Genomic DNA, 57,671 nt, shown 5'->3' with positions numbered 1-57,671 from the left:
TCCAGGCGTTAAAGGTGGCTACTTCCCAGTTCCACCGTTCGACCACGACCACGAAATCCGTACTGCCATGTGCAACGCACTGGAAGAAATGGGTCAGACCGTCGAAGTTCACCACCACGAAGTGGCAACTGCCGGCCAGAACGAAATCGGCGTCAAGTTCAACACCCTGGTGAAGAAAGCTGACGAAGTTCAAACCCTGAAGTACGTTGTTCACAACGTTGCCGATGCCTACGGCCGCACCGCCACCTTCATGCCGAAGCCACTGTACGGCGACAACGGCTCGGGCATGCACGTTCACATGTCCATCTGGAAAGATGGCAAGAACACCTTCGCTGGCGAAGGCTATGCTGGCCTGTCCGACACCGCTCTGTACTTCATCGGCGGTATCATCAAGCACGGTAAGGCTCTGAACGGTTTCACCAACCCTTCGACCAACTCCTACAAGCGTCTGGTTCCAGGCTTCGAAGCCCCGGTAATGTTGGCCTACTCGGCCCGTAACCGTTCCGCTTCGATCCGTATTCCTTACGTGTCGAGCCCGAAAGCCCGCCGTATCGAAGCCCGCTTCCCGGATCCGGCTGCCAACCCATACCTGGCCTTCGCTGCTCTGCTGATGGCCGGCCTGGACGGTATCCAGAACAAGATCCACCCAGGCGACGCTGCCGACAAGAACCTGTACGACCTGCCGCCTGAAGAGGCGAAAGAGATCCCACAAGTTTGCGGCAGCCTGAAAGAAGCTCTGGAAGAGCTGGACAAAGGCCGTGCGTTCCTGACCAAGGGCGGCGTGTTCTCTGACGACTTCATCGATGCTTACATCGCCCTGAAGAGCGAAGAAGAAATCAAGGTCCGCACCTTCGTACACCCACTGGAATATGAGCTGTACTACAGCTGCTAATTCAGTGACGCCTGCGCAAGCGGCGTGATGCAATAAAAAGAGGCCTCCTTCGGAGGCCTTCTTTTTTTCTGACAAAGGTATGCGAAGCAGCTGACAGGTAAAAAAATAAAGCAGCGGCACACTCAGGATCCCCTGTCCTGGAGGCCTTCTCATGCATAAATACATACCCGCCTTGCTACTCACGCCCCTGCTACTGAGCCAGGGTTGCGCAACACCGCCACCGCCCGACAACAATTTGCAGCGGCTGCTCAACAGTGTGGAGCAACGCCTGGACATCGCTCAGGCTGTGGCCCTGAATAAATGGGACTCGGGCCAGCCCGTGCAGGACGCTGGCCGCGAAATACAGGTGATCACCAACGTCCAGGCCCAAGCCACGCGCTTCGGCGTCGATGCAGAGCGGGCCGCCACATTTTTCACCGACCAGATCGAAGCCAACAAGCTGCTCCAGTACAGCGCACTGTCGAAATGGCATGCGGTGGGCAGTGCACCACAGACGCACCGTGTCGATCTGGCCAAACACTTGCGCCCACAACTGGACCGTCTGCAGCGCAATTTACTCAGTGAGCTTGCCGCTTTTGACCGCAATCGCCCCGAACCTTGTCAGCCTGCCGTAGCCAGAGCCATCGGACAACGGACGCAAAACCCACAGCAGGCGCTGGCCCTGATCCGCGCCACCGCCCACTTGTGCGTCGTGCGGTAATTCATTCTCTATGCTCTATATTGGTGCATGAAACGGCATGCACTGGAGCGATTCAGCCCATTTTGGTTCAAGCAGACTGCCGTTTTAGGGCTTTATAGCCATATTTAGCGCAAATACAGGTCTTTATCCGGCAGATCCGCTTCTTTTCGGAGCCTTGGTTTGTTTTTTGCATTTTCTTGTTACCAGCAGACAACCAGCGCCCGCGACTCTGGCCCCGCCAGAGTCGTCATGAGCCAAAAGAGGTCACAGACACCCCATGACCATCAGCGATGCCCTGCACCGACTGCTACTGGACAATCTGACCACCGCCACCATCCTGCTCAATGCCGACTTGCGGCTTGAGTACATGAACCCGGCGGCGGAAATGCTCCTGGCCATCAGCGGCCAGCGCAGCCATGGGCAATTCATCAGTGAGTTGTTCACCGAATCGCCTGAAGCACTCAACTCCTTGCGCCAGGCCGTGGAACACGCACACCCGTTCACCAAGCGCGAAGCGCAATTGACTTCCCTGACCGGGCAAACACAGACCGTCGACTATGCAGTCACGCCGATCCTCAACAGTGGACGGACCTTGCTGCTGCTTGAAGTACACCCTCGCGACCGGTTGCTGCGCATCACCAAAGAAGAAGCCCAGCTGTCCAAGCAGGAAACCACCAAACTGTTGGTTCGCGGCCTGGCCCACGAGATCAAGAATCCGCTGGGCGGCATTCGTGGCGCAGCGCAACTGCTGTCGCGGGAGCTGCCCGAGGAAAGCCTCAAGGATTACACCAACGTGATCATTGAAGAGGCTGATCGCTTGCGCAACCTGGTCGATCGCATGCTCGGCTCGAACAAACTGCCGTCGCTGGCGATGACCAACATCCATGAAGTTCTCGAACGAGTCTGCAGCCTGGTCGAAGCCGAGAGCCAGGGCGGCATCACCCTGGTGCGTGATTACGACCCAAGCCTGCCCGACGTCCTGATCGACCGCGAACAGATGATTCAGGCGGTGCTGAACATCGTGCGCAACGCCATGCAGGCCATCAGCGGCCAGAACGAATTGCGCCTGGGGCGTATCAGCCTGCGTACCCGCGCGATGCGTCAGTTCACCATCGGCCATACCCGCCATCGCCTGGTGGCCAAAGTCGAGATCATCGACAACGGCCCGGGCATCCCCGCCGAACTGCAGGAAACCATCTTCTACCCCATGGTCAGTGGTCGTCCGGACGGTACCGGGCTGGGCCTGGCCATCACCCAGAACATCATCAGTCAGCACCAGGGCCTGATCGAGTGTGACAGCCATCCAGGCCACACCACGTTCTCGATCTTTCTGCCGCTGGAACAAGGAGCCTCCGCCTCATGAGCCGTAGTGAAACCGTCTGGATCGTCGACGATGATCGCTCCATCCGCTGGGTCCTGGAAAAAGCCCTGCAACAGGAAGGCATGACCACCCAAAGTTTCGACAGTGCCGACGGCGTCATGAGCCGACTGGCCCGGCAACAGCCGGACGTGATCATTTCCGACATTCGCATGCCGGGGGCCAGTGGCCTGGATCTGCTGGCGCAGATCCGTGAACAACACCCGCGCCTGCCGGTGATCATTATGACCGCGCATTCAGACCTCGATAGCGCGGTGGCCTCCTATCAGGGCGGCGCATTCGAATACCTGCCCAAGCCCTTCGACGTCGATGAAGCCGTATCGCTGGTCAAGCGCGCCAATCAGCATGCCCAGGAGCAGCAAGGCCTGGATATCGCACCAAGCCTGACCCGCACCCCGGAAATCATTGGCGAAGCGCCAGCGATGCAGGAAGTGTTTCGCGCCATCGGGCGCCTGAGCCACTCCAACATCACCGTACTGATCAACGGCGAGTCCGGTACCGGTAAAGAGCTGGTAGCCCATGCCCTGCACCGCCACAGCCCTCGGGCCGCCTCACCGTTCATCGCTCTGAACATGGCAGCCATTCCCAAGGACTTGATGGAGTCCGAGTTGTTCGGCCATGAAAAAGGTGCCTTCACTGGTGCCGCCAACTTGCGCCGTGGGCGCTTCGAACAAGCCGATGGCGGTACCCTGTTTCTCGACGAAATTGGCGACATGCCCGCCGACACCCAAACGCGGTTGTTACGTGTGCTGGCTGATGGCGAGTTCTATCGGGTCGGGGGCCATGTGCCGGTCAAGGTCGATGTGCGCATCATTGCCGCAACGCACCAGAATCTGGAAACCCTGGTACAGGCCGGCAAGTTCCGTGAAGACTTGTTCCATCGCCTGAACGTGATCCGTATTCATATTCCACGCCTGGCTGACCGTCGTGAAGACATCCCGACCCTGGCACGCCACTTCCTCGGCCGCGCTGCGCAAGAGCTTGCGGTCGAACCCAAGTTGCTCAAGGCAGAAACCGAAGAGTTCATGCGCAATCTGCCGTGGCCAGGTAACGTGCGTCAGCTGGAAAACACCTGCCGCTGGATCACGGTCATGGCTTCTGGCCGGGAAGTGCATATCGGCGACCTACCGCCCGAGCTGCTGAACCTGCCGCAAGACACTGCACCGGTGACCAATTGGGAACAAGCCTTGCGCCAATGGGCTGACCAAGCGCTGAGCCGTGGGCAATCGAGCCTGCTCGATAGTGCCGTACCGAGTTTCGAGCGGATCATGATCGAAACCGCCCTCAAGCACACTGCCGGACGTCGGCGTGACGCTGCGGTATTGCTGGGCTGGGGGCGTAATACCCTGACCCGCAAGATCAAAGAGCTAGGAATGAAGGTTGACGGTGGTGAAGAAGACGGCGACGACGAGGCCTGACTTTTAGCCATATCGCGGGGCAAGCCCGCTCCCACAGGTGATGTGTGATCTTCTGTGGGAGCGGGCTTGCCCCGCGATGCTTTTTGCACCGAACCTGTGCCCAATGCACCACCGCAAGGCACGAATCCCCCGCAAAACCCCGCGCTAGACCCTTACACACCCTATTTCACTGACTGAAACAAAACTGGCACACACTCTGCATTAGTATCAGTACTTCCAGTTTTGGGGGCCTTGGTACAGGCAGGCCGGGGATTCCCCTCTTTTATTCGCGCAGGCGCACCTGCACTCGCCAGCGCCCATCGTCCTCTGCACCGGCCCAGTTGCCGTGCAGGGGACGAGCAGCCACTAGGGTCACCAGCAACCCACCATCACTTTTCTGAACCCGCCAGCTGACAGGCTTGCCGTGTTGCTGTAACTGGCCGCGCGCCGCCCTGCCTTCGGCATCAAACAGCAACGCCAGCGTGCCATCGACTTCTTCGCCATGCAGCTTGGGCTCTTCGTTGAATAACAGGTCCAGCCCGCCCTCCACGACCTGCACCTGCTCCAGCACCCGGGGCTCCGGCGCGGTCAGGCGCCCGATCATCAGGCCGACCAACATGCCGAAGATCGCCAACGAAAACAGCACACGTGGCCATTGTTGCGAACGCACGTCGGGTTCAGGAGTAGAATGCTCGCCATCTTTATGCTCGGAGCCGTGCATGTTTCACGTCATCCTCTTCCAACCAGAGATTCCACCGAATACTGGCAACATTATAAGGCTCTGCGCCAACAGCGGCTGCGACTTGCACCTGATCGAACCCATCGGTTTCGAGCTGGATGACAAGCGCTTGCGCCGTGCCGGGCTGGACTACCACGAGTACGCCACCCTCAAGCGCCACGCCGACCTTGCCAGCTGCCTGGAAAGCCTGGGGCAACCACGCCTGTTCGCCTTTACCACCAAGGGCTCGCACCCCTATCACGAGACCGCCTACCAGCCGGGTGACGCCTTTCTGTTCGGCCCGGAAAGCCGTGGCCTGCCCGCCGAAGTGCTCGACAGCCTGCCGCCCGAGCAGCGCCTGCGCCTGCCTATGCGGCCGGGATGCCGGAGCTTGAATCTGTCTAATACCGTGGCGGTGACGGTGTATGAGGCCTGGCGCCAGCAAGGGTTTGCCTGATTTTTATCGCGGGGCAAGCCCGCTCCCACCAGGATTACCAAGACCCTGTGGGAGCGGGCTTGCCCCGCGATCGAACCCATGAAAAAAGCGCCCATCGGGGCGCTTTTTCAGTTCCGCATAACGCTTATTGCAGCGAAGGCGCTTCGCCTGCTTCCTGCATGCGTTGCATTTCTTGCGCGTACAGGGCATCGAAGTTAACCGGCGACAGCATCAGCGCCGGGAACGAGCCACGGGTCACCAGGCTGTCCAGCGCTTCGCGTGCGTACGGGAACAGGATGTTAGGGCAGAACGCACCCAGAGTGTGGCTCATGGAAGCGGCGTCGAGATTCTTGATCAGGAAGATACCGGCCTGCTGAACTTCAGCAATGAACGCCACTTCGTCGCCGTTCTTCACTGTGACCGACAGGGTCAGGACGACTTCGTGGAAGTCGCCTTCCAGGGCTTTCTGCTTGGTGTTCAGGTCCAGGGCAACGCTGGGTTCCCACTGCTGACGGAAGATCGCCGGGCTTTTCGGCGCTTCGAACGACAGGTCGCGCACATAGATGCGCTGCATCGAGAACTGAGGGGTGCTTTCGTCGGCTGCAGCAGCGTCGTTGTTCTGTTGGTCAGTCATGACAGATCCTTCTTTGCAGGGTCTTTAATAGGGGTTCTGGTTCAAGCCTTGAGCAGGCCGTCGAGTTTACCCGCACGCTCAAGGGCGTAAAGGTCGTCGCAACCGCCCACGTGGGTGCTACCAATCCAGATCTGTGGCACCGAGGTGCGGCCGGCCTTCTGGCTCATCTCGGCGCGCACTTGCGGCTTGCCATCGACCTTGATCTCTTGGAACGCCACGCCTTTGCTCTGCAGCAGGTGCTTGGCGCGCGAGCAATAAGGGCAGTAGTCACTGGAGTAGACGATGACGTCGCTCATTTCACTTCACCAACGGCAGGTTATCGGCTTTCCAGCTCGACACGCCACCGGACAGTTTGGCAGCGGTGAAACCAGCTTTCAGCAGCTCACGGGCCGTGGTACCAGCGTGCTGACCCATGGCATCGACCACGATCAGGGTCTTGTTGGCTTTGTGCTTTTCCAGCTCGCCGATACGGGCAGCGAACTTGTCCTGCGGAATGTTCAGGGCGCCAACGATATGACCAGCGGCATAGTCTTTGGTCGAACGAATATCGATCACCAGGCCTTTTTCGCTATTGACCAGTGCGGTCAGCTCGCCAGTGCTCAGGCTGCGTCCGCCTTTGCGCGCTTCGGTAACGATCAGCAGCACCAGCAGAACGACGAAGGTACCAACCAGCAAATAGTGATTTGTTGCGAATTCAATCAGGTGAGCAACCATCGGAGGGTGTTCCAGGCCATTAAAAATGTCGGCCAGTATACACAGCCCCCAAGGTCGGCCAAAGCCCGCCCGACCGGCTTGTCGCCAGTAATTCTCATCTACCCCGTGCAGCCCGTCGGCCAATGCCTGTTGGCGAACAAGGTAAATTCGTCATTCATGGCCTATTTGCCCTAAAATGCGTGTCTTTATCATCTGAACAACCGTGAGTTCTATTGATGACAAGCACGCCTAAGCCTTTGGTCCTGATCATCCTGGATGGTTTCGGTCACAGCGAAAGCCACGAATACAACGCCATTTATTCGGCCAACACGCCGGTCTACGATCGCCTGCGCTCCACCCAACCGCACGGCTTGATCTCCGGCTCCGGCATGGACGTCGGCTTGCCTGACGGGCAGATGGGCAACTCTGAGGTCGGCCACATGAACCTCGGTGCCGGCCGCGTGGTGTACCAGGACTTCACCCGGGTCACCAAGGCCATCAAAGACGGCGAGTTCTTCGACAACACCGTACTGTGCGGCGCGGTCGACAAGGCCGTCGGCGCTGGCAAGGCCGTGCATATCCTCGGCCTGCTGTCCGATGGCGGCGTGCACAGCCACCAGGACCACCTGATCGCCATGGCCGAACTGGCCGCACAGCGTGGTGCCGAGAAAATCTACCTGCACGCCTTCCTCGACGGCCGTGACACCCCACCCAAAAGCGCGCAATCGTCCATCGAACTGCTCGATGCCACCTTCGCCAAACTGGGCAAGGGCCGCATCGCCAGCCTGATCGGCCGTTACTACGCCATGGACCGCGACAATCGCTGGGACCGCGTATCGGCTGCCTACAACCTGATCGTCGACAGCGTTGCTGAATACACCGCCGACAGCGCCCTGGCGGGCCTTGAAGCGGCTTACGCCCGCGATGAAAGCGACGAATTCGTCAAAGCTACGCGCATCGGCGAAGCGGTGAAGGTTGAAGACGGCGATGCCGTGATCTTCATGAACTTCCGCGCCGACCGCGCACGAGAGCTGTCGCGTGTATTCGTCGAGGCCGACTTCAATGAATTCCCACGTGCCCGCCTGCCGAAACTGGCAGCCTACATCGGCCTGACCCAATACTCGGCGAAAATCCCGGCCCCCGCAGCCTTCGCGCCTGGCAGCCTGAACAACGTACTCGGCGAGTACCTGGCCAAGAACGGCAAGACTCAGCTGCGTATTGCCGAAACCGAGAAGTACGCTCACGTTACTTTCTTCTTCTCCGGCGGTCGTGAAGAACCGTTCGAAGGCGAAGAGCGCATCCTGATCCCGTCGCCCAAGGTCGCCACCTACGATCTGCAGCCAGAGATGAGTGCACCGGAAGTCACCGATCGCATTGTCGAAGCCATTGAGCAACAGCGCTACGACGTCATCGTGGTCAACTACGCCAACGGCGACATGGTCGGCCACAGCGGCGTGTTCGAAGCAGCGGTCAAAGCTGTCGAAGCCCTGGACCTGTGCGTTGGCCGTATCGTCGAAGCCCTCGACAAAGTGGGTGGCGAAGCGCTGATCACTGCCGACCACGGTAACGTCGAGCAAATGGAAGATGCCTGCACCGGCCAGGCGCACACCGCTCACACCACTGAGCCGGTGCCGTTCATCTATGTGGGTAAACGTAACCTGCAAGTCCGCGAAGGCGGTGTGCTGGCCGACGTGGCGCCGACCATGCTCAAGCTGCTGGGCCTGGAAAAGCCGGCAGAAATGACCGGTACGTCAATTCTGATAGACGCCTAAAGCGTAAGCGGCAAGCTTCAAGCGGCAAGAAACAGCGGGCTCACGCTCACTTTTCTTGCCGCTTATGGCTTGCCGCTTGCAGCTTCCGACTAAAGCCGTTTTTTTTGGCGCTTATGGCGGGCATACTAGGCCAGTCTCTATCCCTGGTGTCGCCCACTCCATGTTTCGCGCCCTGATCGTTCTAGCCTTGTCTTGCCTGCTCAGTCCGGCGTTTGCCGACGAGCGCGCGCAAACCCAGCAGCAACTCGACGCCACGCGTCAGGACATTGCCGAGCTGAAAAAAATGCTTGGCCAGTTGCAGCAGGAAAAATCCGGTGTGCAGAAAGACCTGCGCAGTACTGAAACCGATATCGGTAAGCTGGAGAAGCAGGTGGAGGCCCTGCAGCAGGAACTAAAAAAGACCGAGGGCGAGCTGGAGCGCCTTGATCACGAGAAAAAAAAACTCCAGAGCGCCCGCGTTGAACAACAACGCCTGATTGCAATCCAGGCCCGTTCGGCCTACCAGAACGGCCGCGAGGAATACCTCAAGCTGCTGCTCAACCAGCAGAACCCGGAAAAATTCGCCCGGACCCTGACCTATTACGACTACCTGAGCCAGGCGCGCATGGCGCAGCTACGCAGTTTCAACGAAACCTTGCGCCAGCTGGCCAACGTCGAGCAAGAGATCAACCTGCAGCAGGCCCAACTGCTGGCCCAGCAAGGCAACCTTGACGCCCAGCGCCAAGAACTTGAAAAGGTTCGTGCCGAGCGTCAGCAGGTTCTCGCCAAGCTCAACAACGACGTCAAGGCACGCGACCAAAAGCTGCAAGCCCGTGAGCAAGACCAGGCCGACCTGACCAAAGTCCTCAAGACCATCGAGGAAACCCTGGCCCGCCAGGCACGCGAAGCCGAGGCGGCGCGTCAAAAGGCCCTGCTTGCAGCTCAGGAAGCAGAGAAACAACGCCAGCGCCAAGCGTTGGCTGCCAGCAACGACGCACCGAGCAAGCCCAAGCCCATGCCCGGCCCACTGGTTTCCAGCAGTGGTGAAACCTTCGGCGGAGCTTTTTCTTCGGCGCGGGGAAAACTTCCATGGCCCGTTAATGGTCGATTACTGGCCCGCTTTGGTGAAAGCCGCGGTGGTGATTCGCGGGCGAAGTGGGATGGTGTCATGATCAGCGCCTCGCCCGGCAGCCAAGTACGTGCCGTGCATGGTGGCCGCGTGGTGTTCGCCGACTGGTTGCGCGGCGCTGGACTTCTGGTCATTCTCGACCATGGTAATGGTTACCTGAGCCTCTACGGCCATAACCAGAGCCTGCTCAAGAGCGCCGGAGACGTCGTCAAGGCCGGTGAGGCCATCTCCACCGTCGGCAATAGCGGTGGCCAGGACAGCTCAGGGCTGTACTTCGCCATCCGCCAGCAAGGTCGCCCAAGCGACCCCGCACAATGGTGTCGTGCCCAGGGATAGGTACCACCCCCTATTTGACGGCATCGCGTGATATTCACGCGGTGCCGAAGCTCCAGCCGGAGCGCTACCAGGATCAGGAGTTCGTTCGACATGCTGCATTCGCCTCGCCTCACCTCACTGGCCCTGACCATCGCTGTGGTCCTTGGCGCGCCTCTGGCCCTGGCGGCCGAGCCGACCAAACCGACCACCGTGCCGGCCACGACGGTGTCGCCAACGACCAAGGCGCCACTGCCACTTGAAGAACTGCGCACATTCGCCGAGGTCATGGACCGGATCAAGGCCGCTTATGTCGAACCTGTAGACGACAAGACCCTGCTGGAAAACGCCATCAAAGGCATGCTCAGCAACCTTGATCCACATTCCGCCTACCTCGGCCCGGAAGACTTCCAGGAACTGCAAGAAAGCACCAGCGGCGAGTTTGGCGGCCTGGGCATCGAAGTCGGCATGGAAGACGGTTTCGTCAAAGTCGTGTCGCCGATCGATGACACCCCGGCCTCGCGCGCTGGGATCGAGGCCGGTGACCTGATCGTCAAAATCAACGGCCAGCCTACCCGCGGCCAGACCATGACCGAAGCCGTCGACAAGATGCGCGGCAAGATCGGCGAGAAGATTACCCTGACCCTGGTTCGCGACGGCGGTACCCCCTTTGACGTGACCCTCGCCCGGGCAGTCATTCAGGTCAAGAGCGTGAAGAGCCAACTGCTCGAAGACGGCTACGGCTACATTCGTATCACCCAGTTCCAGGTTAAAACCGGTGAAGAAGTCGGCAAGGCGCTGGCCAAGCTGCGTAAAGACAACGGCAAGAAGCTACGTGGCCTGGTCCTCGACCTGCGCAACAACCCCGGTGGCGTACTGCAATCGGCGGTTGAAGTGGCCGACCATTTCCTGACCAAAGGCCTGATCGTCTATACCAAAGGCCGCATCGCCAACTCCGAACTGCGCTTCTCTGCCGACCCGGCCGACGCCAGCGAAGGCGTGCCAATGGTCGTGCTGATCAACGGTGGCAGCGCTTCGGCTTCCGAGATTGTCGCCGGCGCCTTGCAAGATCAGAAGCGTGGCGTATTGATGGGCACCGACAGCTTCGGCAAGGGCTCCGTGCAAACGGTTTTGCCACTGAACAACGACCGCGCACTCAAGCTGACCACCGCGCTGTACTACACCCCGAACGGTCGCTCGATTCAGGCCCAAGGCATCATTCCGGACATTGAAGTGCGCCAGGCCAAGCTGACGGCTGAAGTCGACAACGAGAACTTCAAAGAAGCCGACTTGCAAGGCCACCTGGGCAACGGCAACGGCGGCGCCGACCGCCCAACCGGTAGCACCAAGCGCAAAGAGCGCCCGCAGGATAATGACTTCCAGCTCAGTCAGGCCTTGAGCCTGCTCAAAGGCCTGAGCATTACCCACAGCAAGTGACCCCCTGCATGCGTTACCTGCTGTGTGTTGTGTTGTACCTGTTGAGCGCTGCTGCGATGGCGGCACCCGCCCAACAGGGCAAGGCTTACATGACTGTGATCATCGACGACCTGGGCCAGAACGTGGCCCGGGACAGTCGCACCTTGGCCCTGCCCGGCCCGGTCACCCTGGCGATCATGCCCGACACCCCGCACTCCAGCGAATTCGCCCGCCAGGCCCACAAAGCCGGCAAAACGGTGATCCTGCACATGCCCATGGACCCGGCCACCGGCCCCTATGCCTGGCACCCCGGCGCGCCGGTGCCCGAACTGGCCGCACGCCTGGATGCAGCCTTGGCCAAAGTGCCTTACGCCGCTGGTATCAACAACCACATGGGCAGCCGCATGACCTCACAACCAGAGCCGATGGCCTGGCTGATGAACGAGCTGCAGCGTCGCCACCTGTTCTTTGTCGACAGCCGCACCAGCGCCGCCACCGTGGCTGCAGCCAAAGCCCAGGCAATCGGCCTTGCGCATGTTTCACGAGATGTGTTCCTTGATGATGTGCGCACGCCCGAGGCCATTGCCGGGCAGTTGCAGCAGGGTGTCGAGCTGGCCCGCAAACAAGGCTCAGCCGTATTGATCGGCCACCCTTATCCACAAACCCTCGATGTACTGGAACGTGAAATGCCCCGGCTCAAACGCCAGGGCATCGAGTTGATCACGATTGGGCAAATGATTGGCGAACGCAGTAATCAGGCCATGCCCGCGCATGGCAGCCATGGCCTTTACCGCAATCGCTGAGAGGGCTCAATCGAAAGGAATCACCCCTTCAACATCGCTTAACACCAGATTACCTCGATACACCTGCACCAACTCCCGCGAGTTGCTGCGCACCGCCTCCATCATCGTCCTGCGCCCCATCAGTCGCTGCGACCAGATTTTCAGGTGGCCTTTGGCAAACTGTCGCCCCGGCACTTGCGTATCACGGTAGTGAAAATGCGCTTCCCAAATCGATGTCCCTTTCTCGTTATCCCGTGAAGGCAAGCGTTTAACTTCATAAACGTCCAGATAATCGTCGTCTGCTAGTTGCTTACGCGTGACAGTACGAGCGATGGCGATTTTCTTCTCCTTGAACAGGTAACGAAGACCGGCCGCAGTCGGATGGCTAGTCGTCAGGTAATAACTGCTCAACAGTTCCACCTGGGTGTCTTCCAGCCGTTGGATAGCATCGCTTACCTGCGTACCGAACTCGCTTGCGATACCCGTGCTGTCCAGGGCCGAAGCTGCAGCCTTGAGTTGATCGACATGCCCTTCGATCACCGATTGCATACCAATCGGTTCATTGCTGCCGATGTACTGCTTGGCCAGCTTGAGAATGGATTCAACCTGGCCAAGTTTGGCTTTGGCATTTGCACGAGCGGTACCCACATCTCTGGAATTGGGCACCAGCGGTACTTCTTCGGAGGGCTCTTCTACCTGCTCCACCCAAACATCATCTTGCTGGCTGAACGTCTTCAACACTTTGTCGCTGTTGGGGTCTTTCTGTTGCACGACATTGACGCCGTTGACCTCCACTTCTTCACCGATAATGCTGCGCCCTTTACCGGTTTGAACAACGCGATGCTTGCCTTTGCGACGTTCGTACAAGCGGGTCTTGGTGGGGACCGTATCGGAAAGTTCCGAAGCGCGAATCGCCACAGCAAGATCTTCCTCTGCCGAGAGGATCATGCTGTTGAGCACCTCCTGATACTGCTTCAGCGGTTCGGCGCTGATGGCTTCTCCGCCTGTTTCACTGAGGTACGCGGCATGGCTCTGGGCGCTTTGGTACTCCTTCAACGTACTGGTCAATACGTTGATCTGGTCCCCGACAGGCAGGTCGAGTACAGCCAATTCGCCATGCGAGCTCCCTGCGCTGGTCAACTCGCTGTTCCATAGCTTGTCGTGGTTCTGCAGGAGAATCTCTTCATCGACAGCCGCACGCCGATTCATGCTCAGCTCCGCCAGGTCGTCGAGCAGCCCCAATTGCAAATCGTTTTGAGTGAGGTTGCGCTGCTCGATTAAATGATTTAACTGCGCGTGCTTGCTTTGGTGTATTTCTCCCGGACGAGTTTCGAATGTGATTTCGACATCCTTGAGCGTGTCGGCCAACAGTGTATCCAGGTTTTTTGACGTCCAGACAAGGTCAAACCGTAGCCTTACGGAACTCTCCACCAATGAATGTACGTAATCATACTGCTTGAGTTCCGCCTCACCGACAGGCTTTGCGACCATGTCATCGATCAATTTCTGCACATTGATTTGACGGACCGTTTGGGCCGTTTCGTTGTAAAACGCTACGCAGTTATCGATGGTTTCCTGCCGAACTGAACTGCGCTCAGCTTTTACAATCACACTCAGTTCCTGCCGGGCGAACTTGGGCTGAACCATGTCCGACAACACATTATCGAGCTTCAGATTAACTTTGATCAGTGCTTTAAGGTCCTCCATAGCCTGCAGCTTGGACGACAGGACATCTTTTTCAGCCAGTTCAATTTTTTTATCGAATGCCTCTATCAAGGCAGTGCTGGCCGGGTTGCCTAACGCTTTTTCCCTTTGAACTCTAAGCTTTACAACGTGCTCCTCACGCTCGCCCCAGAGGGTTCTACTCAGCTGGAAACCATCTGCAATACCATTGCGTTCTGCGACAAGGGAGCTCTGCTGCCTATGGTACTCATCAAACTCCTTTTGGTTATCTTTCCTGGTTTGCTCGGCGCGACGTTTCGGCCCTCCCCCCAACAAGCGCAAACCCGCATCAATCCGCCATTGCCCCTGTTGAAACTGCAGCCACGGGCCGAAGGTTCCGTTTGCATCAACCACCCGCGTGCCTAGCTCAGACACCTCAACGCGGTACACATCGCCGGCCAGTTTTGCGTAATGAACCCCCTCGACGGTATACAAACCACGAGTACTACCCGACTCGATCGGTTGCACATCATTCAGAGAAACATCTGAACGCAGGGCAAGCAGCGACTTTCGCTGCTCAGTTGCAAGGGCCTGCAGCCCATGTGGGGCGCGCCATGAGAAATCCAACTGCATACCTTCGCGCGCAGCCAGCGCACCGGGTAAGCCTTGCTTCCCCTGTGTAGGAACCACGCTCGCGGGGAGAAGCTCAAAATGCAGTGGTGCAGGGTCATTCACCCCGGGAGGTCCAGACAAGCGGGCGGCGGGCGGCGGGTTCAGTCTTGGTAGCCGCGCGTGGAAGATGGCCAAGCCCATATTCATGACCAAGTCGACCACCGCTGCCGATTTTTCAAAAGCGCTGCCTTGCGTCAATGCCGACACATCCGCCTGCAGACTTTCAATGGTCTGCGTCAGCCAGGCGACGGTCGCCACGGGCCCACGTAGCAGCAGCGTGGCCACGTTGAACAACAGCCAGGCGCCTTTAATAAGAAGCTTCCAATGGCTCTCGGCATCAGATACCGACTGACGGTCGGCCAGCTCGATCAGCAAATCACGATTGGCCATGTACAACTTCACATCAACATCGATTCGCCAGAACTGCACGTCAAAGCTTACCGGCTCAACGGGCTCCGGCAGCAGCGACGTATCGATGATCGGCCGCCCCAGGTGCGGTTCACTGAAACCGCCGTTGTCATAGACACTGCGAGCCTCTGGTGCCAGCCATTCCAGGATGCTCTCTTGCAACGCTCCTGTTGCACCTATCGCCTCCATCATCGCATCGAGGCTGGCAAATTCCGTGAGTGCCTCAGCGGGGTACAACGGTCGATACAACAGCACCAGAGAGGGATCGGTCGAAAACAGCACATACATACCACTGACCAAATCCGCCTCACTGGCATCCGGTTCACGCTTGAACGCCAAAGGCATCAGCATAATGGCCGGGGCATGTGGGTCTACATTGCCATGACTGAAGTCATACACACATTGCAGCCCGTCCTCAGTCAACGTACCGCCCAACCTGGCCCTCAATGCGCTGAACAACAAAGAGCAACGCCATTCCCGAGCAAAACGAGTAACCCGTTGCGCCCGCGTATCAGGGTCGTCCAGCTTTTGCGCGACGTAGCGCGGATACCGACCGCCGATATCAACCTGCTCGACCAGGGATTTGACGTAGTCAACAGTCATCCAATCCATGATCAACTGACCTTTGGTGTGTTCAATGGCGGTGACGACCGCACCGTTGAGCGAGCTGAGATTACCTATGGCAAATGCTGTCAGGGTCATGGTGCTGGTTTCCACCACACCCCCTCCGACGCCCGCCCCTGCGCCGCCTGGATTCCCCCTGGCAACCGTCAGCGTCAGCAGCAGATCGTCCGAAAAGTAATTAGCGTCGACTGGATGATCGGCCAGCATTTGTGCCCGCAATTGCTGGCTGGCGTAGCTGTGCAGATCGAGCACATCATCGAGGGCCGATTCGCCTGTGGATTCAGCCTGGGCCAGGGCGAGTTCAAACAGCGCACACTGGTAAGCAAAACTGTCACTCGCTGAAGCCGCTACCAAGCCCGGTGGTAGAACAGCGCTGACTTCACTGACAGCAATGTACCCATTGATGAACCACTGCGACGGATCAGCCAACGCCGCATACAACAGCTCCAACTCATCCACGTCTGCCAATCGCGAAGCACTCACCTGTTCTACGGCATCAAGCATGATGTTGAGCATCAATGCCGCTTGCTGAGAAAAGACATCGCCTTCCAGCTCATATCGATTCCAGCTCATCGACTCGAAGCGTGAATGCTCAGCCATTTCATCCCGTAGCGCCAAAGCAAATTGGTCGAGCGAGTCGAAAGCCTTTACCACGCTCGAAGGAGCGCACCACAGCACCACGGTGCGCTCATCCCACTCAGCGACCAGTAGTAGGCTCGGCAGTATGCGCAGCACGCTCTCACCGGCTGCCGTGAGTTGCACCTCGACGCTGTACACGCTGGGGCGCTGGCTACCTCCCCGCAGCAGTCCATAAATGCGGGCCTGTTGTTGCGTGTCCAGGTTTTGCAGCGGCAAATTGCGCAGCAGAGCGGACTTCAGTGTTTGTTGCAGCCAGCGATCGCGGCTGACACCGACACTTGAGGTTTCCCCCCAGTAATCAAGCTGAGCTTGCTGAAACAGGTAGGGCAACTCCAGCAGGAGTTCGTTGACCTCATCGGTAATGCCTTTTAACCCAATGTACTCAAAACCGTCGCTGCCCTCTAACCGATAGGGCTCAGGGAAGGTCAGGCCATGCTCCCGATCATGCAGGGTTTCCAGGTTCAGTGCTTTTCCATCCAGCACCGCCTGCAACAGGATCGGCACTAGCGGCTCTCGCGACCAAGAGCCCGTATCCTGAGGCACCATCAACTGCAGAGGTTCTGCATCGGTAAGAGCGGGTTGGACTGTCGCGAGGACGGGATGGCGCTCTACAAGTAGCGCCAGAATTTTTTCAGAGGCCAGCTGACGCAGGGTCGGGCGGCTGGCAAATTGCATCGCTACAGCGTGTTTGAAATCCTTCAAGGGAAGGTCGAGAACGTGGCTGCTCATAAACGTAAGGCTCCTTACTAACGGTAAGCGCCCACGCTATTCACTTGTCCATGTGCAGCGGTGCTACATATTGCTGGCATTGACTCTCAGAGCGGTAGGAGCGGGCTTGCCCCGCGATTGCGACGTGACTGACAAACTGCAATCGCGGGGCAAGCCCGCTCCTACCGGTGAAAAGCAAAACGCCCGATGCAGTGCATCGGGCGTTCAAGGCCTATCGGGTGCAGGTCAGCTGTAGACCCGGCCCAACAATTGGCGATGGCTTTCGAACTGGTCGAGCACATCACGGGTGATCTGTTCAGGCGTAAAGCCCATCAGGTCGTATTCCTGGCTACCGCTCTGCAGGTAAACCTCGGCACGGTAGAAGCGCTGACGCACTTCGCTTTCACCTTCGACCGGGGCTTCGCTTGGCGCGGCCAGGTAACCGTCCAGGCTCACCTCGTACACAAACGGATTGCCCTCTTCCATCATGACCCGCAGGCCCATGGTCGAACGCGATTGCCCCACCCGGGTCTCCACCTCGACACCCAGGGTTTGCAGTTGCACAGCCGCTTCCTTGAGTGCCGGGGTAACCTGCTTGTCCATGAAGCGCTGCACCATCGCCTGGGTCGGCTGCAGATCCAGCTGGCTCAGGCGCTCGCTGAAACCACGACGGCCACGAGCGGCCAACTCGGCTTGCTCCTGCTCAATCTGGCTGTCTTGCTTCATGGCCTTGTACAGGCCGAACATGAACAACACCAGTACCACCGAGAATGGCAGCCCGGCCAGCACCACCATCGTCTGCATGGCAGCAAAGTTACCGGCGAACAGCAGACCAATGGTCACCAACGTGATCACCACCGACCAGAACACGACCATCCAGTGCGGCGCGTCTTCGTCGACTTGACCACCTTTGCACGACAGGTTGGCCATCATCACCGCGCCAGAGTCGGCCGGGGTGAGGAACAACACGAAACCAACGAACACCGCTACACCAATGACAATCTTGGCCGCCGGGAAGAATTCCAGCAGTTGATAGATCGACATCGACGGTTGCTCGAGCGCGGTCTTACCCAGCTCCACGGCGCCATGGTTCATCACCAGGTCCAACGCGGTGTTGCCGAAGATCGACAGCCAGGCCAAGGTGAAGCCCAACGGAATCAGCAGCACGCCGGCAACCAGTTCACGCACGGTGCGGCCCTTGGAAATACGGGCGATGAACATGCCGACGAACGGGCCCCAGGAAATCCACCATGCCCAGTAGAACACGGTCCACAGGCCCAGCCAGCGTTCAGACTTGCCCGCCTCGCTTTCGTAGACATAGAGATCAAAGGTCTTCAGCACGATACCGTTGAGGTAGTCACCGATGTTCTGTACGAAACCGTTGAGCAGGTGCAGGGTGTCACCGGCTAGCAGAACAAAGAAAAGCAGGCCACTGAACAGAATGATGTTCAGGTTGGACAAACGACGGATGCCGTTTTCTACGCCGGAAACTGCGGCGACGGTGGCCACGCCAGCCATGACCAGAATCACGATCAGCAGGTTGGTCTTGCTGTTGTCCATGCCGAACAGGTATTCCAGGCCCGAGGCCACCTGCATCGAACCGATGCCCAAGTTGGTCACCAGCCCCAGCAACGTCACGAACATGCCGAAGATGTCCACCGCGTGGCCGGCGCCGCCCTTGACCCAGCGCTCGCCCATCAGCGGATAAAGCGCCGAACGCAGTGCCAGCGGCTGGTTATGACGGTAGGCGAAGTAGCCCACAGCCAAACCTACCAGGGCGTAGATCGCCCAGCCGTGCAGCCCCCAGTGAAGGAAGGTCAGCTGCAAACCCTGGCGTGCAGCCTCGGCAGTGGCCGAAGCACCTTCTGGTGGGTTGAAGTAGTGATCCAGCGGCTCGGAGGCACCGAAGTACAGCAGTGAAATGCCAATACCAGAGGAGAACAACATGCCGGCCCAAGCGCCGTAGCTGAAGTCTGGTTTGTCATCCTTGCCGCCAAGCTTGAGCTTGCCGAAATTGGAGAAGGCAATGGTGATCACGAACAACAGGTAGCCGCCAATCACCAGCATGTAATACCAGCCGAAGCTGCGTGTCAGCCAGGTCTGGGCGACGTTGAGCACTTCGCCGGCTTTGTCAGGAACAGCGATAAGCAAGGCAGTCAGTACAAGGATCAGCAACGCGGAAGTGATGAACACCACGCTATTGACCCGGACCCTCTCGGTGGGGGTCTTGATTAGGGAGGCAGAACTCATTGCACATTTGCTCCGGGCAGTGCGAGAGAAACGAAAACAACCTGGCCCTGAGCAAATGGTGCAATAGCCCCACTGCATCAGGTGTTATAAAAGCACCTTGAAAAACCGTGATCCCGAATCGATTGCGTTGAAATAAAACCGATCAAAAGCCCCGCTCCGAGGGTTGCCCTTGCGGTCACAAACCGCTCGGCTGATCGTCTCAACGCGCCGCTTACACCCGTCAACACCTTGTATTCCGGGGGTTCCACGTCTTTTTGGGGTGCCAATTTGGGCCACCTGACTTAGGAAATTTCCTGTCAATGGCACAGATTGTCGCAGAGCTTATTCTTTGTTGATTGAACGTTCAATCAAAACAAAATAGACTGGCCTTCGCCGAGGCAGCCGCTCGTCGACTGCTCGCAGGCCTGAGGAGATTTGCAAAATGCCCAAGGTCGGTATGCAACCCATTCGTCGCCAGCAGTTGATCGAAGCCACATTGCTGGCCATCGACCAGGTCGGAATGGGTGACGCCAGCATTGCGCTGATCGCCCGTTTGGCCGGTGTGTCGAATGGCATCATCAGTCACTACTTTCAGGACAAGAACGGCCTGATCGCAGCGACCATGCGGTACTTGATGAGCGTGCTGAACGAGAACGTCGCTGCCAACCGGCAGGCGCTCAAGGACAACAGCCCGCGCGCCCACCTGCAGGTGATCATCGAAGGTAACTTCGACGCCAGTCAGGTTAACGGCCCGGCAATGAAAACCTGGTTGGCCTTCTGGGCCTCCAGCATGCACCAGCCGTCTTTGCACAGGTTGCAGCGGATCAACGATCACCGCTTGTATTCCAACCTGTGCTGCCAGTTCCGACGCGCCCTGCCGTTGCCTCAGGCACGCAGCGCCGCCCGCGGCCTGGCAGCGTTGATCGACGGTCTGTGGCTGCGCGGTGCGCTGTCAGGAGACGCCTTCGACACCGACCAGGCGAAGCAAATCGCTTACGAATACATGGATCTACAACTGGCGAAACAGACGAGCCCGGACACACAACACCAGGCCTCTGAACCACTACGCGCCGCGAATGCCCAAACAGCAGGAGCGCCGCTCGGATAGCCAATAACACTATGCACTTGCGAGGACACTATGGCCCGTTTCGAACTGCAAAAACTCTACATTGATGGTGGTTATGTCGACGCTTCCAGCGACGCTACCTTTGACGCCATCAACCCGGCCAACGGCGAAGTCCTCGCCCAGGTGCAACGCGCCACCCAAGCAGACGTCGAGCGTGCTGTAGAAAGCGCTGAGCGCGGCCAGAAAGTCTGGGCCGCCATGACCGCCATGCAGCGTTCGCGCATCCTGCGCCGCGCTGTCGACATCCTGCGTGAGCGCAACGACGAACTGGCTGCCCTGGAAACCCTGGACACCGGCAAGTCCTACTCCGAAACCCGTTACGTCGACATCGTCACCGGTGCTGACGTGCTGGAATACTACGCAGGCCTGGTGCCAGCGATCGAAGGCGAGCAGATCCCGCTGCGCGACAGCTCGTTCGTTTACACCCGCCGCGAGCCACTGGGTGTGACCGTTGGTATCGGTGCCTGGAACTACCCGATCCAGATCGCCCTGTGGAAATCCGCCCCAGCCCTGGCTGCTGGTAACGCGATGATCTTCAAGCCAAGCGAAGTCACCTCGCTGACCACCCTAAAGCTGGCCGAGATCTACACCGAAGCTGGCCTGCCAGACGGCGTGTTCAACGTCCTGACCGGTAGCGGCCGTGAAGTCGGCACCTGGCTGACCGAGCACCCACGCATCGAGAAAGTCTCCTTCACCGGCGGTACCACCACCGGCAAGAAAGTCATGGCCAGCGCTTCGAGCTCGACCCTCAAAGAAGTCACCATGGAACTGGGCGGCAAGTCGCCACTGATCATCTGCGAAGACGCCGACCTCGATCGCGCCGCCGACATCGCCATGATGGCCAACTTCTACAGCTCGGGTCAGGTCTGCACCAACGGCACCCGCGTGTTCGTCCCAGCCTCGATGAAAGCGGCCTTCGAAGCCAAGATCGTTGAGCGCGTTGCCCGCATCCGCGTTGGCAACCCGGAAGACGAGAACACCAACTTCGGCCCACTGGTCAGCTTCGCGCACATGGAAAGCGTGCTGGGCTACATCGCTAAGGGCAAGGAAGAAGGCGCACGCGTACTGTGCGGTGGCGAGCGTCTGACCGACGGCGACTTCGCCAAAGGTGCGTTCGTGGCACCGACCGTGTTCACCGACTGCCGTGACGACATGACCATCGTCAAAGAAGAAATCTTCGGCCCAGTGATGAGCATTCTCTCCTACGAGAGCGAAGAAGAAGTCATCCGCCGCGCCAACGATACCGAATACGGCCTGGCCGCAGGCGTGTGCACCAACGACATCAGCCGCGCCCACCGCATCATCCACCAGCTGGAAGCCGGTATCTGCTGGATCAACGCCTGGGGCGAATCGCCTGCTGAAATGCCGGTTGGCGGCTACAAGCAGTCGGGTGTTGGCCGTGAAAACGGCGTGAGCTCGCTGGCTCAGTACACCCGCATCAAGTCCGTCCAAGTTGAGCTGGGTTCCTACAACTCGGTGTTCTGAAGCGACACGCTTCAAGCGGCAAGCTGCAAGTGAAGGCCGCGCGCATCGCGCTAGCCAGCACTTGCAGCTCTCACTCATTTGCCAGCCTCGCACGACCGCTTTTTCTTGCGGCTTGTAGCTTGAGGCTTGCAGCTGCTTTCGGAGAAAGCTTCCATGGAATTTGATTACATCATCGTCGGTGCCGGCTCTGCCGGTAACACCCTGGCGACCCGTCTGACAGAAGACGCAGGCGTCACTGTTCTGCTGCTCGAAGCCGGTGGCCCTGACTACCGCATGGACTTCCGCACCCAGATGCCAGCCGCCCTGGCCTTCCCGCTGCAGGGTCGACGCTACAACTGGGCCTACGAGACCGATCCAGAGCCGCACATGGATGGCCGCCGTATGGAATGCGGTCGCGGCAAGGGCCTGGGTGGCTCGTCGCTGATCAACGGTATGTGCTACATCCGTGGTAACGCCATGGACTTCGACGGCTGGGCAGAACTGCCAGGCCTGGAAGACTGGACCTACCTGGACTGCCTGCCGTACTTCCGCAAAGCGGAAACCCGCGACATCGGCGCCAACGACTACCACGGTGGTGAAGGCCCGGTCAGCGTGACCACGCCTAAGGCCGGCAACAACCCGCTGTTCCACGCCATGGTCGAAGCCGGTGTACAAGCGGGCTACCCGCGTACCGAAGACCTCAACGGCTACCAGCAGGAAGGCTTCGGCCCAATGGACCGTACCGTGACGCCTAAAGGCCGTCGTTCCAGCACCGCCCGTGGTTACCTGGACACCGCCAAGAAGCGTTCGACCCTGCACATCGTGACCCACGCCCTGACTGATCGCGTGCTGTTCGACGGCAAGCGTGCCGTTGGCGTGAGCTACCTGGTAGGTTCCAGCGAAGAGCGCGTGGAAGCCCGTGCACGTAAAGAAGTCATCGTCTGCAGCGGCGCCATCGCCTCGCCGCAGCTGCTGCAACGCTCCGGTGTCGGCCCGGCCGAACTGCTGAAGAGCCTCGACATTCCAGTGGTCCACGACCTGCCGGGCGTTGGCGAGAACCTGCAGGACCACCTGGAACTGTACCTGCAATACGCCTGCACCCAGCCGGTGTCCCTGTACCCATCGCTGCTCTGGTACAACCAGCCAGCTATCGGTGCCGAGTGGCTGTTCAACGGCACTGGCATCGGCGCCAGCAACCAGTTCGAGGCCGGTGGTTTCATCCGTACTCGTCCAGAGTTCAAATGGCCGAACATCCAGTACCACTTCCTGCCGGTTGCGATTAACTACAACGGCAGTAACGGTGTTCAGGAACACGGTTTCCAGGCTCACATGGGTTCGATGCGCTCGCCAAGCCGCGGTCGCATCCAGGCCAAGTCGAAAGACCCACGCCAGCACCCAAGCATCCTGTTCAACTACATGGCCACCGAGCAAGACTGGCAGGAGTTCCGTGACGGCATCCGCCTGACCCGTGAAATCATGGCCCAGCCTGCACTGGACGCTTACCGTGGTCGCGAGATCAGCCCTGGCGCTGACGTGCAGACCGACGAAGAGCTGGACAAGTTCATCCGCGAGCACGCCGAAACCGCGTTCCACCCATCCTGCTCGTGCAAGATGGGTACCGACGACATGGCCGTGGTCGATGGCCAGGGTCGCGTGCATGGTATGCAGGGTCTGCGCGTTGTCGACGCGTCGATCATGCCAATCATCATCACCGGTAACCTCAACGCCACCACGATCATGATCGCCGAGAAAATCTCCGACAAGATCCGTGGCCGTCAGCCGCTGCCGCGCAGCACTGCCAAGTACTACGTCGCCAATGACGCGCCGGTCAAAGGCAAGGCAATGCGTGAGGTCAAGCAGGCCTGATTGATCGCGGGGCAAGCCCGCTCCTACCGCTCTGTGGGAGCGGGCTTGCCCCGCGATAAGCCCCCCAAAAAAAGCACCTGCCCGGTGCTTTTTTTGTGCCTGCGATTAACCCTTTACAGCCCGCCAACCCCTCAGGTTAGAATCCTTGGCACGCGACCTGCTTATTCACAGCAAACCGCCCCCTTCCTGCTTTTCCCCGGAGTACTGCCTTTGGATGCGTCCACCATCAATAGCCTGTTCTTGATCGGCGCATTGCTGGTAGGTGCAAGTATTCTGGTCAGCTCACTGTCATCACGACTGGGCATCCCGATCCTGGTCATCATCCTCGCCGTTGGCATGTTGGCTGGCGTGGATGGCGGCGGCATCATCTTCAACAATTACCCAACCGCTTATCTGGTGGGCAACCTTGCGTTGGCTGTCATTCTTCTCGACGGCGGCTTACGCACACGTGTCGCCAGTTTCCGCGTCGCCCTCTGGCCGGCGCTGTCGCTGGCCACCGTAGGTGTGCTGATCACCACCGGATTGACCGGTATGGTCGCCGCCTGGCTGTTCAACCTGAGCCTGATCCAGGGCCTGTTGATCGGCGCGATTGTCGGCTCTACCGACGCGGCTGCGGTGTTCTCTTTGCTTGGCGGAAAAGGCCTGAACGAACGGGTCACCGCGACCCTGGAGATCGAGTCGGGCAGTAACGACCCGATGGCGGTGTTTCTCACTGTCACCCTGATCGACATGATCGCCAGCGGCCAGACCGGCCTGCACTGGAGCCTGCTCACCCACTTGCTGCGCGAATTCGGCATCGGCGGCCTGATGGGCCTGGGTGGCGGTTGGTTGATGCTGCAACTGGTCAACCGCATCAACCTTGCGGGCGGCTTGTACCCTATTCTGGTGATCGCCGGTGGACTGGTGGTGTTCTCCCTGACCAACGCCCTGCATGGCAGTGGCTTCCTCGCCGTTTACCTGTGCGGTCTGGTATTGGGCAACCGCCCGATCCGCAGCCGCCACGGCATTTTGCACATGCTCGACGGCATGGCCTGGCTGGCGCAAATCGGCATGTTCCTGGTGCTGGGCTTGCTGGTCACCCCGCACGATTTGCTCCCCATCGCCCTGCCCGCGCTGGGCCTGGCGCTGTGGATGATCGTCTTTGCCCGCCCCCTGTCGGTGGTGGCAAGCCTGCTGCCGTTCAAGGCCTTCCACGGCCGGGAAAAGGCCTTTATCTCGTGGGTGGGTTTACGCGGCGCGGTACCGATCATTCTCGCTGTGTTCCCGTTAATGGCCGGGCTGCCGGACGCTCAGCTGTTCTTCAACCTGGCGTTCTTTATCGTGCTGGTATCGCTGTTGGTGCAAGGCACCAGCCTGCCGTGGATGGCCAAGCTGCTCAAGGTCACCGTACCGCCAGATCCTGCACCCATCTCGCGTTCCGCACTGGAAGTGCACATCACCAGCGAGTGGGAGCTGTTCGTTTATCGCCTCGGTGCAGAAAAATGGTGCATCGGTGCTGCCCTGCGTGAGCTGAAAATGCCCGAAGGTACCCGCATCGCGGCGCTGTTTCGTGGCCAACAACTGCTCCATCCGTCGGGAAGTACCACCCTCGAAGTCGATGATCTGCTGTGCGTCATCGGCCACGAACACAATTTGCCGGCCCTCGGAAAGCTGTTCAGCCAGGCGCCACAACGCGGTCTTGATTTGCGCTTCTTTGGTGACTTTGTGCTCGAAGGTGACGCAGAACTGGGGGCTGTAGCGGCGTTGTACGGTTTGCAGCTCGACGGCCAAGACCCTCAAATGCCGCTCAGCCGCTTCATCGCTCAGAAAGTTGGCGGTGCGCCGGTGGTCGGTGACCAGATCGAATGGAACAACACACTATGGACGGTGGCGGTGATGGACGGGAACAAGATCCAGAAAGTGGGCGTCAAATTCCCCGAAGGTACTCGACCCGGCCCTGGGTTGTTCCTTTAAACTCAAAACTTCGCCCTCTGGTTGTATGAATTTTCTGCCTATGTCACTGCGCACCTCCATATGCGCAGCCCTGCTCGGGCTGTGCCTGTCACTCTCCTTCGCCTGGGCGGCAGAGCCGCCGACCCGCGCCTCCGTTCAGCACAGCCTCGACAAGATCGCCGAGCGCAAGCTGCCTGAAGCGGAGCAGAAGGCGCTTCAACAAGTGCTGGAAAAGACCTTGAGCTTTATCGGCACTCAGGAAGACAGCGAGAAGAAGCTCGTTGCACTCAAGCAACAGTTGGCCGATGCGCCACGCAAGACCACCGAAAGCCAACGCGAACTGGACAAGCTCAATCAGAGCAAAGTGGTGCCAGTGGCACAGCGCTATGCCGCGCTGAGCGTACCGCAGCTTGAGCAATTACTGGCCGAGCGCACCACCGAGCAAGGGGAACTGCAAAAGGCTCTGTCTGAAGCCAACAGCCTGACCATCACCTCGCAAACCCGCCCGGAGCGGGCGCAAGCGGAAATCAGTGCCAACCAGACCCGCGCCCAGCAAATCAACAGCAGTCTGAAGCTCGGCAAGGATGGCGGCAAGCCGCTGACAGCGGATGTGCGCAACCAACTCAATGCCGAACTGGCGGCGATCAACGCCGTGACCCTGCTGCGCCGCCAAGAGCTGGCCGGCAACAGCCTGCTGCAAGACCTGGGCAACGCCCAGCACGACCTGTTGATCGAGCGCGCAACACGCCTGGAGCAAGAAATTCAGGACATGCAGACGCTGATCAACCAGAAGCGTCTGGCGCAGTCTCAACAGACCGTTACCGAACAGTCCCTCGAAGCGCAGAAAGCTGGGGGCAGTACCCTGCTGGCCACTGAAAGTGCCGCCAACCTCAAGCTGTCCGACTACCTGCTGCGCAGCACAGACCGCCTCAACGAACTGACCCAGCAGAACCTCAAGACCAAACAACAGCTGGACAGCCTCACCCAGGCCGACCAGGCCCTGGATGAACAGATCAGCGTGCTCAAAGGCAGCCTGCTGCTGTCCAAGATCCTCTACAAACAGAAGCAGGCCTTGCCGCACCTGAAGGTCGACCGCAACCTGGCCGACCAGATCGCTGACATCCGCTTGTATCAGTTCGAGATCAACCAACAGCGCGAAACCATCACCAGCCCCAGCAACTACGTCGACAAGCTGCTCGCCAATCAACCTGAAGAACAGGTCACGCCACAGCTGCGCAAAGCCTTACTGGAAGTGGCGATCACCCGCAGTGACCTGCTGGAGCGCCTTAACCGTGAACTGAGCGCGCTGCTCAACGAATCGATCACGCTGCAGTTGAACCAGAAACAGTTGCTCAGCACCTCTCAGAGTTTGCGCAACACCCTTGATGAGCAAATGTTCTGGATTCCGAGCAACAAGCCGCTGGACCTGGAATGGCTGCAGACCGTGCCTGAGCGCCTGCAAAAGCAGTTGGTCAGCTTGCCGTGGGGCTCTGGGATCAAAGAACTGGGCGATGGTCTGGTTCAGCGTCCGCTGCTGTTCCTGCCCTTGTTGCTGTTAATCGGCGCCCTGCTGTGGCGACGCAAATACCTGTATGAGCGTCTGAGCAGGGTTCACAAGGACGTTGGCCACTTCAAGCGTGACAGCCAGTGGCACACCCCTCAGGCGATCCTGATCAACATCCTCCTGGCCCTGCCAGTGAGCCTGGGTCTGGCCTTGTGCGGTTTTGCCCTGCAGATCGACGCTCGCGGGCAAAACGCTAACCTCGGCGCCGCCTTGTGGCAAATCGCCCAAGCCTGGATGGTGTTCTACACCGCGTACCGCGTACTGGCCCCGGGTGGCGTGGCCGAGCTGCATTTCCGCTGGGACAAACCGCAAGTCGAATTCCTGCGCCGCTGGATTCGCCGCCTGGGCGCCGTGGTACTGGCACTGGTAGGCGTAGTAGCTGTAGCCGAGCATCAACCTTCAGCCCTGGCCGACGACGTGCTCGGTATCGGCGTGGTGCTGGCGTGCTATGCCTTGATGACCTGGTTGCTCAGCCGCTTGCTGCTCAGCAGCCCGGCGCACCGCAACACCTCTCTGTTCCGCAAAGCTGTCGGTGTGGCGTTCACCGCCTTGCCGATCGCCCTGTTCATCGCCGTGTGCTTTGGCTACTACTACACCGCCCTGAAGCTTACTGACCGCCTGATCGACACCCTGTACCTGCTGATGTTCTGGTTGGTGATCGAAGCCGCCTTCGTCCGCGGCCTGGCAGTCGCTGCTCGGCGGCTGGCTTACCAGCGGGCACTGAGCAAGCGTCAGGCCACCACCAAGGAAGGCTTGGATGGCGAAGTCACAGTCGAGGAGCCAACCCTCGACATCGAACAAGTCAACCAGCAGTCCTTGCGCCTGATTCGCCTGGCCCTGCTCGGCGGCTTCATCGGCGCACTGTACTGGGTCTGGTCCGACCTGATCAGTGTGGTGGCCTACCTCGACAACATCACCCTGTACGAGTACACCAGCGGCACCGGTGCCAGCATGAGCATGGTACCGATCAGCCTCAGCGACATGCTCGGCGCTCTGGTGATCATCGGCATTACCTTCGCCCTGGCGCGCAACCTGCCCGGCTTGCTCGAAGTACTGGTGCTGTCACGCCTGAACCTGGCCCAAGGCAGCGCCTACGCCACTACCACGCTGCTGTCGTACGTGATCGCCGGGGTTGGCTTCGTCTCCACCCTCTCGGCCCTCGGCGTCAGCTGGGACAAACTGCAGTGGCTGGTTGCAGCACTGTCGGTAGGCCTGGGCTTCGGCATGCAGGAGATCTTCGCTAACTTCATCTCCGGCATCATGATCCTGTTCGAGCGCCCGGTGAGGATCGGCGACACCATCACCATCGGCAACCTGTCGGGTACGGTGAGCAAGATTCGTATCCGCGCCACCACCATTACCGACTTCGACCGTAAAGACATCATTGTCCCGAACAAGACGTTCATCACCGGGCAACTGATCAACTGGTCGCTGACCGACACCATCACCCGCGTCACCCTCAAGCTGGGTGTCGACTATGGCTCGGACCTGGATCTGGTGCGGACCCTGTTGCTCAAGGCCGCTAACGACAACCCACGGGTGCTCAAGGAACCGGAGCCGATTGTCTACTTCCTGAACTTCGGTGAAAGCACCCTGGACCATGAGCTGCGCATGCACGTGCGTGACCTGGGTGACCGCAACCCGGTGCTCGATGAGATCAACCGCTTCATCAACAAGGAATTCAAGAAGCAGCAGATCAACATCTCGTTCCGGCAGATGGAGATCTACCTGAAGAACATGCAGGGTCAGGAATACAAAATGGTCCCGATTGAGACCATGGACAGGACGGTAAGCGTCAACAAGCCTCTGGGTGACGACGAACAGCCGAACGCAACACCCGGCAAACCCGCCTGACTGGACTAAGACGGCCATACCCTTGCAGAATGATCGGATATTCTGCTGGAGATGGCCGTTGAAAGCCCTCGACGAACTGACCTTCGATAACCGCTTTGCCCGCTTGGGCGACGCGTTCTCAACCTCGGTACTGCCCGAGCCGATTGCTGAACCACGCCTGGTAGTGGTCAGCGAGGCCGCCATGGCCCTGCTCGACCTGGAGCCGACCGAAGCACACTCGCCAGTGTTCGCCGAACTGTTTGGCGGGCACAAGCTGTGGAGCGAGGCCGAACCACGCGCCATGGTCTATTCCGGGCATCAATTCGGCGGCTACAACCCGCGCCTGGGCGATGGCCGTGGCCTGCTGCTGGGCGAGGTGTACAACGATGCCGGTGAGCATTGGGACCTGCACCTCAAAGGTGCCGGGCAAACCCCGTACTCGCGCATGGGCGACGGTCGAGCGGTGCTGCGTTCCTCGATCCGTGAGTTCCTCGCCAGCGAAGCCCTGTTCGCTCTGGGAATCCCCAGCAGCCGCGCCTTGTGTGTCATCGGCTCAAGTACACCGGTGTGGCGCGAAACCCAGGAACGTGCGGCAATGCTTCTGCGCCTGGCGCCAAGCCATGTGCGCTTCGGGCATTTCGAGTATTTCTATTACACCCGCCAGCCCGAACAGCAGCGCATCCTCATCGATCATGTGCTGAATCAGCATTTCCCCGAATGCCAGACCGAGCCCGAGCCTTACCTGGCAATGTTTCGCAGCATTGTCGAACGCAACGCCGAACTGATTGCCTTGTGGCAGGCCTATGGCTTCTGCCATGGCGTAATGAACACCGACAACATGTCGATCTTGGGCATCACCTTCGATTTTGGCCCCTTCGCCTTCCTCGACGACTTCGACGCCAATTTCATCTGCAACCACTCAGACGATCAAGGCCGCTACAGCTACAGCAACCAGGTGCCCATCGCTCAATGGAACCTCACGGCCCTGGCCCAGGCGCTGACACCGTTCATCAGTGTCGAGGCGCTGCAACAAACCCTTGCCTTGTTCCTGCCATTGTACGAAGCCCATTACCTGCACCTGATGCGCCGTCGCTTGGGCTTGCTGCAGGCCGAGGAGGCTGACAAAGCACTGATCGAGCGCCTGCTGCAACTGATGCAGCCAGGCGCGGTGGATTACACCCTGTTCTTCCGCAAACTGGGCGACCAGCCAGCTGAACAAGCGCTGCGTGTGGTACGCGATGACTTCGTCAACCTGGCCGGTTTCGATGGTTGGGCAGAGGACTACCTGGCACGCATCGCCCGCGAACCAAGCAATGCTGAAGGCCGCCGCGAACGCATGCACGCGGTCAACCCGCTATACATCCTGCGTAACTACCTGGCCCAGCGCGCTATCGAGGCCGCTGAAGGGGGTGATTACGAAGAAGTGCGGCGCCTGCATCAGGTGCTGTGCAAGCCCTTCGAAGAACAGCCTGGAATGCAGGCCTACGCCGAACGGCCGCCGGAGTGGGGCAAGCACCTGGAAATCAGCTGCTCCTCGTAACCTGTAGGAGCGGGCTTGCCCCGCGATGCTATTTCGCTGACACACCACAATCGCGGGGCAAGCCCGCTCCTACAGCAAGCCCGCTCCTACCGACTCATTTCTGGAGTATCAATGACTGACTCACTTGTGATTCCCTGCCCCCACTGCAACGGCCTGAACCGCATCCCGGCTGAGCGTCTCGGCGATGCGCCCAAATGCGGGCGCTGCAAGAACCCGGTGCTTCTGGCCAAGCCTTTCGACCTCAAGCAAGGCGACTACGCCAGCCAGATCAAAGGCGACCTGCCCTTGCTGATCGATGTCTGGGCCGATTGGTGTGGACCGTGCAAACAGTTCGCACCGATCTTTGAGCAAGCCGCGCTCCAGTTGAGCGGGCGCTGTCGTCTGGCCAAGCTCGACAGCGAGAGCAACCAGCAACTGGCAGGGCAATTGGGGATTCGTTCGATTCCCAGCCTGATTCTGTTCAAGAACGGCCGGGAAGTCGCACGCCAGAGCGGCGCATTCCCACTCCAACAACTGCTGGAGTGGTTGCGCAGCCAGGGGATCTAAGCGTTTTCTTCGAGCAATGCGTGCAGTTCGACAAACTGTTGGGTCAGCTTGTGACGCGGTTCCAGGTGAATCAGCGGCAAGCTGGCCTGGTGTGACTCACGCATTTTTACCGAACTGTTGAGATACACCGGCAACACCGGCAAGCCTTCGGCGAGCAATTCGTCGAGCATCTGCTGCGGCAGGCTGGCCCGCGCTTGGAACTGGTTGACGACAATACCTTCAACTTGCAGGTCTTCGTTGTGATCGTCCTTGAGCTCTTCAATCTCTGCCAGCAAGCCGTACAGGGCCTGCCGCGAGAAGCTGTCGCAATCGAAAGGAATCAATACGCGATCAGCAGCGATCAGCGCAGAAACCGCGTAGAAATTGAGCGCTGGCGGTGTATCCAGGTAGATCCGCTCATAGTCTTCGTCCAACTCGTCGAGCAGTTTGCGCAGCTTGTTGATCTTGTGCTTGGCCTCAAGCTTGGGCTGCAGGTCAGCCAGCTCGGCGGTGGCGGTCACCACATGTAGGTTATCGAAGGGCGTTTCGTAGATATCAACCTTGTTCTTCTTGGCAAACGGCCCGGACGACAGCGTCTGCTTGAAGAAATCGGCAATACCCATGGGAATGTCATCGCCCGTCAGCCCAGTGAGGTACTGGGTCGAGTTGGCCTGGGCATCCAGGTCGATCAGCAGGGTCCGATAGCCTTCATTGGCACTCACCGCTGCCAGATTGCAAGCGATGCTCGATTTACCCACACCACCTTTCTGATTGAACACCACGCGCCGCATGGAAAGACCTCCGTGTATCAGGGAATGACCGAGTATGTCGGCGCAGCGCCGGATTAGCTAGCACCATCCAGCCCTCCAATGCCCAGTCCGTGCTCACCGCGCAATAACGCGGCAAAGGCATCGGCCATCGCCGAGGGCGATTCACGCCGCTGCACCAACCACACCGCCGTGTCTGCGCCGTCATCGAGCAAAGTGCGATACACCACCCCGTCGATGCGCATGCGCTGAAACGAAGCGGGCAGTACCGACACCCCCAAACCCGCCGACACCAGACCAATGATGGTCATCGCCTCGCTGGCCTCTTGGGCAAAGTGCGGGCTGAAGCCTGCCTGCCGCGCCAGGCTCAGCAACTGCGCGTACAAACCGCTGCCGTAACTGCGCGGGAAGAACACAAACGGCTCGTCAGCCAGTGCCGCCATGTGCACACCGCGTTCGCTACCCTCAGCCAGCGGATGAGCAGCGTTGATCACCGCGACCAACGGTTCGCGGAACAACTCGGTGGCCACCAGGCTGTCCGGCAAGGCCAAAGGGCGCATCAGACCGACCTCGATACTTTCATCGAGCAAGGCATCAGCCACGGCCTGGCTGCTCATTTCGCTGAGGTTCAGGTGCACCGCTGGAAAACGCTGGCGAAAGGCATAAATGGCTTTAGGGATACTGAAGTTGAACGGCGCTGACGACGTGAAACCGATCTTCATCTCTCCCAACTCACCCAACTGTGCCCGCCTTGCAACATCCGCCGCCTTGTCGACCTGAGCCAGTACCAAGCGTGCCTCTTCAAGAAACAGTCGACCGGCTTCGCTCAGCTCAACCCGGCGGTTAGTGCGCTCAAACAATCGCGCTCCCAGCTCCTGCTCCAGGGCCTGGATCTGCTGGCTGAGGGGTGGTTGAGAGATTCCCAGGTGCTGCGCCGCCCGGCCGAAGTGGAGCTCCTGGGCAACTGCGATGAAGTAGCGCAAATGGCGCAATTCCATGAAAACTCCAATAGGTCGGAAAACATCTTAAACAGGTCGAACAATATATTGGAAATGATCATTAGCCAGCTATATGCTTTTTTCACTGCCTGACAGGCCGTAGCGCCCACGAGGTCATCCGTGAAAACTGCTGTTGCTCCACACGCCCATGAAATCCCCGCCGCTCCACTCGACGAGATCGTCGCTACCCTGAACGAAAGCTGGATCGAAAAAGGCACACCGGCCTTTCTGCGCACCGTACTGGCGCTGTTCTGCGGTGGCTTTGCCACCTTTGCGCTGCTCTACTGCGTGCAACCGATGATGCCGCTGTTGTCCCAGGAGTTTTCCATAAACGCTGCGCAAAGCAGCCTAATCCTTTCGGTTTCGACCGGCATGCTGGCTGTCGGGTTGCTGATCACCGGCCCGATTTCCGATCGCATCGGGCGCAAACCGGTGATGGTGTTTGCGCTGTTCTGCGCCGCGCTATGTACGATTGTCAGCGCCCTGATGCCCAGCTGGCACGGCGTGCTGCTGACCCGCGCCCTGCTCGGCCTGTCGCTCAGCGGCTTGGCGGCAGTTGCGATGACCTACCTGAGCGAAGAGATTCACCCTCAGCACATTGGCCTGGCGATGGGCTTGTACATCGGTGGCAACGCCATTGGCGGCATGAGCGGGCGCTTGATCACAGGTGTACTGATCGATTTCGTCAGTTGGCACACCGCACTGCTGGTGATCGGATGCCTGGCCCTGATCGCTGCGGTGGTGTTCTGGAAAGTGCTCCCGGAGTCGCGCAACTTTCGCCCACGCTCACTGCATCCGCGCAGCTTGCTGGAGGGCTTTACCCTGCACTTTCGCGATGCCGGGCTGCCTTGGCTGTTTCTCGAAGCCTTCTTGCTGATGGGCGCCTTCGTCACCCTGTTCAACTACATCGGCTATCGCCTGCTGGCTGAGCCATACCACATGAACCAGGCGTTGGTTGGCCTGCTGTCGGTGGTGTACCTGTCGGGAATCTACAGCTCGGCGCAGATCGGCGCCCTTGCCGACAAGCTGGGGCGGCGCAGAGTATTCTGGGGCACCATCGTCCTGATGTTCAGCGGTTTGCTCATTACCTTGTTCAGCCCCTTGCTGCTGGTGATCGTCGGCATGCTGGTGTTCACCTTCGGTTTCTTTGGCGCGCACTCAGTGGCCAGTAGCTGGATTGGACGGCGCGCAACCAAAGCCAAGGGCCAGGCGTCGTCGTTGTACCTGTTCAGCTACTACGCAGGGTCGAGTGTGGCCGGGACGGCCGGTGGGGTGTTCTGGCATCACGCCGGGTGGAACGGGATCGGCCTGTTCATTGGTAGCTTGCTGGTGATGGCGCTGCTGGTGGCGTTGCACCTGAGCAGGTTGCCAGCCAAAACCTGAATGCAATCGCGGGGCAAGCCCGCTCCTACCGTAGGAGCGGGCTTGCCCCGTGATGTTTTAATCAGTTGATCACTTCAACCAGATCAACATCGACCTCACGGCTCATCAAGTGCTTCTCGACTTCACCGGTCAGCTTGACCTTGGTCTTGTCGTTGAAGGCCACCGGCGGCATGTCTTCTTTGTCGATCTCGACGGTGATGGTGCCGGTGTTGTCCTTGAACTCGAACTTGTCATCGTTGTTCAGCTTCTTGACCACAAAGCCCTGCAATACGACTGGGGTGTCGTCAGCGGCGTCATTGGCAGCAGCAACGGTGGTGACCGGTTGAGCACCCGGACCGGTATAACCGGCGGCCAGGGCAGCGGTGCTGAACAGCGGGGCAAGCAGCAGAGCGAGGTAACGTGTTTTCATGGTGAAGATCCTGTCTGGGTTTCGATGAACACAGATTACCCAGACAGGCTGAATTGAAGCTTAATGTGGGAGCGGGCTTGCACCGCGATACGATGTGATTGACACAACGCAATCGCGGGGCAAGCCCGCTCCTACCGGTTATTGGTGGTATTGCGCCGAGAGTTCGTGCACGGCGTTGATGAACGCACCCGCATGCTCCGGATCCACTTCCGGGGTAATGCCGTGGCCAAGGTTGAATACATGACCGCTGCCGTGGCCGTAGCTGGCCAGAATGCGCCCAACTTCAGCGCGGATGGCTTCTGGCTTGGCATACAAGACAGTCGGGTCCATGTTGCCCTGCAGCGCAACCTTGTTGCCGACGCGCTGACGCGCTTCACCAATGTCGCACGTCCAGTCCAAGCCCAGGGCGTCAGCACCGGCATCAGCGATGCTTTCCAGCCACAGGCCGCCGTTCTTGGTGAACAGGATCACCGGCACTTTGCGCCCTTCGTGCTCACGGATCAGGCCGCTGACGATCTTGCGCATATAGGCCAGCGAGAACTCCTGGTAGGCCGCCGCCGACAGGTTGCCGCCCCAGGTGTCGAAGATTTGTACCGCTTGCGCACCGGCGAGGATCTGGCCGTTGAGGTAGCTGATGACCGACTGGGCCAGCTTGTCCAACAGCAAGTGCATGGCTTGCGGGTTGTCGTAGAGCATCGCCTTGGTCTTGCGGAAGTCTTTCGACGAACCGCCTTCGACCATGTAAGTGGCCAAGGTCCAGGGGCTACCAGAGAAGCCGATCAGCGGCACGCGGCCATTAAGCTCGCGGCGGATGGTGCTGACGGCATCCATCACGTAACCGAGGTCTTTTTGCGGATCAGGAATCGGCAGGGCTTCGATATCCGCCAGGGTGCTGATGACTTTCTTGAAACGTGGGCCTTCGCCGGTCTCGAAGTACAGGCCTTGGCCCATCGCATCGGGGATGGTGAGGATGTCGGAGAACAGGATCGCCGCGTCCAGCGGGTAGCGGTCCAGCGGCTGCAGGGTCACTTCGCAAGCAAACTGCGGGTTCATGCACAGGCTCATGAAGTCACCGGCTTTGGCGCGGCTGGCGCGGTATTCCGGCAAGTAGCGGCCGGCCTGGCGCATCATCCACACAGGGGTGACGTCTACGGGTTGCTTGAGCAGGGCGCGCAGAAAACGATCGTTCTTCAAGGCAGTCATGTCGGCATCCGGAAAAAAAGTGCGGGCATTTTCTCAGACACCAACGGAAAAGGCACGGTCAGTACCGTGCCTTTTGTCTATCGGGTTGTGACAGATCAATAGATTTGTCGAATTCATCGCGGGGCAAGCCCGCTCCCACCGGTGATCTCTGTGGGAGCGGGCTTGCCCCGCGAGTCAGACTTCCAGGTAATCCAGAATCCCCTCAGCAGCATTGCGGCCTTCGAAGATCGCCGTCACCACCAGGTCAGAACCCCGGACCATATCGCCACCGGCGAAGATCTTCGGGTTGCTGGTCTGATGCTTGTAGGTGTTCTTCTCCGGTGCCACCACACGGCCCTGGCTGTCGGTTTGAATGTTGAACTGCTCGAACCATGGCGCCGGGCTCGGGCGGAAACCGAAGGCGATGACCACGGCGTCTGCCGGGATGATCTCTTCAGAGCCTGGAATCGGCTCGGGGCTGCGACGGCCACGGGCATCCGGCTCACCGAGACGCGTCTCGACCACCTTCACGCCTTCAACCTTGTCTTCGCCGACAATCGCGATTGGCTGGCGGTTGTAGAGGAACTTTACGCCTTCTTCCTTGGCGTTCTTCACCTCTTTACGCGAGCCAGGCATGTTCGCTTCGTCACGACGGTAGGCGCAGGTCACGGCTTTGGCGCCTTGGCGGATGGAGGTGCGGTTGCAATCCATCGCCGTGTCGCCGCCACCGAGTACCACGACCTTTTTGCCCTTCATGTCGACGAAATCTTCCGGCGACTTTTCAAAGCCCAGGTTGCGGTTGACGTTGGCCACCAGGAAATCCAGCGCATCGTGCACGCCCGGCAAGTCTTCACCGGGGAACCCGCCCTTCATGTAGGTGTAGGTACCCATGCCCATGAACACTGCATCGTACTCTTCGAGCAGTTGTTCCATGCTGATGTCTTTGCCGACTTCAGTGTTCAGGCGGAACTCGATACCCATGCCGGTGAAGACTTCGCGGCGATTGCTCAGCACGGTCTTTTCCAGCTTGAACTCCGGGATGCCGAAGGTCAGCAAGCCACCGATTTCCGGGTTGCGGTCGAACACCACCGGGGTCACACCGCCTCGCACCAGCACGTCGGCACAGCCCAGGCCAGCCGGGCCGGCACCGATGATCGCGACACGCTTGCCGGTCGGTTTGACCTTGGACATGTCCGGGCGCCAGCCCATCGCAAACGCGGTGTCGGTGATGTACTTCTCCACCGAACCGATGGTAACTGCACCAAAACCGTCGTTCAGGGTGCAAGCACCTTCACACAGACGATCCTGCGGGCAGACCCGGCCGCACACTTCCGGCAGGGTGTTGGTTTGGTGCGACAGCTCCGCAGCGGCGAGGATGTTGCCTTCGGACACCAGCTTCAACCAGTTAGGGATGAAGTTGTGTACCGGGCACTTCCACTCGCAGTACGGGTTACCACAACCCAGGCAACGGTGGGCCTGCTCGGCCGACTGCTGGGGTTTGAAGGGCTCGTAGATCTCCACGAACTCTTTCTTGCGTTGACGCAACAGTTTCTTCTTCGGATCTTTGCGCCCGACCTCGATGAACTGGAAGTCATTACTCAGACGTTCAGCCATTTTTCACTACCTCTTTACCGCAGTTGCCAGCTTCAAGCTGCAAGCTGCAAGACGATCACGTGGGCCGGCAAGCTTCGCGCTGCATCACTCCTGCAGCTTAAAGCTTGCCGCTTGCCGCTACTGCGGATTGGCACGGGTGCTGGACAGCAGGTTCTTCAAGTTCGCTGCTTTCGGCTTGACCAGCCAGAAGCGACGCACGTAGTCGTCCAGGTTCTCCCAGAGCTCACGCCCCCATTCGCTGCCGGTTTCTTCGACGTACTCAGTCAGCACGCGGTGCAGATGGCTGCGATATGCCTCCATCGCTTCACCGGTGATGCGCTGGATTTCCACCAGCTCGTGGTTGAGTTTGTCGACGAAGCTGTTGTCCATGTCCAGCACGTAGGCAAAACCACCGGTCATGCCAGAGCCGAAGTTGTAACCGGTCTTGCCCAGCACGCAGACAAAGCCACCGGTCATGTACTCACAGCAGTGATCGCCTGTGCCCTCGACAACCGCGTGGGCACCGGAGTTACGCACAGCAAAACGCTCACCTGCGGTACCGGCGGCGAACAGTCTGCCGCCAGTGGCACCGTACAGGCAGGTGTTGCCGACAATGGCGCTGTGCTGGGTAGCAAACGGGCTGCCCGCAGGCGGCACAATGACCAGCTTGCCGCCGGTCATGCCTTTCCCGACGTAGTCGTTGGCATCACCTTCGAGATACAGGTTCAGGCCACCGGCGTTCCACACACCAAAGCTCTGACCAGCAGTCCCTTTGAAGCGGAAAGTGATCGGCGCCTTGGCCATACCCTGGTTGCCATGCAGACGTGCGATTTCACCGGAAATCCGCGCGCCGATGGAACGGTCACAGTTGCAGATATCGAGGCTGAACTCACCGCCACTGAGGTCACGAATGGCCGGCAGGGCCATATCGACCATCTTCTCGGCCAGCACGCCTTTGTCGAACGGCGGGTTGCGGTCGACTTCACAGAACTGCGGTTTGTCGGCCGGTACATGCGGGCTGCCCAGCAGCGGGCTGAGGTCCAGGTGTTTCTGCTTCTCGGTTTCGCCGGGGAGCATTTCAAGCAGGTCGGTACGCCCGATCAGCTCGCCAAGGCTGGCGACACCCAGCTTGGCCAGCCACTCGCGGGTTTCTTCGGCCACGTAGGTGAAGAAGTTCACCACCATGTCGACAGTACCGATGTAGTGGTCTTTGCGCAGTTTGTCGTTCTGAGTAGCAACGCCAGTGGCGCAGTTGTTCAGGTGGCAGATACGCAGGTATTTGCAGCCCAGCGCGATCATTGGCGCAGTGCCGAAGCCGAAGCTCTCGGCGCCGAGGATGGCCGCCTTGATCACGTCCAGGCCGGTTTTCAGGCCGCCGTCGGTCTGTACCCGTACCTTGCCGCGCAGGTCGTTACCACGCAGGGTCTGGTGGGTTTCAGCCAGGCCCAGCTCCCACGGTGCACCGGCGTACTTGATCGAGGTCAGCGGCGAAGCGCCGGTACCGCCATCGTAGCCGGAGATGGTGATCAGGTCAGCGTAAGCCTTGGCCACACCGGCAGCGATGGTGCCGACACCCGCTTCAGCCACCAGTTTGACCGATACCAGCGCCTGCGGGTTGACCTGCTTGAGGTCGAAAATCAGCTGCGACAAGTCTTCGATCGAGTAGATGTCGTGGTGCGGTGGCGGCGAAATCAGGGTCACGCCAGGTACGGCATAACGCAGACGGGCAATCAGGCCGTTGACCTTACCACCCGGCAGTTGACCGCCCTCTCCCGGTTTGGCGCCTTGAGCCACCTTGATCTGCAGCACTTCAGCATTGACCAGGTACTCAGGAGTAACACCAAAACGACCGGTGGCCACCTGCTTGATTTTCGAGCTTTTGATGGTGCCGTAGCGGGCCGGGTCTTCGCCGCCCTCACCGGAGTTGGAGCGCGCACCCAGGCGGTTCATCGCCTCAGCCAGCGCTTCATGGGCCTCCGGCGACAGCGCACCCAGAGAGATACCGGCGGAGTCGAAGCGCTTGAGGATCTCTTCCAGCGGCTCGACTTGTTCCAGCGCCAGCGGTTGGTCGGCGACCTTGACCTTGAGCAGGTCGCGGATCATCGAAACCGGGCGTTGGTCGACCAGTGCGGTGTATTCCTTGAATTTGGCGTAGTCGCCCTGCTGCACAGCGGCCTGCAGGGTGTTGACCACGTCCGGGTTGTAGGCGTGGTACTCGCCACCGTGAACGAACTTCAGCAAGCCACCCTGCTGGATCGGCTTACGCGGGCTCCAGGCTTCGGCGGCAAGCAGCTTCTGCTCGCTCTCGATATCGACAAAGCGCGCACCCTTGAGGCGGCTTGCAACGCCCTTGAAGCTCAGGCCAACCACTTCTTCGGACAGGCCGACAGCCTCGAACAGCTGCGCACCACGGTACGAACCGATGGTGGAGATGCCCATCTTCGAGAGGATCTTCAGCAGGCCCTTGGAGATGCCCTTACGGTAGTACTTGAAGACTTCATCCAGGTCGCCCAGCACTTCGCCGGTACGGATCAGGTCAGCCAGCACTTCGTAGGCCAGGTACGGGTACACCGCCGAGGCACCAAAACCGATCAGCACGGCAAAGTGGTGCGGGTCGCGGGCGGTAGCGGTTTCCACCAGGATGTTGCTGTCGCAACGCAGGCCCAGCTCGGTCAGGCGGTGGTGCACGGCACCGACGGCCAGCGACGCATGCACCGGCAATTTGCCCGGCGCGATATGGCGGTCGCTCAGTACCAGTTGGGTCTTGCCGCTGCGTACGGCTTCTTCGGCCTGGTCGGCGATGTTGCGCACCGCTGCTTCCAGCCCTACCGCTTCTTCGTAGTTCAGGTCGATCAGCTGACGCTCGAAGCCGGGGCGGTCGAGGTTCATCAGCGAACGCCACTTGGCTGGCGAAATCACTGGCGAGCTGAGGATCACCCGCGAAGCATGCTCAGGGGATTCCTGGAAGATGTTGCGTTCAGCGCCCAGGCAGATCTCCAGCGACATGACGATCGCTTCACGCAGCGGGTCAATTGGCGGGTTGGTGACCTGAGCGAACTGCTGGCGGAAGTAATCGTAGGGCGAACGAACGCGCTGCGACAGAATTGCCATAGGTGTGTCGTCGCCCATCGAGCCGACGGCTTCCTGGCCTTGTTCACCCAGCGGGCGCAGCACCTGATCACGCTCTTCGAAGGTGACCTGGAACATCTTCATGTATTGCTTGAGCTGGTCAGCGTCATAGCTGGCCACGCCCTGGTCGTCGCTGAGGTCAGCCTGAATGCGCAAGGCATTCTGACGCAACCAGCGCTTGTACGGGTGACGCGACTTCAGGCGGTTGTCGATGGAGTCGGTGTCGAGAATCTGGCCGGTTTCGGTGTCCACGGCGAAGATCTGACCCGGGCCCACACGCCCCTTGGCGATAACGTCTTCAGGCTTGTAGTCCCACACGCCGATTTCCGACGCCAGGGTGATGTAGCCGTTCTTGGTCGTCACCCAGCGCGCCGGGCGCAGGCCGTTACGGTCGAGCAGGCAGACCGCGTGACGACCTTCGGTCAGCACCACGCCAGCCGGGCCATCCCACGCTTCCATGTGCATGGAGTTGTATTCGTAGAACGCACGCAGGTCGGCGTCCATGGTTTCGACGTTCTGCCACGCTGGCGGAATGAGCATGCGCACGCCGCGGAACAGGTCGATACCACCGGTGACCATCAGCTCCAGCATGTTGTCCATGCTCGAGGAGTCGGAACCGACGCGGTTAACCAGCGGGCCGAGTTCTTCCAGGTCCGGAATCAGATCATTGGCGAACTTGGTGCGACGCGCCTGGGCCCAGTTACGGTTACCGGTAATGGTGTTGATCTCGCCGTTGTGGGCGAGGAAGCGGAATGGCTGAGCCAGCGGCCATTTCGGCAAGGTGTTGGTGGAGAAGCGCTGGTGGAATACGCAGATAGCTGTCTGCAGGCGCTCGTCGTCCAGGTCCGGATAGAACGCGGCGAGGTCCGCCGGCATCATCAGGCCTTTATAGATAATGGTCTTGTGCGAAAAGCTGCAGATGTAGTGGTCGGTGTCATGAGCGTTAGCCACAGACGAACGACGACGGGCGCTGAACAGCTTGATGGCGAATTCCTGATCGCTCAGGCCTTCACCGCCGACGAACACCTGCTCAATCTGCGGCAGGCGCTCCAGAGCCAAGCGGCCAAGGACGCTGGTATCGATCGGCACCTTGCGCCAGCCCACCAATTGCAGGCCCGCCGCGAGGATTTCGCGGTTCATGTTTTCGCGCGCAGCTTCAGCTTTGCCGGTGTCCTGGTTGAAGAACACCATGCCGACCGCGTACTGCTTGGGCAGCTCGACGCCGAATTGTTCCTGGGCCACGGCCCGTAGGAACTGATCGGGCTTTTGCATCAATAGGCCACAACCGTCGCCGGTCTTGCCGTCAGCGTTGATACCACCGCGGTGGGTCATGCAGGTCAGCGCCTGCATAGCTGTTTGCAGAAGGTGGTGGCTGGGTTCGCCCGTCATATGGGCGATCAGGCCGAAACCACAGTTATCCTTGAATTCTTCGGGATGGTACAGACCTGTTTTCATAGACACTTTCTCACCAGGTTCGCCTCTCACCAAGGCAAATCTCTTTTTAGTACAACCACTTACCATCCACGCCGAACGAACGCCAGCTTTGCGGGGGCAATAGGGGAGCCATTGTTGCACAGCGACAGGGAAGCCCACAAATTTACGACGCATTGTCGTAAACCCATGTCGCAATTTTGAATGTTTTTAAGCTTGCACCGTGGTAACGGCTTGGCTTGAGTCTGAAGCGTTTCAGCCTGGACTGCAAGATAGGCTTGTGGCCGGCAGTCTGGGACAGAAAAGCCTGCCGCGAAGTACGCAGCAGGCTTGACCATAATTCAGGAGTCGCTCAGCAGGTGGCGGGGTAATGCCACCGAGCTATATCAGCGGGTCGCAGCCAGTTCTTGTTGAACGCTGGCAACGGTGCGAGGCCAAGGTTTACCAGCCTGGACCTTGGCTGGCAAGGTTTTGATTGCAGCCAGCGCCGCATCACGACTGGAGAAGCTGCCGTAAGTAATCACATACAGCGGCTTACCCTGCAAGGTTTTCTTGAAGTAGCGATAGTCGCCACCTTGCGCTTTCACGTAGGCCTGGGCGGAAGCTTCGGAGCTGGTGCCGAGGATTTGCACCACATAGTTGCCCGGTTTTTGCCCGGCGTACCAGCCACCGCCTGCAGCAGGCTTGGCGGCTGGCTTCTCGACAGGCTTAGGTGCCGGCTTGGCCGTTGCAACCTGAGTAGGGGCAGGTTTTGCTGCAGGCGCTACTGGCTTGCTGGCAACAGGTGCAACCGGCTGTGGTGCAGGCGCGACAGGCTGGGCCTGAGCAACCGGTTGGGCCGGGGCAGGCGCAGGGCCCGCTGGGACACCGGCAGGTGGCGCGATGGTGGTGACGGTCGGTGGCTGCAGCGCAGTTTCACCGGCCGGGCCGCCCTCTTCGCCCTCACCCATACCCGCCGCTTCAGCCAGCGGGCCGCGCATGACCGGCTGCGACTGACCTACCAACGGCAGCGGCATCGGCTGCGAGTTACCCGCAAACTCAATGGCAGGGCCGCCATTGTTCGACTGAGCATTGCCTGGCTGGCCTTCACCCAATGGCAGCTGAGCCTGCTCGGCAGGCGCAGTTGGCGCCTGATCGCCCTTTTTCGGCATCAGTACAGCGGCAGCCACTGCGACCACCACAACAGCAGACAGCGCCAGCACGTGTTTTTTAGGCATATTGAACCCCATTGATGGTCGCTTGGCCGTGGTCCGGCTGGCGATCATGGCTTCGATCAAGGTATCGCGGGCAACCTGGTTGATATTCCCAGGCCAACCATCCGAGTTTTGGTGAATATCGACAATCTGTTCACTGGTGAACACCTCGATCCCTCGCCCGGCACCTTCCAGGCGCTGCTCGAGGTACTCCCGGGTCTCTTCTTCGCTGTACGGCGCCAGCTCGATAACGTGGAAACGCTCCAGATCAGTATCGATCGCTTCCAGCCCGGCAATCAGTGACGGCTCACCGAACAGAAAAACATGCGGACGCCCTTCTGGCGTACCCGCCGCCAGTTCCAGCAAGGCTTGGAGTGCTGACTCGTCCAGTTGTTCCGCGTCGTCTACCAGCAAATAGACTTCTTGCCCGGTCAATGCCAGCTGCACCACCTGGGCCAGCAACTCGGGGACTTCCGGCTGGGCTACGCCCAACGCCTGGGCAACCTGACTGAGCACACCGGCGGCGTCGCTGGCGCCGCGCGCGGAAACCACCACGCTTTGCACCGTTTGCTTGTTGGTGCTGGCAACCAGCGCCTGACGCAGCAAGGTCTTGCCGCTGCCCTGAGGGCCGGTAACCACCAGCAGCAACTGGCTGTAACGTGCCAGGTGATGCAGCTGGCCAAGCACCGGCTTGCGTTGGGCCGGGAAGAACTTGAACCCGGGCACCCGCGCAGCGAAGGGGTCATGGTTCAACTGGTAATGGCCGAGAAAGGCCTCGTCGGCATGCAGACTAGTCATCGAACTCTCATCAACCTCAAAGCTGAGCCACGATTGCGCGGTAATCCGCCGCCAATGTGGCCTGAAGAATCTCTTTCGGATAGTCGTCGGTGACCACCGCCGCGCCCATTTGGCTCAGCAGGACCAGACGCAAACGACCGTCGAGTACCTTTTTATCTACTGCCATGTGCTCCATGAAGTGCGCCGGGGTCATTTCCTGTGGCGGCACCACTGGCAAACCTGCTTGCTGGAACAGTCGGATGCCGCGATTGCGCTCTTGCTCGCTGATCCAGCCTAGTCGCATGGACATCTCCAGCGCCATCACCGTACCCGCGGCAACGGCCTCACCATGTAGCCACACACCATACCCCATGTGGGTTTCGATGGCGTGGCCGAATGTATGTCCGAGGTTGAGGGTGGCGCGCACGCCCGACTCGCGCTCATCGGCGCCAACCACCGCGGCCTTGGCGGCACAGGAGCGGCGGATCGCTTCGGTCAGGGCTGCTTGGTCCAGCGCGCGCAACGCCTGCATATTGGCTTCCAGCCAGGTCAGGAACGGCTCGTCACAAATCAGACCGTACTTGATCACTTCGGCAAGGCCGGCGGACAGTTCGCGTGGTGGCAGGGAGTTAAGGCTGGTGGTGTCGATCAACACGGCGTTGGGCTGGTAGAAAGCACCCACCATGTTTTTGCCCAGCGGGTGGTTGATGCCGGTCTTGCCACCTACGGAGGAGTCAACTTGCGACAGCAAGGTCGTCGGCACCTGGATGAAGTCCACGCCACGCTGGTAGCAGGCGGCGGCGAACCCGGCCATGTCACCGATCACGCCGCCGCCCAAGGCCACTACAGTGGTACGGCGATCATGGCGGGCAGTCAGCAAGGCGTCGAAAATCAGTTGCAGGGTTTCCCAGTTCTTGAAGGCTTCGCCATCAGGCAACACCACTGGCAGTACCGAATAGGCCCCCAGGGTCTTGCTCAGACGCTCAAGATAAAGGGGTGCGACAGTCTCATTGGAGACAATGGCGACCTGCCGACCGGCAATATGCGGTGCCAGCAGCTCTGGCTGATCCAGCAGCCCTTCGCCAATGTAGATCGGGTAGCTACGTTCGCCCAATTCGACCTTTAGTGTCTGCATGTGTCCCCACAATGAACGAGGCGCGGCATCGATGGCTCGACCCGCGCGATAACGATGTGCCCTGTCAAGGCGTGACTGGCCGCCGAGGATAGTCCTGGCTTAACGGGGCGGCAACTTCTGCAAGCGCTCGAGAATATCGAGCACAACCATCCGTGGTGGCCGTTCGTCGGTTTCCACCACCAGGTCGGCGATCTCGCGGTAGAGCGGATCACGGATCTCCAGCAAGGCACGTAAGGTTGCCTCGGGATTGGCGGTACGCAGCAACGGACGGTTGCGGTCACGCGCGGTGCGCCCGACCTGCTGCTCGACCGAGGCGTGCAGGTACACCACTCGCCCCCCGGCATGCAGGGCCTGGCGGTTGGCGTCGCGCATGACCGCACCTCCGCCAGTGGCCAGAACCACGCCGTCGTACGCGCACAGCTCGGCGATCATCGCCTGCTCACGATCACGAAAGCCCGGCTCGCCTTCTTTGTCGAAGATCCACGGGATGTTGGCGCCAGTACGCAGCTCAATTTCCTTGTCGGAATCCTTGAACGGCAGGCGCAGCTCTTTGGCTAACAGGCGACCGATGGTGCTTTTGCCAGCACCCATGGGCCCCACAAGTATCAAATTTCGCACAGAATCAACGACTCACAGCAATCGCCTGGTCACTCATGATACGCGGAGTCAGGAAGACCAGCAGCTCGGATTTTTTCTCTTGTAAAACATCGCGACGAAACAGCCGACCAACATACGGCACATCGCCGAAAAATGGCACCTTATCGACAACTTTACTTTGCACGGTGGAGTACACGCCGCCAATCACGATGGTCTCGCCATCGTTGACCCGCACCTTGGCATTGACCTCGTTTTTTCTGATCGCAGGTACCTGGGCCAGGGCATTGAGATAATCCGGCTCATCCTTGGTCACCTTCACTGCCATCACCACTCGATTGTCCGGGGTGATCTGCGGCGTTACCTCCAAAGACAGCGAGGCCTCGCGAAAGGTCACGGATGTTGCGCCGCTGCCGCTGGTTTCCTGGTACGGCACCTCCGTGCCCTTGAGGATCCGTGCCGTTTCCTTGTCGGCCGTGACCACTTTCGGCTGGGAGATGATTTCGCCATTGCCGGACTTTTCCATGGCACTCAGTTCAAGGTCCAACAGTAGGTTGTCACGCACCAGGCCCAAGCCGATAGCCGAACTGGCCCGCTCTACCCCCAGGTCAACAAAGGTGTCCGCCCCGCCCAGGCTCACACCACCGCCAAGATTCAGCTCACCGCCCCAGCGCACGCCAAGGCCCCGCTCATAATCAACGTTGGCCTCCACAATTCGCGCCTCAATCATGACCTGACGCACAGGCACATCCAGGCGCGCAATCAACTGCTGCAGAGCCTCCAGCCGCTCCGGGGTCTGACGGGCAACAAGCGTATTGGTGCGCTCATCGACACTCAGCGCCCCAGCGACGGGCGCCAAGGGCTCACCTCCCATCAGCGATTCGAACACTGCGGCAATGTCTGCAGCCTTGGCGTAGTGAATGGGCAGCATCTCGCGGCGGGTCGCCACAAGCTCCGCGGACTGCTGCCGACCTTCCAGCACTTGCCTGTCATGCCCGGCCAACTCACCGATGGGTGCGACCAGCAGCACGTTACCTTCAGAACGCTTCTCCAGGCCCTTGCTGCGCAACACCAGATCCAATGCCTGCTCCCACGGCACATCTTGCAAACGCAGGGTCACTTTGCCCTGTACAGCATCGCTGGCGACCAGGTTGACCCCTGAGAACTCAGCCAGCACTTGCAGTACCGAGCGCACCTCAACGTCCTGAACGTTCAAGGACAACGGCTCGCTCTGTGACACCGGATCAGCCAGCGCCACTCCCGCAAGTAACGAGACACACAGTGCCAGGCACCCTCTTGCTTTCATCTGCGACCTCCCTGGCCTGCATCGTCAGCCCGCATCCGCAGGCACTTTCATACTCAACATGCGCCGTCGCTCGACCCATCCCTTTCCGGCCACAAAGACGTCCTCGGCAATTTCAATCTGACGCTCCTCAATGCGCACAATTCGACCTCGATCGCGCCCCAGACGATCCCCCACCTGCAAACGGTGCACGGCACCTGCGGCATCCAGCAAGGCAAAGCGGGCTTGATTGCGGGCCAGGCTGCCAACCATCTCGAACTGATCAAGCGACAAGGTTTCCAGGTGCTGCCGGGGTTGAACCCTTGCTGAAGGTTCGAATGGACTGCGCGAAAAATTAGGCGCAGGCAGCGCGGGCCGAAGCTCAAGCTGAGGCGCTACAAGCGCCAGCTCACGGCTCCGATAGGCACTGACATGCAGTTGCATACCCAAGCCGGCCGGGCCTGACTGCTGCGCCGCCAACAGCGAGAAGTTCTGCTGGGTAACTAGCCGGGGTAACTGCGCCAGCCCTTGGGCAAAGGCTGCCAATGCCCCGTAACCGCCGCGTAACTGCAACTGCATGGGCATTTCAATGTATTGGTCGTGCTGGATTTCGGGTAACAGCTCCAGTTGCTCGATAAATACCCCGCCCACTTGCGCCTGATGTGCGATGTCTTCCAGAAAGTCGGCCAGCTCACCAGCAGCAGCCAAATGCCAGCGAGAAGCCCCCAAGCGCTCATGCAACGCTGCCAACTGCGCCTTGTGAGTGACGAGCACCTGCGCTTGTAACGCCTTATCAGCCTGCTCGATCTGTAAGCGTCGCGATTGCGCTGCACCCTGTTCAATCTCAACGAAAAGCCCGCGCAAATAAATGCTGTATGCCAACCCCAGCATCAGCACCAGGCAAGCACCCAGAATCGCCGCCTGCCCGAACCGCGAGCGGCTGATCAGGCGCTGCCACTGAGCCATGGAAGCCCCGTTCAAGCTTTGCCTCTCATTGTCACGCTGATGTCGAACGCCTCGCCTTCATCCACCGCGTTGACCTGTTGCAGCGTCGCCTCCCCAAGTCCACTGGAGAGGCCGCGCAACAAGTGCGCAACCAGCGCTCCCGAGTCCGCCAACCCCTGGATGTACAGACGTTCGCCTTCTCGGGTGACCGCCGTGAGATACACCCCTTCGGGTAGCGCCCTTTCCAGCTGAGCGAACAACTCGACCAGGAACAACCGCTGACCCTGCAACTGCTCAAGCGTTTGCAGGCGCTGCTGAACCTGCTCCTGTTCAGCGCTGTGCTCCACTACCTTCGCCAGTTGTCCATCCAACTGCTCGCCAGCTTGATGCAGCGCAGCAGCCTCCAGCCACTGACGATGTAGCGTTTGCCGCCCCCAATAGTCCGTCAGCCCGACGGTCAACACAGCCATCAGCCCGACAATCACCAAGCGCCGCTGCAAACGTCGGATATCGGCACGACACTGATGCTCGCGCCAGGGCAGCAAGTTCAATTCAGGCATCGGTTACCCTCGCGCATGGCCAAGCCACAAGCGACTGCAAGGCATGGCGCCTGCGCCTTAAGCACCTCGGTGTCGAGCCCAGCCGCCAGCATCATGGGCTTGAACGGATCGACATACTGCACAGCCATACCCAGGCGCTGCTGCAGTTGTTCGGGTGAATGCAGGCCCGACACGCCAGCACCGCAGAGCAGCAACTGCTCTGGCAGCACCCTTCCTGGGCTGGACAAGAGGTAGTTATCCACAGCCGAAACCAATGCCTGTACAACGTCACCCGAGCAATGCAGGGGGATTTCACGGTGCAGCGACACAGGTCCGTCGCCTTGTTCATGAATCACCACGGAGTTGGCTTCCAGCTGTAACAACAGCTCCCCGCCAACGAGGCTGGGCTGCACAGCCCGGAGCAAGGCGTGAGTATCGGGCTCAACAACGCTGGCGTGCACACCTGCAACCTCCAGGCTGGCCTGAAGAGCGTCGAGCGATGCCAAGTGACAGGCCGCCACGAGCACTCTCTGACGCTGCGGATCTTGCGGGTCGATGCCCATGGCCTGAAAGTCGATTGCTGCCTCTTCAAGGGCAAATGGAACGAACTGGCCGGCCTCTGCTGGCAAGTGCTCGGCGAGGGCTTGGTCGTCAAGGTCAGCCGGCAGCGTCAGCAGCTTTTCGATCAGCAGCCCGGCCGGCAGCGCAATCGCGGCGCGACGGGATGTACCAGCGCTGCGCCGAACAGCCCGAAGCAACGATGCGCCAACCTGATCCGGGTCACCAATCCAGCCATTGTGCATGGCCGTGAGCGGCAAGGGCTCAAGCGCCCAGGCCTGCACCTTGTAGCGCCCTCGATGGCGGCGCAGTTGCACCAGCCTGATGAACGGAGGGGTAATTTCCACCCCCAGAAGTGAACCGGCATCCTTGCCCAAGCGTCCAAGCATCGACTTTTCCTTGATCACCGCAGGTTTACAGCGGGCTTGACCCCGCCACACCTGGCTGACTCCCTGACCACGGCGCCAATAACGCGACCGTACGAAAAATGCTTATAATGCCCAGCGTTTTTCCTTGTCCGCTGGCCCTGCGCGCAACCCACTCTTTAACCTGGACACCCAAAAGCCTTGATACGTCTGCTGAAGTTCTTCTGGTGGTCTTTCGTCGCAGTCATATGCGCAATCGTTCTCGGTCTGAGCGGCGCGTTTCTGTATCTTAGCCCCAGCCTGCCCTCGGTAGAGGCCCTCAGAAGCATCCAGTTGCAGATCCCTTTGCGGGTCTACAGCAGCGACGGAAAACTGATTGCCGAATTTGGCGAAATGCGCCGTTCTCCCATCCGTTTCGCCGACATTCCACCCCATTTCATCCAGGCTTTGCTGTCGGCCGAAGACGACAATTTCGCTAATCACTATGGAGTCGACCCCAGCAGTTTGATGCGTGCTGCAACACAATTGCTCAAGACCGGGCACATTCAAACCGGCGGCAGCACCATCACCATGCAGGTGGCGAAAAACTTCTTCCTCAGCAGCGAACGCAGTTTTTCGCGCAAAACCAACGAAATTCTCCTGGCACTGCAGATTGAGCGCGAGCTGACCAAGGACGAGATCCTCGAGCTGTACGTCAACAAAATCTACCTGGGCAACCGTGCCTACGGCATCGAAGCAGCTGCCCAGGTGTATTACGGCAAGTCGATCCGTGACATCAGCCTGGCGCAGATGGCCATGATCGCCGGCCTGCCCAAAGCCCCGTCGCGCTTCAACCCACTGGCCAACCCGGTACGCGCCAAAGAGCGCCGCGACTGGATCCTGGGGCGGATGTACAAACTGGGCAAAATTGACGAGGCCAGCTACCAAGCAGCCCTGGCCGAGCCGATTAACGCCAGCTACCACGTGCCTACCCCCGAGGTCAGAGCCCCTTACATCGCCGAGATGGCCCGCGCCGAAATGGTTGGCCGTTATGGCAGTGACGCCTACACCGAAGGTTTCCGGGTGACCACCACGGTCCCGAGTGACCTGCAGGAAATCGCCAATAAAGCGGTGCTCGATGGTTTGACCAACTACGATGAGCGCCACGGCTACCGCGGCCCTGAAGCACGCTTCCCCGGCAAAACCCGCGCTGACTGGCTGCAAGAGCTCAACAAGCAACGCCCACTGGGTGGCCTGGAGCCAGTGATCGTTACGCACGTTGACAAGTCCGGCCTGCAGGTGCTGACCCGCGCCGACCAGTTGGAAACCGTGGCTTGGGACACCATGAAGTGGGCCCGCCCCTTCATCAACACCAACAGCCAGGGGCGTGCACCGCAACAGCCGTCTGATGTCGCTCAGGTCGGTGACCTGATTCGCGTGCAGCGCCTGGACAACGGCAACCTCAAGTTCAGCCAAGTGCCGGGCGCGCAGAGCGCACTGGTCTCGCTGGACCCGAACACCGGCGCCATCCGCGCCCTGGTGGGCGGTTTCTCCTTCGAGCAGAGCAACTACAACCGCGCCATGCAGGCCAAACGCCAACCGGGCTCGAGCTTCAAGCCGTTCGTTTACAGCGCAGCGCTGGATAACGGCTACACCGCCGCCAGCCTGGTGAACGACGCCCCGATCGTGTTCGTGGATGAATACCTGGACAAAGTCTGGCGGCCGAAGAACGACACCAACACCTTCCTTGGCCCGATCCGCATGCGCGAAGCGCTGTACAAGTCGCGCAACCTGGTATCGATCCGCTTGCTGCAGGCCATGGGCGTCGGCCCGACCATCGACTACATCAGCAAGTTCGGCTTCAACAAGCAGGACCTGCCGCCCAACCTGTCGCTGGCACTGGGTACTGCGACGTTGACGCCGATGGAAATCGCCACAGGCTGGAGCACCTTTGCCAACGGCGGTTACAAGATCACGCCGTACCTGATCGAACGTATCGAGAGCCGTAATGGCGAAACCCTGTTCACCGCCAACCCGCCACGGGTGCCGCAAACCGTCGAACAGGTCGAAGCGGGCATTGCCGCACCCGAGGCACCGATCAGCACCCAACTGCCCGGCGAGCCCGCGGCTACGCCTGCCAGCAACGCTTCGGCCATCGCCCAACCACCAGCCGTGGCTGAGCGCATTATTGACGGGCGTACCACCTACATCCTCACCAGCATGCTGCAGGACGTGATCAAACGCGGTACCGGGCGTCGTGCACTGGCCCTGGGTCGCACCGACCTGGCAGGCAAGACCGGCACCACCAACGAATCCAAAGACGCCTGGTTCTCGGGCTACAACGCCGACTTGGTCACCACCGTCTGGACCGGCTTCGACCAGCCTGAAACCCTGGGGCGCCGCGAATACGGTGGCACCGTGGCGCTGCCGATCTGGATGAACTTCATGGGCCCTGCGCTCAAGGACAAGCCAAATCACCCGCCTGCCGAACCCGAAGGCATCCTCAGCCTGCGGGTAGACCCGGTCAGCGGCCGCGCGGCCACGCCGAGCACGCCGAACGCTTACTTCGAACTGTTCAAGGCCGAAGACACGCCGCCATCGGTCAATGAGCTGAACGGCGCAGCACCCGGCAGCCCATTGCCAGCAGACGAAGCAGCGCCGATCGATCTGTTCTGATCGGCCCTGGCCTGTAGGAGCGGGCTTGCCCCGCGATTGCGGTTAATCAGACACACCGCATCGCGGGGCAAGCCCGCTCCTACAGGAGGCTGATCTCAAGACACAAAAAAGCCCCGACTCTTGCGAGCCGGGGCTTTTTGTTACGCGTTCAGATTAACCGTTGAACACGTCATCCACGCTTTTCAGCGGGTAGTTCTTTGGATACGGCAGGGTAGCCACACCCGTTTCGATAGCAGCCTTGGCCACTGCATCAGAAACGACGGTGATCAGGCGGGCATCCATTGGCTTCGGAATGATGTACTCACGGCCGAATTCCAGGGCGTCGACGCCGTAGGCTGCGCACACTTCTTTCGGCACTGGCAGCTTGGCCAGGTCTTTCAGAGCGTTGGCAGCAGCGATCTTCATCTCTTCGTTGATGCGCTTGGCGCGAACGTCCAGAGCACCACGGAAGATGAACGGGAAGCCCAGAACGTTGTTGACCTGGTTCGGGTAGTCGGAACGACCGGTAGCCATGATCACGTCGCTACGGGTAGCGTGAGCCAGCTCTGGAGAAATTTCCGGATCTGGGTTCGAGCAAGCGAAGACGATTGGGTTTGGCGCCATCGACTTCAGGCCTTCAGGGCTCAGCAGGTTCGGGCCGGACAAGCCAACGAACACGTCTGCACCGTCCAGGGCATCAGCCAGGGTGCGCTTGTCGGTAGCGTGGGCAAACACTGCCTTGTACTGGTTCAGGTCGTCACGGCCAGCGTGGATCACGCCAGTACGGTCAACCATGAAGATGTTCTCGATCTGAGCACCCATGCTCACCAGCAACTTCATGCAGGAGATGGCAGCAGCGCCGGCGCCCAGGCAGACGATCTTGGCTTCAGCCAGGGTCTTACCAGCGATTTCCAGGGCGTTGATCATGCCTGCAGCGGTAACGATCGCGGTACCGTGCTGGTCATCGTGGAACACTGGAATGTCGCACTGTTCGATCAGCGCGCGCTCGATCTCAAAGCACTCAGGCGCCTTGATGTCTTCCAGGTTGATACCACCGAAGGTGATGGAGATGCGCTTGACGGTGTCGATGAAAGCTTGCGGGCTTTCGGAGTCGACTTCGATGTCGAACACGTCAATGCCAGCAAAACGCTTGAACAGAACACCCTTGCCTTCCATGACAGGCTTGGACGCCAGTGGGCCGAGGTTGCCCAGGCCAAGAATGGCGGTACCGTCGGAAATGACTGCTACCAGATTGCCCTTGCCGGTGTACTTGTAGGCCAGCTCTGGATCGCGACCAATTTCACGTACTGGTTCAGCCACACCCGGGCTGTAGGCCAGCGCCAGGTCGCGAGCAGTCGCGGTAGGTTTGGTGAGCTCGACGCTCAGTTTCCCCGGACGAGGTTGAGCATGATATTCGAGAGCGGCGGTTTTCAAATCTGACATGGTGGGCATTCCGCTATTTACTGTTCTGACGGACCGCCGAGGATACGCAAAGAGCAAAGGGCCGACAAGACTGGCCAGTCACTTGTGTCAAGGCCTTTAACCTACGACTTTCCGCCAAGAGCCGCAGCCCACAAGGGTTTCAATGTGTACAATCGAATAAAAAAATGTTCACAATTTTTTATCTTTCGATCCGTTCCAGCATCGAAGGGTCGGTCAGTGGCAGCAACCAGCGCTTCTGCCCGGGTTTCAGGCCACCTTTGCGGGAACGATCCAGCACCCAACCTCGCGCCTCAACTGTTCGCCCTTCCAACCCTTGCAGGAAGGAAGCGGGGAAGTTGCGCTGCAATCGCGACGGCACCTGAAGCACCAGAGAGTCGTCAATTTCGATCCAGATTCCCCCGCGATTGCGCTCGATGCCCTTCACTTTGCCACTGATCAATGCAAAACCGGATTGCCGCACCTGCGCCGCCGGGATGACAGGCGGTTTGCGCCACAGGCCCGCCTTCGCCTGACGAGCGGCATGCTCGGCCTGTTGCTGACAGTCGGTCAGGTTCACGTTTGGCGCGACGGCCACTCGGTAACCAAGCCCTTCGCTGAGCAACTGAGCTTCGAAATTGTCGCCAGTACGGCCATAAATGTGTGCCAGCGTACGTCCATATTTGTCTTTGGACTCAACGCCCGGCACTAGCCCGACTTCGCCGCGGCTGGCCTTGACCAAGGCCTGCAAGCGCTCACGTGCAGCTTCAGCGAAGGGTTCGCTGGCTCGGCCCTTGCGACCGATCTCCGGAGCATTGATGCCGATCAGGCGCACACTGCGCCCATCATTCAGACGCACGGTATCGCCATCGACCACCTGGCGTACAGTCACGCGCTGCGGGTCGACGGGTGTGGGGCAGAAAGCCTGGGCCTCAAGCTGCCAGATGGCGCCCACAAAAAAGGCGCCCACGAGGGACGCCTTTTTCAGCAGCAATGCCAAACCCATTGGGCCAGCTTCGCGCAATCTTACTTCTTGGCACCGAACATGCCGAAGCGATCTGCGAACTTCTGTACGCGGCCGCCAGTGTCCAGAACCTTTTGCTTACCGGTGTAGAACGGGTGGCACAGGTTGCAGACGTCGACTGGCAGTGCTTTGCACAGAGTCGAACGCGTTTCGAACTTGTTACCGCAGCTGCAGGTAACTTCTACAACTTCGTAGCCCGGGTGGATTTCTGGCTTCATGGGGTATTCCTCAGTGCTGACGTGCCGCCACTCAACACCATTGTTGAATACCGCACGCAAAATAGGGCCCGAATAATACCAGAGCATGCCGTCAACGCAAGTTGTCGCTTGCACCAACTGTCGTCTGCTAGGCTCGCCGGGTCTTGAAACCCTTCAGAGAACTCATCGCGTGTCCGACGTCATCTTGCGCCTCGCCCTGCCCTCGCCGTTGCGGCGACTGTTCGACTACAGGGCGCCGGCAAGCATGGCGCGTCAGACGCTAACGCCAGGCATGCGCATTCGCGTGCCCTTTGGCCGCCGGGAAATGATCGGCATTCTGGTCGAAGTCACGGACAAGAGCGAAGTCCCGGCCGATAAGCTGAAACCGGCAATCGCCCTGCTCGACCCGGTTTCGCCCCTGCCACCGGCGCTGTTCAAGCTATGCCTGTGGACTGCTCAGTACTACCAGCACAGTCTGGGCGACACCTTGAGTTGGGCGTTGCCCGTACTGTTGCGCCAGGGTGAGCTGGCCGAGGCACGCCAAGAACGCTTCTGGCACGTCGCACCAGGTGCACGCCTGGACGATCCACGTATCGCCCGCGCACCACGCCAGCGCGAAGCCCTGGCAACCTTGGCCCAACACCCCCACGGCGTGGCCCACACCCTGCTGAGCAAACTGATGCTGAGCAAAGACAGCCTCGGCTTGCTGCTGGCCAAAGAACTGGTGCAGATCGAGGTACGTCGGCACCTGCCCGTTGAGCGCCATGAGCACTGGCTGGCCCAACCGGAGCTGCCGCTGAACGAAGAGCAACGCGCCGCCTTTAACGCAGTACGTTCGGGCTTTGGCGGCTTTCATGCCTTTCTGCTGGCCGGCGTGACAGGCAGCGGCAAGACCGAGGTGTACCTGCAACTGATCCGCGAAACCCTCGAAGCCGGTAAGCAGGCCCTGATCCTGATTCCAGAGATCAACCTCGGGCCTCAGACCCTGGCGCGCTTCGAGCAGCGCTTCAACGCCCGCATCGCCCTGCTGCATTCGGCCGTCAACGACCGTGAGCGCCTGGACGCCTGGCTGGCTGCCCGAGACGGCGAGGCCGATATCATCATTGGCACCCGTTCGGCCCTGTTCACCCCGATGAAGCATCCCGGCCTGATTATCATCGACGAGGAGCACGACGGCTCCTATAAGCAGCAAGAAGGCCTACGCTATCACGCCCGTGACCTGGCCGTGGTGCGCGCACATCAGGAGAACATCCCGATCCTGCTCGGCTCGGCAACACCTTCGCTGGAAAGCCTGCACAACGCTCACACAGGCCGCTATGGCCTGCTGCGCCTAAACCATCGCGCTGGCAGCGCTCAACAGCCGCGATTCCTGCGCCTGGACGTAAAAAGCCGCCCCCTGGACAGCGGCATCAGCGGCCCTCTGCAACAGGCCATCGGCCAGACGCTTGCGGCGGGCCAGCAGGTGCTGGTGTTTCTCAATCGCCGTGGCTTTGCCCCGACCTTGTTGTGCCACGACTGCGGCTGGATGTCGGAATGTCCGCGCTGTGACGCCCGCATGACCGTACACCAGCGCTCCAACGTGCTGCGCTGCCATCACTGCGGTTATGACGAACATGTACCGCGCCAATGCCCGCAGTGCCACAAAGTCGACCTGCGCCCGGTGGGGGCCGGCACCGAGCGAGCTGAGGAACGCCTGAGCATCTTGTTCCCCAACATACCGGTGCTGCGTGTAGACCGCGACAGCACGTCGCGCAAAGACGCCATGAACCAGTTGTTTGCCACGATTCAACGCGGTCAGCCCTGCATCCTCGTCGGCACCCAAATGCTCGCCAAAGGTCACCACTTCCCACGGGTGACACTGGTGGCCATTCTCGACGCCGATGGTGGTTTGTTCTCCGGCGACTTCCGCGCCAGTGAGCGCATGGCCCAGTTGATCGTGCAGGTTGCCGGGCGCGCCGGACGTGCCGAGGAGCCCGGCAAGGTGATCATCCAGACCCATCTGGCCGACCACCCGCTGCTGGTGCAACTCACCGAGCAAGGCTATTTCGCTTTCGCCGAGCAGGCTCTGAGTGAACGACGCGCAGCAGGCCTCCCACCGTTTGCTCACTTGGCGCTGCTACGCGCCGAAGCGCACAAACCCGGGCAAGCCGAAAGCTTCCTGGATGAAGCCTGCAGCGCCGCCGAACAGTTGCTGGCTGAACTCAATCTGCACGGCATCGAGCTTTTGGGACCGGTACCGGCACCGATGGAACGACGCGCGGGCCGTTTTCGTGCACAACTATTGCTCCAGGCCAATGCACGGGCGCCTTTGCATCGACTGATCAGCGCTTGGTTGCTACTGTTGGAACACATGCCGTCCGGGCGCCAGGTGCGCTGGTCTTTGGATGTAGACCCTGTGGATCTGTATTGATCGCGGGGCAAGCCCGCTCTTACTGGCAGGCACTTGCTCCGCGAAAGCGGCTCAAAGGTTGGCAACCTCGCCCCGGCAACGGATAATGTCCAGTTTTTCCACCTGCGCATCGAAGCGCCGCCGCGCTTGCGGTCGAAAGAGAAGCCCATGAAAGACACCATTCGCCAGCTTATCCAGCAAGCCCTCACTCAACTCGTCACCGACGGTGTGTTGCCTGAAGGGCTGACGCCGGCGATCCAGGTGGAAAACGCCCGGGACAAAACCCACGGCGATTTCGCCAGCAACATTGCGATGATGCTCGCCAAGCCTGCCGGCATGAAGCCGCGTGACCTGGCGGAAAAAATCATCGCTGCACTGCCTGCCGACGAGCAGGTCAGCAAAGTCGAGATCGCCGGCCCAGGCTTCCTCAACTTCTTCCAGAACACCCAGGCCCTGGCTGCTCGCCTGGATGCCGCACTGGCTGACGCCAAGCTCGGCGTCACCAAGGCTGGCCCGCAGCAGAAAGTGGTGGTCGACCTGTCGGCACCTAACCTGGCCAAGGAAATGCACGTCGGCCACCTGCGTTCGACCATCATCGGCGATGCGGTATCGCGTGTACTGGAATTCCTCGGCGACACCGTGATTCGTCAGAACCACGTGGGCGACTGGGGCACCCAGTTCGGCATGCTAATGGCCTACCTGCAAGAAAACCCGATCAC

The 57,671-nt window shown here is 59.8% G+C and carries 42 protein-coding genes (1 of these 42 running past the window's edge); 20 read left to right on the top strand and 22 right to left on the bottom strand.

Annotated features, from left to right (window positions below):
• The 4 genes from glnA to ntrC all read left to right on the top strand — a co-directional run.
• Positions 1-892, top strand: partial view of a type I glutamate--ammonia ligase gene (gene glnA / locus E1573_RS05070; protein ID WP_133211245.1) — the 3' portion only. The gene continues 515 nt to the left of window position 1, outside the view; the window shows 892 of its 1,407 coding nt (coding positions 516-1,407); its start codon lies off the left edge, out of view; its stop codon occupies positions 890-892.
• A gap of 151 nt (positions 893-1,043) precedes the next feature.
• On the top strand, positions 1,044-1,592 hold the full coding sequence (locus E1573_RS05065) for a chorismate mutase (RefSeq protein ID WP_133211243.1): 549 nt from the start codon (positions 1,044-1,046) through the stop codon (positions 1,590-1,592).
• Between the two features lie 256 nt (positions 1,593-1,848).
• Entirely contained in the window at positions 1,849-2,934 is a 1,086-nt protein-coding gene (gene glnL / locus E1573_RS05060) for a nitrogen regulation protein NR(II) (RefSeq protein WP_133211241.1), read from the top strand.
• Positions 2,931-4,367, top strand: coding sequence for a nitrogen regulation protein NR(I) (gene ntrC, locus E1573_RS05055; protein WP_133211239.1), 1,437 nt, complete (start codon positions 2,931-2,933; stop codon positions 4,365-4,367). The genes glnL and ntrC overlap by 4 nt, the downstream gene beginning before the upstream one ends.
• 262 nt (positions 4,368-4,629) lie before the next feature.
• Here the strand turns inward: ntrC and E1573_RS05050 are convergent, their stop codons facing one another.
• On the bottom strand, positions 4,630-5,067 hold the full coding sequence (locus E1573_RS05050; protein WP_133211237.1) for a hypothetical protein: 438 nt from the start codon (positions 5,065-5,067) through the stop codon (positions 4,630-4,632).
• On the opposite strand from E1573_RS05050, the gene trmL reads away from it, so the two are divergent.
• A complete protein-coding gene (trmL, locus tag E1573_RS05045) occupies positions 5,066-5,521 on the top strand; it encodes a tRNA (uridine(34)/cytosine(34)/5-carboxymethylaminomethyluridine(34)-2'-O)-methyltransferase TrmL (RefSeq protein ID WP_133211235.1) in 456 nt (151 codons plus the stop codon). The two genes, E1573_RS05050 and trmL, sit on opposite strands and share 2 nt — an antisense overlap.
• A gap of 124 nt (positions 5,522-5,645) precedes the next feature.
• On the opposite strand, the gene secB is transcribed toward trmL, so the two are convergent.
• Genes secB through E1573_RS05030 form a run of 3 tightly spaced genes read right to left on the bottom strand, consistent with a single transcriptional unit; the run spans position 5,646 to position 6,848 of the window.
• Positions 5,646-6,134, bottom strand: a complete 489-nt coding sequence (secB, locus tag E1573_RS05040) for a protein-export chaperone SecB (RefSeq protein ID WP_133211233.1) — start codon at positions 6,132-6,134, stop codon at positions 5,646-5,648.
• A 41-nt stretch (positions 6,135-6,175) separates the two neighbouring features.
• The gene (gene grxC, locus E1573_RS05035) at positions 6,176-6,430 is read right to left on the bottom strand and encodes a glutaredoxin 3 (protein ID WP_133211231.1); all 255 of its coding nucleotides are present in this window, start codon (positions 6,428-6,430) and stop codon (positions 6,176-6,178) included.
• 1 nt (position 6,431) lies between these two features.
• The gene (locus E1573_RS05030) at positions 6,432-6,848 is read right to left on the bottom strand and encodes a rhodanese-like domain-containing protein (protein WP_133211229.1); all 417 of its coding nucleotides are present in this window, start codon (positions 6,846-6,848) and stop codon (positions 6,432-6,434) included.
• Between the two features lie 215 nt (positions 6,849-7,063).
• On the opposite strand from E1573_RS05030, the gene gpmI reads away from it, so the two are divergent.
• The 4 genes from gpmI (at position 7,064) to E1573_RS05010 (ending at position 12,238) form a co-directional block, all read left to right on the top strand.
• Positions 7,064-8,599, top strand: coding sequence for a 2,3-bisphosphoglycerate-independent phosphoglycerate mutase (gene gpmI / locus E1573_RS05025; RefSeq protein ID WP_133211227.1), 1,536 nt, complete (start codon positions 7,064-7,066; stop codon positions 8,597-8,599).
• A gap of 160 nt (positions 8,600-8,759) precedes the next feature.
• Positions 8,760-10,043, top strand: coding sequence for a murein hydrolase activator EnvC (locus E1573_RS05020; RefSeq protein ID WP_218568360.1), 1,284 nt, complete (start codon positions 8,760-8,762; stop codon positions 10,041-10,043).
• Positions 10,044-10,133: 90 nt separating this feature from the next.
• Positions 10,134-11,456 carry a S41 family peptidase gene (locus E1573_RS05015; protein WP_133211223.1) on the top strand — a complete coding sequence of 441 codons (1,323 nt, stop codon included), beginning with the start codon at positions 10,134-10,136 and terminating at the stop codon, positions 11,454-11,456.
• An 8-nt stretch (positions 11,457-11,464) separates the two neighbouring features.
• Positions 11,465-12,238, top strand: a complete 774-nt coding sequence (locus tag E1573_RS05010) for a divergent polysaccharide deacetylase family protein (RefSeq protein WP_133211221.1) — start codon at positions 11,465-11,467, stop codon at positions 12,236-12,238.
• 6 nt (positions 12,239-12,244) lie between these two features.
• On the opposite strand, the gene E1573_RS05005 is transcribed toward E1573_RS05010, so the two are convergent.
• Together E1573_RS05005 and E1573_RS05000 are read right to left on the bottom strand one after the other, a co-directional pair.
• On the bottom strand, positions 12,245-16,951 hold the full coding sequence (locus tag E1573_RS05005) for a dermonecrotic toxin domain-containing protein (RefSeq protein WP_133211219.1): 4,707 nt from the start codon (positions 16,949-16,951) through the stop codon (positions 12,245-12,247).
• 225 nt (positions 16,952-17,176) lie between these two features.
• A complete protein-coding gene (locus tag E1573_RS05000) occupies positions 17,177-19,180 on the bottom strand; it encodes a BCCT family transporter (RefSeq protein ID WP_133211217.1) in 2,004 nt (667 codons plus the stop codon).
• A 421-nt stretch (positions 19,181-19,601) separates the two neighbouring features.
• Here E1573_RS05000 and betI point away from each other — a divergent pair, with 421 nt between their 5' ends.
• From betI to trxC, 7 genes are all read left to right on the top strand, one after another.
• Positions 19,602-20,267, top strand: a complete 666-nt coding sequence (gene betI, locus E1573_RS04995; protein WP_133211215.1) for a transcriptional regulator BetI — start codon at positions 19,602-19,604, stop codon at positions 20,265-20,267.
• Positions 20,268-20,297: 30 nt separating this feature from the next.
• Positions 20,298-21,770, top strand: coding sequence for a betaine-aldehyde dehydrogenase (betB, locus tag E1573_RS04990; RefSeq protein WP_133211213.1), 1,473 nt, complete (start codon positions 20,298-20,300; stop codon positions 21,768-21,770).
• A gap of 153 nt (positions 21,771-21,923) precedes the next feature.
• Complete coding sequence (betA, locus tag E1573_RS04985; RefSeq protein ID WP_133211211.1) at positions 21,924-23,615, top strand: choline dehydrogenase; 1,692 nt, start codon at positions 21,924-21,926, stop codon at positions 23,613-23,615.
• A gap of 210 nt (positions 23,616-23,825) precedes the next feature.
• A complete protein-coding gene (locus E1573_RS04980) occupies positions 23,826-25,568 on the top strand; it encodes a potassium/proton antiporter (protein ID WP_133211209.1) in 1,743 nt (580 codons plus the stop codon).
• A gap of 40 nt (positions 25,569-25,608) precedes the next feature.
• Positions 25,609-28,965: a mechanosensitive channel MscK gene (mscK, locus tag E1573_RS04975; RefSeq protein ID WP_133211207.1), complete on the top strand. Its 3,357-nt coding sequence runs from the start codon at positions 25,609-25,611 to the stop codon at positions 28,963-28,965.
• A gap of 58 nt (positions 28,966-29,023) precedes the next feature.
• Positions 29,024-30,484, top strand: a complete 1,461-nt coding sequence (selO, locus tag E1573_RS04970; protein ID WP_133211205.1) for a protein adenylyltransferase SelO — start codon at positions 29,024-29,026, stop codon at positions 30,482-30,484.
• A 111-nt stretch (positions 30,485-30,595) separates the two neighbouring features.
• Entirely contained in the window at positions 30,596-31,030 is a 435-nt protein-coding gene (trxC, locus tag E1573_RS04965) for a thioredoxin TrxC (protein WP_133211203.1), read from the top strand.
• Here the strand turns inward: trxC and E1573_RS04960 are convergent.
• Positions 31,027-31,800, bottom strand: a complete 774-nt coding sequence (locus E1573_RS04960) for a ParA family protein (protein ID WP_133211201.1) — start codon at positions 31,798-31,800, stop codon at positions 31,027-31,029. The genes trxC and E1573_RS04960 overlap by 4 nt on opposite strands.
• Before the next feature lie 53 nt (positions 31,801-31,853).
• On the bottom strand, positions 31,854-32,774 hold the full coding sequence (locus E1573_RS04955; RefSeq protein ID WP_133211199.1) for a LysR family transcriptional regulator: 921 nt from the start codon (positions 32,772-32,774) through the stop codon (positions 31,854-31,856).
• A gap of 120 nt (positions 32,775-32,894) precedes the next feature.
• Here E1573_RS04955 and E1573_RS04950 point away from each other — a divergent pair, with 120 nt between their 5' ends.
• Complete coding sequence (locus tag E1573_RS04950) at positions 32,895-34,157, top strand: MFS transporter (protein ID WP_133211197.1); 1,263 nt, start codon at positions 32,895-32,897, stop codon at positions 34,155-34,157.
• 61 nt (positions 34,158-34,218) lie between these two features.
• Here E1573_RS04950 and E1573_RS04945 read toward each other — a convergent pair whose 3' ends face one another.
• The 11 genes from E1573_RS04945 to pilM form a co-directional block, all read right to left on the bottom strand.
• Positions 34,219-34,566 (bottom strand): YgiW/YdeI family stress tolerance OB fold protein, encoded by a 348-nt coding sequence (locus tag E1573_RS04945; RefSeq protein ID WP_133211195.1) that lies wholly within the window; start codon positions 34,564-34,566, stop codon positions 34,219-34,221.
• Between the two features lie 138 nt (positions 34,567-34,704).
• Positions 34,705-35,769 carry a uroporphyrinogen decarboxylase gene (hemE, locus tag E1573_RS04940; RefSeq protein ID WP_133211193.1) on the bottom strand — a complete coding sequence of 355 codons (1,065 nt, stop codon included), beginning with the start codon at positions 35,767-35,769 and terminating at the stop codon, positions 34,705-34,707.
• Between the two features lie 174 nt (positions 35,770-35,943).
• Positions 35,944-37,362, bottom strand: a complete 1,419-nt coding sequence (locus E1573_RS04935; protein WP_133211191.1) for an FAD-dependent oxidoreductase — start codon at positions 37,360-37,362, stop codon at positions 35,944-35,946.
• A gap of 117 nt (positions 37,363-37,479) precedes the next feature.
• Entirely contained in the window at positions 37,480-41,925 is a 4,446-nt protein-coding gene (gene gltB, locus E1573_RS04930; protein WP_133211189.1) for a glutamate synthase large subunit, read from the bottom strand.
• Between the two features lie 362 nt (positions 41,926-42,287).
• A complete protein-coding gene (locus E1573_RS04920) occupies positions 42,288-43,892 on the bottom strand; it encodes an AAA family ATPase (RefSeq protein ID WP_133211187.1) in 1,605 nt (534 codons plus the stop codon).
• A 16-nt stretch (positions 43,893-43,908) separates the two neighbouring features.
• Complete coding sequence (aroB, locus tag E1573_RS04915; protein ID WP_133211185.1) at positions 43,909-45,006, bottom strand: 3-dehydroquinate synthase; 1,098 nt, start codon at positions 45,004-45,006, stop codon at positions 43,909-43,911.
• Between the two features lie 99 nt (positions 45,007-45,105).
• Entirely contained in the window at positions 45,106-45,624 is a 519-nt protein-coding gene (aroK, locus tag E1573_RS04910) for a shikimate kinase AroK (protein WP_133211183.1), read from the bottom strand.
• Positions 45,625-45,628: 4 nt separating this feature from the next.
• Positions 45,629-46,906 (bottom strand): type IV pilus secretin PilQ, encoded by a 1,278-nt coding sequence (locus E1573_RS04905; protein ID WP_133211181.1) that lies wholly within the window; start codon positions 46,904-46,906, stop codon positions 45,629-45,631.
• 24 nt (positions 46,907-46,930) lie between these two features.
• Positions 46,931-47,848, bottom strand: coding sequence for a pilus assembly protein PilP (locus E1573_RS04900; RefSeq protein WP_133211179.1), 918 nt, complete (start codon positions 47,846-47,848; stop codon positions 46,931-46,933).
• 11 nt (positions 47,849-47,859) lie between these two features.
• A complete protein-coding gene (locus tag E1573_RS04895; protein WP_133211177.1) occupies positions 47,860-48,387 on the bottom strand; it encodes a PilN domain-containing protein in 528 nt (175 codons plus the stop codon).
• A complete protein-coding gene (gene pilM / locus E1573_RS04890; protein WP_133211175.1) occupies positions 48,375-49,313 on the bottom strand; it encodes a type IV pilus biogenesis protein PilM in 939 nt (312 codons plus the stop codon). The genes E1573_RS04895 and pilM overlap by 13 nt, the downstream gene beginning before the upstream one ends.
• 180 nt (positions 49,314-49,493) lie before the next feature.
• On the opposite strand from pilM, the gene E1573_RS04885 reads away from it, so the two are divergent.
• Positions 49,494-51,944: a penicillin-binding protein 1A gene (locus tag E1573_RS04885; protein ID WP_371925129.1), complete on the top strand. Its 2,451-nt coding sequence runs from the start codon at positions 49,494-49,496 to the stop codon at positions 51,942-51,944.
• Positions 51,945-52,097: 153 nt separating this feature from the next.
• Here the strand turns inward: E1573_RS04885 and E1573_RS04880 are convergent, their stop codons facing one another.
• From E1573_RS04880 to rpmE, 3 genes are all read right to left on the bottom strand, one after another.
• Positions 52,098-53,366, bottom strand: a complete 1,269-nt coding sequence (locus E1573_RS04880; RefSeq protein WP_133211171.1) for a malic enzyme-like NAD(P)-binding protein — start codon at positions 53,364-53,366, stop codon at positions 52,098-52,100.
• Positions 53,367-53,544: 178 nt separating this feature from the next.
• Positions 53,545-54,366, bottom strand: a complete 822-nt coding sequence (locus tag E1573_RS04875; protein ID WP_133211169.1) for a thermonuclease family protein — start codon at positions 54,364-54,366, stop codon at positions 53,545-53,547.
• Positions 54,367-54,368: 2 nt separating this feature from the next.
• Complete coding sequence (rpmE, locus tag E1573_RS04870) at positions 54,369-54,584, bottom strand: 50S ribosomal protein L31 (RefSeq protein ID WP_133211167.1); 216 nt, start codon at positions 54,582-54,584, stop codon at positions 54,369-54,371.
• Between the two features lie 169 nt (positions 54,585-54,753).
• On the opposite strand from rpmE, the gene E1573_RS04865 reads away from it, so the two are divergent.
• Together E1573_RS04865 and argS are read left to right on the top strand one after the other, a co-directional pair.
• A complete protein-coding gene (locus E1573_RS04865; RefSeq protein WP_133211165.1) occupies positions 54,754-56,973 on the top strand; it encodes a primosomal protein N' in 2,220 nt (739 codons plus the stop codon).
• Between the two features lie 147 nt (positions 56,974-57,120).
• The coding region (argS, locus tag E1573_RS04860; protein ID WP_133211163.1) for an arginine--tRNA ligase at positions 57,121-57,671 on the top strand (551 nt) is incomplete at its 3' end.

This window comes from Pseudomonas sp. H9 (assembly GCF_004353925.1).
GTDB lineage: Bacteria > Pseudomonadota > Gammaproteobacteria > Pseudomonadales > Pseudomonadaceae > Aquipseudomonas.
This window is presented reverse-complemented; position numbering and strand designations above follow the sequence as displayed.

Excerpts from the sequence above, each read along its gene's own strand:
- pilM (WP_133211175.1), bottom strand. The coding sequence starts at position 49,313 with ATGCTTGGACGCTTGGGCAAGGATGCCGGTTCACTTCTGGGGGTGGAA.
- E1573_RS05015 (WP_133211223.1), top strand. The coding sequence starts at position 10,134 with ATGCTGCATTCGCCTCGCCTCACCTCACTGGCCCTGACCATCGCTGTG.
- E1573_RS05005 (WP_133211219.1), bottom strand. The coding sequence starts at position 16,951 with ATGAGCAGCCACGTTCTCGACCTTCCCTTGAAGGATTTCAAACACGCT.
- gltB (WP_133211189.1), bottom strand. The coding sequence starts at position 41,925 with ATGAAAACAGGTCTGTACCATCCCGAAGAATTCAAGGATAACTGTGGT.
- E1573_RS05010 (WP_133211221.1), top strand. The coding sequence starts at position 11,465 with ATGCGTTACCTGCTGTGTGTTGTGTTGTACCTGTTGAGCGCTGCTGCG.
- aroB (WP_133211185.1), bottom strand. The coding sequence starts at position 45,006 with ATGCAGACACTAAAGGTCGAATTGGGCGAACGTAGCTACCCGATCTAC.
- E1573_RS04920 (WP_133211187.1), bottom strand. The coding sequence starts at position 43,892 with ATGACTAGTCTGCATGCCGACGAGGCCTTTCTCGGCCATTACCAGTTG.
- E1573_RS04960 (WP_133211201.1), bottom strand. The coding sequence starts at position 31,800 with ATGCGGCGCGTGGTGTTCAATCAGAAAGGTGGTGTGGGTAAATCGAGC.
- E1573_RS05050 (WP_133211237.1), bottom strand. The coding sequence starts at position 5,067 with ATGCACGGCTCCGAGCATAAAGATGGCGAGCATTCTACTCCTGAACCC.
- trmL (WP_133211235.1), top strand. The coding sequence starts at position 5,066 with ATGTTTCACGTCATCCTCTTCCAACCAGAGATTCCACCGAATACTGGC.
- E1573_RS04955 (WP_133211199.1), bottom strand. The coding sequence starts at position 32,774 with ATGGAATTGCGCCATTTGCGCTACTTCATCGCAGTTGCCCAGGAGCTC.
- hemE (WP_133211193.1), bottom strand. The coding sequence starts at position 35,769 with ATGACTGCCTTGAAGAACGATCGTTTTCTGCGCGCCCTGCTCAAGCAA.
- E1573_RS04905 (WP_133211181.1), bottom strand. The coding sequence starts at position 46,906 with ATGAAAGCAAGAGGGTGCCTGGCACTGTGTGTCTCGTTACTTGCGGGA.
- gpmI (WP_133211227.1), top strand. The coding sequence starts at position 7,064 with ATGACAAGCACGCCTAAGCCTTTGGTCCTGATCATCCTGGATGGTTTC.
- betB (WP_133211213.1), top strand. The coding sequence starts at position 20,298 with ATGGCCCGTTTCGAACTGCAAAAACTCTACATTGATGGTGGTTATGTC.
- betA (WP_133211211.1), top strand. The coding sequence starts at position 21,924 with ATGGAATTTGATTACATCATCGTCGGTGCCGGCTCTGCCGGTAACACC.
- grxC (WP_133211231.1), bottom strand. The coding sequence starts at position 6,430 with ATGAGCGACGTCATCGTCTACTCCAGTGACTACTGCCCTTATTGCTCG.
- E1573_RS05065 (WP_133211243.1), top strand. The coding sequence starts at position 1,044 with ATGCATAAATACATACCCGCCTTGCTACTCACGCCCCTGCTACTGAGC.
- E1573_RS05000 (WP_133211217.1), bottom strand. The coding sequence starts at position 19,180 with ATGAGTTCTGCCTCCCTAATCAAGACCCCCACCGAGAGGGTCCGGGTC.
- E1573_RS04880 (WP_133211171.1), bottom strand. The coding sequence starts at position 53,366 with ATGTCAGATTTGAAAACCGCCGCTCTCGAATATCATGCTCAACCTCGT.
- betI (WP_133211215.1), top strand. The coding sequence starts at position 19,602 with ATGCCCAAGGTCGGTATGCAACCCATTCGTCGCCAGCAGTTGATCGAA.
- glnL (WP_133211241.1), top strand. The coding sequence starts at position 1,849 with ATGACCATCAGCGATGCCCTGCACCGACTGCTACTGGACAATCTGACC.
- ntrC (WP_133211239.1), top strand. The coding sequence starts at position 2,931 with ATGAGCCGTAGTGAAACCGTCTGGATCGTCGACGATGATCGCTCCATC.
- E1573_RS04895 (WP_133211177.1), bottom strand. The coding sequence starts at position 48,387 with ATGCCTGAATTGAACTTGCTGCCCTGGCGCGAGCATCAGTGTCGTGCC.
- trxC (WP_133211203.1), top strand. The coding sequence starts at position 30,596 with ATGACTGACTCACTTGTGATTCCCTGCCCCCACTGCAACGGCCTGAAC.
- secB (WP_133211233.1), bottom strand. The coding sequence starts at position 6,134 with ATGACTGACCAACAGAACAACGACGCTGCTGCAGCCGACGAAAGCACC.
- E1573_RS05020 (WP_218568360.1), top strand. The coding sequence starts at position 8,760 with ATGTTTCGCGCCCTGATCGTTCTAGCCTTGTCTTGCCTGCTCAGTCCG.
- rpmE (WP_133211167.1), bottom strand. The coding sequence starts at position 54,584 with ATGAAGCCAGAAATCCACCCGGGCTACGAAGTTGTAGAAGTTACCTGC.
- E1573_RS05030 (WP_133211229.1), bottom strand. The coding sequence starts at position 6,848 with ATGGTTGCTCACCTGATTGAATTCGCAACAAATCACTATTTGCTGGTT.
- E1573_RS04935 (WP_133211191.1), bottom strand. The coding sequence starts at position 37,362 with ATGGCTGAACGTCTGAGTAATGACTTCCAGTTCATCGAGGTCGGGCGC.
- E1573_RS04900 (WP_133211179.1), bottom strand. The coding sequence starts at position 47,848 with ATGGCTCAGTGGCAGCGCCTGATCAGCCGCTCGCGGTTCGGGCAGGCG.
- mscK (WP_133211207.1), top strand. The coding sequence starts at position 25,609 with ATGTCACTGCGCACCTCCATATGCGCAGCCCTGCTCGGGCTGTGCCTG.
- E1573_RS04945 (WP_133211195.1), bottom strand. The coding sequence starts at position 34,566 with ATGAAAACACGTTACCTCGCTCTGCTGCTTGCCCCGCTGTTCAGCACC.